This is a genomic window from Kocuria sp. WRN011, assembly GCF_002295155.1.
Lineage (GTDB): Bacteria > Actinomycetota > Actinomycetes > Actinomycetales > Micrococcaceae > Kocuria > Kocuria carniphila.
Genome location: NZ_NSGI01000008.1, coordinates 1 through 57,671, shown reverse-complemented (window position 1 = coordinate 57,671; position 57,671 = coordinate 1). Strand labels below are relative to the sequence as shown.

52 protein-coding genes, 1 tRNA gene and 1 rRNA gene (1 of these 54 running past the window's edge) are annotated in these 57,671 nt (G+C 63.9%); 20 read left to right on the top strand and 34 right to left on the bottom strand.

Annotation, left to right across the window (positions count from 1 at the left end; translation table 11 throughout):
* Positions 1–792, bottom strand: partial view of a GTP-binding protein gene (locus CKW39_RS12065; RefSeq protein ID WP_254049398.1) — the 5' portion only. The gene continues 252 nt to the left of window position 1, outside the view; only the first 792 of its 1,044 coding nucleotides appear in the window; it begins with the start codon at positions 790–792; the stop codon falls past the left edge of the window.
* Positions 793–981: 189 nt separating this feature from the next.
* Here CKW39_RS12065 and CKW39_RS12060 point away from each other — a divergent pair, with 189 nt between their 5' ends.
* Entirely contained in the window at positions 982–2,442 is a 1,461-nt protein-coding gene (locus CKW39_RS12060; protein WP_095798366.1) for an anion permease, read from the top strand.
* 55 nt (positions 2,443–2,497) lie between these two features.
* On the opposite strand, the gene CKW39_RS12055 is transcribed toward CKW39_RS12060, so the two are convergent.
* Together CKW39_RS12055 and CKW39_RS12050 are read right to left on the bottom strand one after the other, a co-directional pair.
* Positions 2,498–3,583, bottom strand: coding sequence for an FAD-dependent oxidoreductase (locus CKW39_RS12055; RefSeq protein WP_095798365.1), 1,086 nt, complete (start codon positions 3,581–3,583; stop codon positions 2,498–2,500).
* Positions 3,580–4,611 (bottom strand): LLM class flavin-dependent oxidoreductase, encoded by a 1,032-nt coding sequence (locus CKW39_RS12050; protein WP_095798364.1) that lies wholly within the window; start codon positions 4,609–4,611, stop codon positions 3,580–3,582. Before CKW39_RS12050 ends, CKW39_RS12055 begins: the two co-directional genes overlap by 4 nt.
* An 89-nt stretch (positions 4,612–4,700) precedes the next feature.
* Between CKW39_RS12050 and CKW39_RS15470 the strand changes: the two genes are divergently transcribed.
* The 7 genes from CKW39_RS15470 to CKW39_RS12020 all read left to right on the top strand — a co-directional run bounded on the left by CKW39_RS15470 (position 4,701) and on the right by CKW39_RS12020 (position 10,823).
* On the top strand, positions 4,701–4,853 hold the full coding sequence (locus CKW39_RS15470) for a hypothetical protein (protein ID WP_158222948.1): 153 nt from the start codon (positions 4,701–4,703) through the stop codon (positions 4,851–4,853).
* Between the two features lie 80 nt (positions 4,854–4,933).
* On the top strand, positions 4,934–7,891 hold the full coding sequence (locus tag CKW39_RS12045; protein WP_095798363.1) for a DUF4040 family protein: 2,958 nt from the start codon (positions 4,934–4,936) through the stop codon (positions 7,889–7,891).
* Positions 7,888–8,214: a cation:proton antiporter subunit C gene (locus CKW39_RS12040; protein WP_095798362.1), complete on the top strand. Its 327-nt coding sequence runs from the start codon at positions 7,888–7,890 to the stop codon at positions 8,212–8,214. The genes CKW39_RS12045 and CKW39_RS12040 overlap by 4 nt, the downstream gene beginning before the upstream one ends.
* Positions 8,211–9,782 carry a monovalent cation/H+ antiporter subunit D family protein gene (locus CKW39_RS12035; protein ID WP_095798361.1) on the top strand — a complete coding sequence of 524 codons (1,572 nt, stop codon included), beginning with the start codon at positions 8,211–8,213 and terminating at the stop codon, positions 9,780–9,782. The genes CKW39_RS12040 and CKW39_RS12035 overlap by 4 nt, the downstream gene beginning before the upstream one ends.
* Entirely contained in the window at positions 9,779–10,180 is a 402-nt protein-coding gene (locus tag CKW39_RS12030) for a Na+/H+ antiporter subunit E (RefSeq protein WP_031273280.1), read from the top strand. Before CKW39_RS12035 ends, CKW39_RS12030 begins: the two co-directional genes overlap by 4 nt.
* On the top strand, positions 10,177–10,434 hold the full coding sequence (locus CKW39_RS12025; RefSeq protein ID WP_095798360.1) for a monovalent cation/H+ antiporter complex subunit F: 258 nt from the start codon (positions 10,177–10,179) through the stop codon (positions 10,432–10,434). Before CKW39_RS12030 ends, CKW39_RS12025 begins: the two co-directional genes overlap by 4 nt.
* Positions 10,434–10,823 (top strand): monovalent cation/H(+) antiporter subunit G, encoded by a 390-nt coding sequence (locus tag CKW39_RS12020; protein ID WP_095798359.1) that lies wholly within the window; start codon positions 10,434–10,436, stop codon positions 10,821–10,823. The genes CKW39_RS12025 and CKW39_RS12020 overlap by 1 nt, the downstream gene beginning before the upstream one ends.
* A 259-nt stretch (positions 10,824–11,082) precedes the next feature.
* Here the strand turns inward: CKW39_RS12020 and CKW39_RS12015 are convergent, their stop codons facing one another.
* The 3 genes from CKW39_RS12015 to CKW39_RS12005 form a co-directional block, all read right to left on the bottom strand.
* Positions 11,083–11,559 carry a hypothetical protein gene (locus tag CKW39_RS12015; RefSeq protein WP_095798358.1) on the bottom strand — a complete coding sequence of 159 codons (477 nt, stop codon included), beginning with the start codon at positions 11,557–11,559 and terminating at the stop codon, positions 11,083–11,085.
* 157 nt (positions 11,560–11,716) lie between these two features.
* A complete protein-coding gene (locus CKW39_RS12010; protein ID WP_095798453.1) occupies positions 11,717–12,766 on the bottom strand; it encodes an NAD(P)-dependent alcohol dehydrogenase in 1,050 nt (349 codons plus the stop codon).
* 92 nt (positions 12,767–12,858) lie between these two features.
* The gene (locus tag CKW39_RS12005) at positions 12,859–13,350 is read right to left on the bottom strand and encodes an N-acetyltransferase (protein WP_095798357.1); all 492 of its coding nucleotides are present in this window, start codon (positions 13,348–13,350) and stop codon (positions 12,859–12,861) included.
* A gap of 734 nt (positions 13,351–14,084) precedes the next feature.
* Here CKW39_RS12005 and CKW39_RS12000 point away from each other — a divergent pair.
* A complete protein-coding gene (locus CKW39_RS12000) occupies positions 14,085–16,145 on the top strand; it encodes an ABC transporter (RefSeq protein ID WP_095798452.1) in 2,061 nt (686 codons plus the stop codon).
* A 56-nt stretch (positions 16,146–16,201) separates the two neighbouring features.
* On the opposite strand, the gene CKW39_RS11995 is transcribed toward CKW39_RS12000, so the two are convergent.
* Positions 16,202–16,876 carry a TetR/AcrR family transcriptional regulator gene (locus CKW39_RS11995; RefSeq protein ID WP_095798356.1) on the bottom strand — a complete coding sequence of 225 codons (675 nt, stop codon included), beginning with the start codon at positions 16,874–16,876 and terminating at the stop codon, positions 16,202–16,204.
* 127 nt (positions 16,877–17,003) lie between these two features.
* Between CKW39_RS11995 and CKW39_RS11990 the strand changes: the two genes are divergently transcribed.
* A complete protein-coding gene (locus tag CKW39_RS11990) occupies positions 17,004–18,026 on the top strand; it encodes an NAD(P)-dependent alcohol dehydrogenase (RefSeq protein WP_238663182.1) in 1,023 nt (340 codons plus the stop codon).
* A 233-nt stretch (positions 18,027–18,259) separates the two neighbouring features.
* On the opposite strand, the gene CKW39_RS11980 is transcribed toward CKW39_RS11990, so the two are convergent.
* The 12 genes from CKW39_RS11980 to CKW39_RS11920 form a co-directional block, all read right to left on the bottom strand.
* Positions 18,260–18,802 (bottom strand): DUF6596 domain-containing protein, encoded by a 543-nt coding sequence (locus CKW39_RS11980; protein WP_129701116.1) that lies wholly within the window; start codon positions 18,800–18,802, stop codon positions 18,260–18,262.
* 375 nt (positions 18,803–19,177) lie between these two features.
* Positions 19,178–19,254: transfer RNA gene (locus tag CKW39_RS11970), tRNA-Pro, on the bottom strand.
* A gap of 652 nt (positions 19,255–19,906) precedes the next feature.
* Positions 19,907–21,451, bottom strand: a complete 1,545-nt coding sequence (gene der / locus CKW39_RS11965; RefSeq protein WP_095798352.1) for a ribosome biogenesis GTPase Der — start codon at positions 21,449–21,451, stop codon at positions 19,907–19,909.
* Between the two features lie 7 nt (positions 21,452–21,458).
* Positions 21,459–22,199 carry a (d)CMP kinase gene (cmk, locus tag CKW39_RS11960; RefSeq protein WP_095798351.1) on the bottom strand — a complete coding sequence of 247 codons (741 nt, stop codon included), beginning with the start codon at positions 22,197–22,199 and terminating at the stop codon, positions 21,459–21,461.
* Positions 22,199–23,311 carry a prephenate dehydrogenase gene (locus CKW39_RS11955; RefSeq protein ID WP_173674323.1) on the bottom strand — a complete coding sequence of 371 codons (1,113 nt, stop codon included), beginning with the start codon at positions 23,309–23,311 and terminating at the stop codon, positions 22,199–22,201. The genes cmk and CKW39_RS11955 overlap by 1 nt, the downstream gene beginning before the upstream one ends.
* Before the next feature lie 2 nt (positions 23,312–23,313).
* Positions 23,314–24,339: a pseudouridine synthase gene (locus CKW39_RS11950; protein WP_095798349.1), complete on the bottom strand. Its 1,026-nt coding sequence runs from the start codon at positions 24,337–24,339 to the stop codon at positions 23,314–23,316.
* 7 nt (positions 24,340–24,346) lie between these two features.
* Positions 24,347–24,982 carry an SMC-Scp complex subunit ScpB gene (gene scpB, locus CKW39_RS11945; RefSeq protein WP_095798450.1) on the bottom strand — a complete coding sequence of 212 codons (636 nt, stop codon included), beginning with the start codon at positions 24,980–24,982 and terminating at the stop codon, positions 24,347–24,349.
* A gap of 86 nt (positions 24,983–25,068) precedes the next feature.
* On the bottom strand, positions 25,069–25,947 hold the full coding sequence (locus CKW39_RS11940; protein WP_095798348.1) for a ScpA family protein: 879 nt from the start codon (positions 25,945–25,947) through the stop codon (positions 25,069–25,071).
* 55 nt (positions 25,948–26,002) lie between these two features.
* Positions 26,003–26,896: a ParA family protein gene (locus CKW39_RS11935; protein WP_095798347.1), complete on the bottom strand. Its 894-nt coding sequence runs from the start codon at positions 26,894–26,896 to the stop codon at positions 26,003–26,005.
* A 38-nt stretch (positions 26,897–26,934) separates the two neighbouring features.
* Positions 26,935–28,368 carry a hypothetical protein gene (locus CKW39_RS11930; RefSeq protein WP_095798346.1) on the bottom strand — a complete coding sequence of 478 codons (1,434 nt, stop codon included), beginning with the start codon at positions 28,366–28,368 and terminating at the stop codon, positions 26,935–26,937.
* On the bottom strand, positions 28,368–29,363 hold the full coding sequence (locus tag CKW39_RS11925; RefSeq protein ID WP_095798345.1) for a glycosyltransferase: 996 nt from the start codon (positions 29,361–29,363) through the stop codon (positions 28,368–28,370). The genes CKW39_RS11930 and CKW39_RS11925 overlap by 1 nt, the downstream gene beginning before the upstream one ends.
* A 186-nt stretch (positions 29,364–29,549) precedes the next feature.
* Entirely contained in the window at positions 29,550–30,977 is a 1,428-nt protein-coding gene (locus CKW39_RS11920) for a cation:dicarboxylate symporter family transporter (RefSeq protein WP_173674322.1), read from the bottom strand.
* A 143-nt stretch (positions 30,978–31,120) separates the two neighbouring features.
* Here CKW39_RS11920 and CKW39_RS11915 point away from each other — a divergent pair, with 143 nt between their 5' ends.
* Positions 31,121–32,764 carry an ATP-binding protein gene (locus CKW39_RS11915; RefSeq protein WP_095798344.1) on the top strand — a complete coding sequence of 548 codons (1,644 nt, stop codon included), beginning with the start codon at positions 31,121–31,123 and terminating at the stop codon, positions 32,762–32,764.
* A complete protein-coding gene (locus CKW39_RS11910) occupies positions 32,761–33,459 on the top strand; it encodes a response regulator (protein ID WP_095798343.1) in 699 nt (232 codons plus the stop codon). The genes CKW39_RS11915 and CKW39_RS11910 overlap by 4 nt, the downstream gene beginning before the upstream one ends.
* Positions 33,460–33,463: 4 nt before the next feature.
* Here CKW39_RS11910 and CKW39_RS11905 read toward each other — a convergent pair whose 3' ends face one another.
* Both CKW39_RS11905 and CKW39_RS11900 read right to left on the bottom strand, forming a co-directional pair.
* Positions 33,464–33,979 carry a GNAT family N-acetyltransferase gene (locus CKW39_RS11905; RefSeq protein ID WP_173674321.1) on the bottom strand — a complete coding sequence of 172 codons (516 nt, stop codon included), beginning with the start codon at positions 33,977–33,979 and terminating at the stop codon, positions 33,464–33,466.
* Positions 33,980–34,045: 66 nt separating this feature from the next.
* Positions 34,046–35,968: an AMP-binding protein gene (locus CKW39_RS11900; RefSeq protein ID WP_095798342.1), complete on the bottom strand. Its 1,923-nt coding sequence runs from the start codon at positions 35,966–35,968 to the stop codon at positions 34,046–34,048.
* Positions 35,969–36,155: 187 nt separating this feature from the next.
* Between CKW39_RS11900 and CKW39_RS11895 the strand changes: the two genes are divergently transcribed.
* From CKW39_RS11895 to CKW39_RS11880, 4 genes are all read left to right on the top strand, one after another.
* Positions 36,156–36,821, top strand: coding sequence for a GntR family transcriptional regulator (locus tag CKW39_RS11895; protein ID WP_095798341.1), 666 nt, complete (start codon positions 36,156–36,158; stop codon positions 36,819–36,821).
* A gap of 69 nt (positions 36,822–36,890) precedes the next feature.
* The gene (locus CKW39_RS11890; protein ID WP_095798340.1) at positions 36,891–38,423 is read left to right on the top strand and encodes an MmgE/PrpD family protein; all 1,533 of its coding nucleotides are present in this window, start codon (positions 36,891–36,893) and stop codon (positions 38,421–38,423) included.
* 3 nt (positions 38,424–38,426) lie between these two features.
* On the top strand, positions 38,427–39,338 hold the full coding sequence (gene prpB, locus CKW39_RS11885) for a methylisocitrate lyase (RefSeq protein ID WP_095798339.1): 912 nt from the start codon (positions 38,427–38,429) through the stop codon (positions 39,336–39,338).
* A gap of 78 nt (positions 39,339–39,416) precedes the next feature.
* A complete protein-coding gene (locus CKW39_RS11880; protein ID WP_095798338.1) occupies positions 39,417–40,556 on the top strand; it encodes a bifunctional 2-methylcitrate synthase/citrate synthase in 1,140 nt (379 codons plus the stop codon).
* 154 nt (positions 40,557–40,710) lie between these two features.
* Here the strand turns inward: CKW39_RS11880 and CKW39_RS15815 are convergent, their stop codons facing one another.
* The 11 genes from CKW39_RS15815 to CKW39_RS15320 form a co-directional block, all read right to left on the bottom strand.
* The gene (locus tag CKW39_RS15815) at positions 40,711–41,694 is read right to left on the bottom strand and encodes a D-alanyl-D-alanine carboxypeptidase family protein (protein WP_095798337.1); all 984 of its coding nucleotides are present in this window, start codon (positions 41,692–41,694) and stop codon (positions 40,711–40,713) included.
* Positions 41,695–41,793: 99 nt separating this feature from the next.
* Positions 41,794–42,786 (bottom strand): site-specific tyrosine recombinase XerD, encoded by a 993-nt coding sequence (locus CKW39_RS11870; protein ID WP_254049396.1) that lies wholly within the window; start codon positions 42,784–42,786, stop codon positions 41,794–41,796.
* Positions 42,759–43,412 (bottom strand): NUDIX hydrolase, encoded by a 654-nt coding sequence (locus tag CKW39_RS11865; protein ID WP_095798336.1) that lies wholly within the window; start codon positions 43,410–43,412, stop codon positions 42,759–42,761. The genes CKW39_RS11870 and CKW39_RS11865 overlap by 28 nt, the downstream gene beginning before the upstream one ends.
* A gap of 40 nt (positions 43,413–43,452) precedes the next feature.
* Positions 43,453–45,147, bottom strand: coding sequence for a CTP synthase (locus CKW39_RS11860; protein ID WP_095798335.1), 1,695 nt, complete (start codon positions 45,145–45,147; stop codon positions 43,453–43,455).
* 49 nt (positions 45,148–45,196) lie between these two features.
* A complete protein-coding gene (gene recN / locus CKW39_RS11855) occupies positions 45,197–46,909 on the bottom strand; it encodes a DNA repair protein RecN (RefSeq protein WP_095798334.1) in 1,713 nt (570 codons plus the stop codon).
* Positions 46,906–48,012, bottom strand: a complete 1,107-nt coding sequence (locus CKW39_RS11850) for an NAD kinase (protein WP_095798333.1) — start codon at positions 48,010–48,012, stop codon at positions 46,906–46,908. The genes recN and CKW39_RS11850 overlap by 4 nt, the downstream gene beginning before the upstream one ends.
* Positions 48,013–48,067: 55 nt before the next feature.
* A complete protein-coding gene (locus CKW39_RS11845) occupies positions 48,068–48,835 on the bottom strand; it encodes a TlyA family RNA methyltransferase (RefSeq protein ID WP_095798332.1) in 768 nt (255 codons plus the stop codon).
* Positions 48,832–49,122 (bottom strand): hypothetical protein, encoded by a 291-nt coding sequence (locus CKW39_RS11840; protein ID WP_095798331.1) that lies wholly within the window; start codon positions 49,120–49,122, stop codon positions 48,832–48,834. Before CKW39_RS11840 ends, CKW39_RS11845 begins: the two co-directional genes overlap by 4 nt.
* Positions 49,119–50,135, bottom strand: coding sequence for an HAD-IIA family hydrolase (locus tag CKW39_RS11835; RefSeq protein WP_095798330.1), 1,017 nt, complete (start codon positions 50,133–50,135; stop codon positions 49,119–49,121). The genes CKW39_RS11840 and CKW39_RS11835 overlap by 4 nt, the downstream gene beginning before the upstream one ends.
* Positions 50,125–51,294 carry a hypothetical protein gene (locus CKW39_RS11830; RefSeq protein ID WP_095798329.1) on the bottom strand — a complete coding sequence of 390 codons (1,170 nt, stop codon included), beginning with the start codon at positions 51,292–51,294 and terminating at the stop codon, positions 50,125–50,127. Before CKW39_RS11830 ends, CKW39_RS11835 begins: the two co-directional genes overlap by 11 nt.
* On the bottom strand, positions 51,291–52,289 hold the full coding sequence (locus CKW39_RS15320; RefSeq protein ID WP_143469995.1) for a hypothetical protein: 999 nt from the start codon (positions 52,287–52,289) through the stop codon (positions 51,291–51,293). Before CKW39_RS15320 ends, CKW39_RS11830 begins: the two co-directional genes overlap by 4 nt.
* A gap of 414 nt (positions 52,290–52,703) precedes the next feature.
* Here CKW39_RS15320 and CKW39_RS11815 point away from each other — a divergent pair, with 414 nt between their 5' ends.
* Together CKW39_RS11815 and CKW39_RS11810 are read left to right on the top strand one after the other, a co-directional pair.
* Positions 52,704–53,918, top strand: a complete 1,215-nt coding sequence (locus tag CKW39_RS11815) for a dicarboxylate/amino acid:cation symporter (RefSeq protein WP_095798326.1) — start codon at positions 52,704–52,706, stop codon at positions 53,916–53,918.
* A 178-nt stretch (positions 53,919–54,096) separates the two neighbouring features.
* Complete coding sequence (locus tag CKW39_RS11810; RefSeq protein WP_095798325.1) at positions 54,097–54,621, top strand: SRPBCC domain-containing protein; 525 nt, start codon at positions 54,097–54,099, stop codon at positions 54,619–54,621.
* Between the two features lie 87 nt (positions 54,622–54,708).
* Here CKW39_RS11810 and CKW39_RS11805 read toward each other — a convergent pair whose 3' ends face one another.
* Positions 54,709–55,188 (bottom strand): small multi-drug export protein, encoded by a 480-nt coding sequence (locus CKW39_RS11805; RefSeq protein ID WP_095798324.1) that lies wholly within the window; start codon positions 55,186–55,188, stop codon positions 54,709–54,711.
* 175 nt (positions 55,189–55,363) lie between these two features.
* Here CKW39_RS11805 and CKW39_RS11800 point away from each other — a divergent pair, with 175 nt between their 5' ends.
* Positions 55,364–56,674 (top strand): sensor histidine kinase, encoded by a 1,311-nt coding sequence (locus CKW39_RS11800; RefSeq protein WP_095798323.1) that lies wholly within the window; start codon positions 55,364–55,366, stop codon positions 56,672–56,674.
* Positions 56,671–57,285, top strand: coding sequence for a DNA-binding response regulator (locus CKW39_RS11795; protein WP_095798322.1), 615 nt, complete (start codon positions 56,671–56,673; stop codon positions 57,283–57,285). The genes CKW39_RS11800 and CKW39_RS11795 overlap by 4 nt, the downstream gene beginning before the upstream one ends.
* Before the next feature lie 266 nt (positions 57,286–57,551).
* Here the strand turns inward: CKW39_RS11795 and rrf are convergent.
* Positions 57,552–57,668, bottom strand: a 5S ribosomal RNA gene (rrf, locus tag CKW39_RS11790).
* Positions 57,669–57,671: the final 3 nt, after the last annotated feature.

Genomic DNA, 57,671 nt, shown 5'->3' with positions numbered 1-57,671 from the left:
CCGATAAACGGAGTCCGGCGGGTCCAGCGCGAACTCGGAGAGCGCCACGGGATCGACCGGACCATCGTGTTCCACGGTGACCGACTGATGGTGCACGTGATGGTGATGGGTGTGATCGTGCTCGGTCTTGGGCTCCCCCAGCGTTTCGCCCGGATTCCACAGGGCCAGTTGACCGAATTCAAGGTCGTCGGACTCGCTTGCGTCCACGAACAACGCGGGGTCGAAGACCCCGTGCGGGGCCTCGATGATCATGGCGTGGGGATTGGCCTGTTGGATTCTCGTTTCAAGGGCGGTTCTGACCTCCGGATCCGTCACCAAATCCGTCTTGGTCAACAGAACGACGGCGGCCGCTCGCACGTGCTGCTCCAAATCCCACCCGGCGGCTTCCGCCTGTGGGACGTGCGCGGCATCGACTACCTCGATCAGCCCGCCGAAGCGGATCTTCGGCACGCGCGAATCCATCACGAGGCGCAGCAGGGCTGGTGGCTCTGCGACGCCGGAACCCTCAATGACGATGGCATCCAGTCGGAGGTCCGGACGCGTCAACTTCTTGAAGGCATCATCCAGTTGCTCGGGGTCGGAGATACAGCACAGACACCCGCCCGCCACGGACACGGGTTCGTCCACCTGACCCGCGACCAGGGCTGCGTCAACGTTCACGTCACCGAAGTCGTTGATGATCACGCCAATGCGGGCACCACTCGCGGCGAGGAATCTATTGAGGACCGTTGTCTTCCCGGCGCCCAGGTATCCGGTGAGGATGAGAACGGGAATGCGCGCGGAGCCGGGCAATGGGACGGGACCTCCTGGTGAGACGGTGGGGTCGCCAGTGTAGCCGGTGGCTCAAACTCCGAATGTTGCGCGGTTGCGCAGGCAGATGAAAACCGCCACCGCGCTTCTTGATGGCGACACGCCCAACGGTGTGGTCAGACCAAGCGTAGAATTGCGGTATCCATCGTGTCGATGCGTTCGGAGCCAGCCATGGGAACTGCACGTGCCACCCGCCCAACAGGTCGTTCGACGGACACCGTCTCCATACTCTGGAAATTCGGCGTCATGCTGGTGGTGGGTGCGGTCATCTTCTTCATTCCCCCGCCCGAGGGGGTCGATCCGCGCGGCATGCACATGCTCGGGATCTTTGTGGCCACTATCATCGGGCTGATCCTGCAGCCGCTACCGACACCGTCGCTAACCCTCATCGGCCTGGCCGTGGCCATGGTGACCGGAACCATGAGTGTCCCGGACGGCGAAGCTCTCGCCGGTTTCGCCAACTCCACCGTGTTGCTCATTGTCGCGGCATTCTTCATCGCGGATGGATTTCTGCTCACGGGCTTGGGACGACGCGTGGCGCTCATGTTCGTATCGAGACTCGGTAAATCGCCCATGGGTATCGCCTATGGGATGGCCGCCACTGATCTAATCCTTGCACCGGCGACTCCCTCTAATACCGCTCGCGCGGGTGGTGTGGTCTATCCGATCATCCGGTCGATTGCCGAGGTGCAGAACTCCACACCCGAAACCGATGAGTCCCGCCGCAAGCTCGGCTCCTATCTGACGTTCACGGCGTCGCACGTCAATGTGGTCACCTCCGCCATGTTCGTCACCGCTATGGCGGGTAACCCGGTGGCTCAGCAGGCGGCCATCGACATGGGAATCGAAGTCACGTGGGGTAACTGGGCTCTGGCCGCCGTTGTCCCCGGCCTGTTGAGCCTCGCGGTCGTGCCGTGGGCGATGAGCAAGATTTACGGCCCGACCGTCAAGAAAACCCCCGAGGCTCCCGACATGGCCCGGCGCGAGCTCACCACCATGGGCAAGATCTCGCGCGGTGAGATCACCATGATCTTCACCTTCGTTCTACTTCTGGTGCTGTGGATTTTCGGCTCCAGCATCGGTATCGACGCCACCACGGCGGCCTTCGTGGGCATCGCCATCATGCTCCTCACCCGCGTTTTGACGTGGAAGGACATGGCGGCCAACGGATCCGCGTGGAACACCTTGATCTTCTTCGCCGTACTCGTCGGCATGGCCGGCCACCTCAACGACCTGGGCGTGATCGACTGGATCGGCTCCGTGGTCTCCGGAATGGTCGGCGGCATGCCCTGGGGTCTGGCCTTCGGCATCCTGGCGCTCGTCTACTTCTACGTGCACTACCTGTTTGCCTCCAACACCGCACAGATCGTGGCCATGTACGCCGTGTTCCTCGCGGCAGCGGTCGCGGCTGGAACCCCCCCGCTGTTCGGTGCCCTGGCCTTCGGTTTCATCGGCAACCTGTTCGGCACCCTGATGCACTACTCCTCCGGCCCGGCCGGCGTGATCTACGGTTCCGGCTACGTGAAGGTCCACGAGTGGGTACGCGTGGCCTTCATCATGTCCATCATCCTGATCCTGATCTGGACCGTGGTGGGCGGCGCATGGATGGCCCTTCTCGGTATGTGGAATTAGAACTGTCCACTGGTACACCAATTTTTAGGGGTATGTGCCTCCCGGAAAACGTTCGTCAGTGCACGAGTTCTCGTTGCTTCTCGGCCTCTAGGGCGCGGACGACGCCGCGCGCCGCCGTCCTGCCCGCACGCGTCGCTCCCAGCGTGGAGGCTGACGAGCCGTAGCCCACCAGGAACACACGTGGATCCGCATCCACGCGCACACCTTCCGTGCGGATACCACCTCCATGCTCGCGGAGATGCAGCGGTCCCAGGTGATCGATCGACGCACGGAAGCCGGTGGCCCACAACACCGCATCGGTGTGTACCTCTTGCCCCGAAGCCAGCAGTACTCCGTCCGGGGTCAGTGCGGTCATGGGGCCAGCCGACACCAAGATCCCCTGATCAATCCCCCGCTGGTACTGCGGAGTCAACGGCAGACCGGTTACTGACACCACGCTCTTGGGTGGCAACCCGGCGCTGGTTCGTTCGCGCACCCGCCGCTCCACATCACGACCCCATTCGGAGTCGAAGGAACGCGGCTCGAACACGGGTTCGCGGCGGGTTACCCACGTAGTCGTTGCCCCGGCCTCATTGAGTTGCAATAAGAACTGCACGGCCGACGTACCGCCACCGACAACCACCACGTGCTGTCCGGCAAATTCTGACGCGGACCAGAAATCCCGCGTATGCAGTTGCCGACCTCGGAACTCGGCACGACCCGGGTACCACGGCCAAAACGGCTTGTCCCACGTACCGGTTGCGTTGATGAGGTACCGCGTGCGGAAGGTGCCGGCATAAGTGTGAACGAGCAGAGCGGCGTCGTCGGCATCGCTGTCCGAATCCACGGAAGAAACCCGGGCCGGGCGGATGACCGGCAGTGAAAAGCGCGCCTCGTACTCCCCGTAGTACCGGGTGACCACGGACGATGCCGGTTCGGTCGGGTCCGGCGTGCCCAACGGGAGACCCGGCAGGTCATGGATCCCGTGGGCGGTGCCGAACGTGAGGGAGGGCCATCGGTGCCGCCACGCGCCGCCGGGACCGGGGTTGGCGTCGAGCACCACGAAGTCCTCGTGCGGACGCAACCCGGCCTTGACCAGGTGATAGGCAGCGGACAGACCCGCCTGCCCGGCACCGATGACCACAACCTCTAGCGTGCTCATTCGGACAGCATGTCTTTCACGAGCGGGGCAACCTTGGTGCCGTAGAGCTCGATGCTCTTCATGATGTTCTCGTGGGACAGCGGGCCGGTACTGACCTTGAGATCGAAGCGGGAGGCACCCAGGGACTTGATGCCCGCGGCGATCTTGCGCGCCACGGTCTCCGGGGAGCCCACGGCCATGGAGCCGTGCTTGACCTCGTTCTCGAAAGAATCACGGGTCGGAGCGGGCCAGCCACGCTCGGCACCGATGCGGCGAGTGGAAATCACGTAGGGCTTGAAGAACTCCTCCATGGCCTGCTCGTCGGTCTCGGCCACGTAGCCATAGGAGTGGTAACCCACGGGATTGTTCTCGGTGTGACCAAACTCGGCGAGCGCACGACGGTAAAGGTCGGCGAACGGGGCGAAGCCATCCACCGGGCCGCCGATGATCGCGAGCATAAGCGAGATGTCATGGTGCGCCGCACGCACCACCGACTGGGGACTGCCACCAACGGCGATCCACGACTTGAGCAGACCGTGCTCCACCGGAGGGTAGAGGGTTACATCGTTGAGGTTCTGGGTGTGCTTGCCGACCCACGAAACGGGCTGTTCAGCGCGCAGCTTGGCGAACAGAGCGAGCTTCTCCTCGAAGAGTTCCTCGTAGTCCTCCAATTCGTAGCCGAACAGCGGGAAGGACTCGGTGAAGGAACCGCGACCCAGGACGACCTCCGCGCGTCCGTGGGACAGCGCATCCAACGTGGCGAAGCGCTCGTACACGCGCACGGGATCGTCGGAGCTCAGGACGGTCACGGCCGAACCCAGGTGGATGTTCTCGGTGCGGGCGGCGATCGCGGCGAGCACCATTTCCGGTGAGGACACGGCGAAGTCGTCGCGGTGATGCTCCCCCAGGCCAATGAAGTTCAGTCCCACCTGATCGGCGAGCACGCCTTCCTCCACCACGTTGCGCACAACCTGCGCGTGCGACAGCGAGTTCTCCTGGGCGTCCCAGGTGACGTCTCCGAAAGTGTCAATGCCAAGTTCAACAGTCATGCCAAGGGAACACTGTGGACATGTCAAGTATTCCGGTGCGCGCTGACCCGCTCACCGGCGTGACCCACACGACTGTTACGATCAAGAGGATGTCTTCACAGCACCCTCACACCCCCGCGGCCTTCGAGCCGATCTTTTGGGTGCTCCCCATTTCTCTGGGGACCAACGGACAGGTTTCTTCGTGGGGCGCCAATCAGGCCGGTGCGCCGCCGTCATACTCGCTCGCGTCACCACTGGCCTGAGTTCGTCCGCCGCCTTGCGAGGACGACGCGAAACTTCTGGCCCGCCCACGCCCTGTTGATGCCCGGACCAAGGTGGTTTCTTGCTACTCACATGTTTGGTTATCGCGCTCCTCACCTGCTTCGCCTCGCCCCTGATCACTAAATTCCTGGGCCGCAATGCAGGCTGGGTTCTCGCGCTGCCGCTTCTCGGCGCGGCTGTACTTGCCGTGTCTTCCTTTGCCGACGCCGCTCGCTCCGGTTCCGCTGACTCCTCCGGTTCCCCGGTGGTCCAGCAATGGGTCCCGTGGATGCCCACGGTCGATGTTGGCCTGGGCTTGCGCATGGACGGCCTGGCCCTGGTGTTCACGCTGCTGGTGCTGGTCATCGGCGCGCTGATCATGGTCTATTCGACCCGCTATCTGGAGCCCGGCGGCAAGCACGGCACGTTCTACTTACTCATGACGGGCTTCGCCGCGGCCATGCTGGCTCTGGTGCTCGCCGATGATCTGATCGTGCTCTACGTCGCGTGGGAAGCCACCACGCTCTGTTCCTTCTTCCTGATCGCCCGGTCCGGAGCGGGGGCCCGCGAACCAGCAATCCGCACCCTGCTGGTCACGGTGGCCGGTGGTCTACTGCTGTTGGCCGCGGTGACCGTGATGATCATTGCGACGGGAACCACCCGGTTGAGCGAAATCCTGGTCGACCCCGTGTGGTCCTCCAACGGAGCACTGACCACCGCGGTGGCCGTGCTGACTGCCTTGGCCGCGTTCACCAAGTCCGCGCAGTTCCCGTTCCAGGCGTGGTTGCCAGACTCGATGGTTGCCATTACCCCGGTCTCCGCTTATCTGCACGCCGCAGCCATGGTGAAGGCCGGTATCTACCTGCTGTTGCGCTTCTCCCCCGTGTTCGCGGATGTCTCCGTGTGGAACGTCATGCTGGTGACCGCGGGCCTGATCACCGCGCTCTTCGGCGCAATCGCGGCCCTGCGCCGGTATGACCTCAAGGAACTGCTCGCCTACTCGACCATGAGTCAGCTGGGCCTGTTGGTCACGATGATCGGCATCGGTACCCCGGAGGCGCTGAAGGCCGCGGTCATCCACACGATTGCCCACGCCCTGTTCAAGTCCGCCTTGTTCATGTTCGTCGGGGTGATCGACCACAGCGCCCACACCCGGGACATGCGCGAGCTCGCTCACATGAAGCTGCGAATGCCCGTGACGGCCACGGCCATGGGGCTCGCCGCAGCCTCCATGGCTGGCGTTCCGTTGTTGCTCGGGTTCGTCAGCAAGGAAACAATGCTCAAGGCGTTCCTCGACGCACCGGGTCCCGCGTGGGTCCCGTGGGTCGTGACCGCTGCCGCCGCCGTGGCCTCCATCTTCACGTTCGCCTACTCGGCACGACTCGTGCTGGGCGCGTTCGGTGGCCGTGCGGACAAGAACTCCGAGGAATCCGAGGACGTGGTCCGCGAAGCTTCTCCCGCTTTCTGGGGTGCCCCGGTGCTGGGCGCCACGGCCGGACTGGTACTGGGCGTGACCCCGTTCCTGCTGGACAAACTCGTCACCGTGGGTGCAACGGCGTCCGCGGGAGAAGAAGTGGAAGCACACTTCGCCCTGTGGCACGGCCTGGTCCCCGAGTTATTCGTCTCCTTGACCGTCATCGCCATCGGAACCATGCTGGTGCTCGCCCGCCACCGGGTGCACCATGCGATGGCACCCTACGACTTCCCGATCTCCGGACTGGACGTCGTGGACACCGCGAGGGAGCAGACGATCCGTTTCGGCGGTGTCGTCGGCGGTTGGACCGGAAGTATTGCCCCGCGCAGGCACCTGAGTATCCCCGCCGTGGCGTTGATCGTGATCGCAGCTCTTGCCGCGCTGACCATCGACGATCTGCCCGCCGTGGTGGGAGAACCCAGCGACCCGCTCGACTGGGTGCTCGTCGTACTCATTGCGTGCGGCGTGGTCGCCATGATGCAGGCCAAGACCCTGATCGCCGCGATTGTAGTCACCGGTGTGGTGGGCTTCGGAATGACCGTATGGTTCCTGCAACTTGGTGCCACCGACGTGGCCATTACCCAGCTGCTCGTGGAGATCCTGACCGTGTGCGTCATGGTCCTGCTGCTGCGTCGACTGCCTACCACATTCGAGAAGACTCCGCCGCGCCAGCATGTGATTCCGCTGCTGGTTGCCGGTGGCGCCGGACTGGCCACCACCGTGGGTGTGTGGGCGCTGACCGGGCGACGAGAGATGTCCCCGGCGTCGGAGTACTTCCTGACCGAGGGATACAACGAGACCGGCGGAACCAACCTGGTCAACACGATCCTGGTCGACTTCCGTGCCCTGGATACGCTGGGTGAGCTCACGGTACTTGGCGTTGCCGGCATTACGATTGCCGCCCTGCTCCGAGCGCGCAAGCCCAGCCCGGAGAGGTCCGCCAACATTCAGGACCACTCCCCGCTGATCGACTCGCGGGACAACACCGTGTTCGTGCGCACCGCTGCCAAGCTGTTGGCGCCGATCATCGTCGCGGGGTCGCTGATCCTGTTGCTGCGCGGTCACTACGAACCCGGCGGCGGCTTTATTGCCGCGCTGGTGGGTGGCGCGGGCTTCGCCCTTGCTTACCTGTCCGCGCCCTCGGACCGCTCGGCCCGCGTGCAAATGCCGTACCTGCTGCTCATCGGACTGGGCGTGGCCGTGGGTGTGGGAACCGGCTTCCTGGGCTACCTCGACGGATCATTCCTGCGGCCGTTGCACCCGGAGATTTTCGGCTTCCAGGCCACCACCGCCGTCGTGTTCGACGTGGGCGTGTACCTGGCCGTGATCGGCGTGATCCTGGCGTCCTTTAACCTGCTGGGCCGGCCGCCCAAGCGCGGCGGCCAACCCCTGGTGGGAGGCTCCGATCCCGGCGCGCCCACGCATGAATCCGACGTTTCGGACGCCCCCACCGACCGTGAGATGCGCGCGGAGGGCGAGTCGGCGGCGTCGGGCTCGACCTCGAGCGAGCACTCCCGCGACCACGCCAACAACCCCGAGGAATCGGACGAGGTGAACGCACGATGACCGTTGCCATTACCGCCGGCCTGCTCGTCTTCGGGGCCGTGTATTTGATGATGAAGCGCGAAATGCTGCGCGTGATCCTGGGGTTCATCCTGCTGGGTCACGCGGGCAATATCGTGCTCATGGCTGCTGGCGGAACCTCCCGCCGTGACCTGCCGTACGGCTCCCCCGAGGACCTCTCAACCATTGCCGATCCGCTGCCCCAGGCGTTCGTGCTGACCGCGATCGTGATCGCCTTCTCCATCACAATCGTCATGTTGGTACTCGCGGTGACGGGCAACGGTGACGATGACACCGCCGCAACCGCCCAGGAGGTGCAAGAGTGAGCGCCGCACTCCTCCCCCTGTTCGTCGCGGTCCCGTTGATGATGGCCGCGCTGCTGGTCATCGTGGGCGACCGCCGCGTGATTCACACCGTGGGGCTGCTGGGCACCATGATTGCTGCGGTGGGTGCCGCCGTGGCGCTCGTGATCGAGTTCCGCTCCGGCGGTGCCATTGCCCACGGCATCAGCTCGTGGCCTTTCGGGATTGCCATCCCGTTCGTCGCCGACATGTTCACCGCCCTCATGCTGGTTGTGACCGGGCTGCTCACCATCGTGTGTTCGTGGTTCGCGATTGCGTCCGGGCGCGCGGCCAACGTTTACTTCGCCCCGCTCGTTCTGGTGCTGACCGCCGGTGTGAACGGTGCACTGCTGACCGCGGATCTGTTCAACCTGTTCGTGTTCATCGAGGTCATGCTCTTGCCCTCCTACGGGTTGTTCGTCCTGGCCGCCCGGCACAAGGGCACGTTGCAACAAGTGGCCGGCGCGCGCCTCTACGTGACGCTGAACCTGCTGACCTCCACCGTGTTCCTGATCGGCGTGGGCTTCATCTACGGCACCGCGGGCACCGTGAACCTGGCCGAACTCGCCGGGCTCGCGACCACGGATCCGACGGTGGCCATCTCCGGCGCAGTCTGCCTGTTCGCCCTCGCGATCAAGGCGTCGGTCGTTCCGGTGCACGGTTGGCTCGCAGCGGCCTACCCCGCGACTTCCCCGGCTATTACCGCCCTGTTCTCCGGTCTGCACACCAAGGTCGCGATCTACGGCATCTACCGCATCTACGCCGTCGTCTTCGACGGCGATTCCCGCTGGCTCTGGATCGGCGTGACGCTGTTCTGCTTGACCATGGTCATCGGCGTGCTGGGCGCGGTGGGCGAGAAAACCACCCGCTCCATCCTGGCGTTCCACATGATCAGCCAGATCGGGTACATCCTGCTGGGCGTCGCACTGTTCACGTTCGCCGGGCTCACCGCGGGCATCTTCTACCTGCTGCACCACATGATCGTGAAGGCCTCGCTGTTCCTGTCCACGGGCGCGGTCGAGGTTCGTTACGGCACGGGCGAGATCGGCAAGCTCTCGGGCATCGCCAAGCGGGAGCCGGTCATCGCGGTCGCGTTCTTCATCGCGGCCCTCTCGCTGGCAGGCCTCCCGCCGTTCTCGGGTTTCGTCGCGAAGTTCACGCTGATCCTGGCCTCGGTCGAGGCGGGGCAGATCGCAGCGGTCGTGGTCATGCTCCTGGTCAGCCTGGTCACGTTGCTCTCGATGCTCAAGATCTGGAACGGCGTGTTCTGGGGAGATTCCAAGGCCTCGAATTCCGACGACGACGCTCCCGCGGTTCCTGCTGCTCCCTCGCCTTCCGGTGGAGTCGCCACGAAACAGGCTCCAGTGTCGTCGGCGACCGCTGTGGCCGAGCGGCCGCGGATCGGTATGGCACTGGCCGGGCCGGCCGTGTTCACCGCGGCGATCACACTGGGCCTCGGCCTGGGTGCTGAACTCCTGCTGGGACTGTCCGCGGTAGCGGCCGAAGGATTACTCGACACCACGGCATACGTACAGGCGGTGATGGGTTCATGAGTTGGTTGACTTGGCCATTCAGATGTATCGGTTTCTTCCTGTGGTTCGCCAAGGAAATGGTGACCTCCAGCGCTGCAGTGCTGAAGGACAATCTGACGCCCGGGCAGAACTCCACTCCCGGTATCACCGCGTTCGACAGTCAGTGCCGCAACGATTACGAGATCACGCTGCTGGCAGCTCTCATCACGTTGACTCCGGGCACACTTACGCTGGGGCTCAACACGGACTCGAAGGTGTCGCAGGCAGATGTTGCCGGTTCATCGCCGGCAAAGACCGGACCGTTGACGATCTACGTGCACAGCCTGTATTCCGGTAGCGCGGATGCCACCCGCGAGGAACTGCGTGACATGGAAACCCGCATGCTCCGCGGGATTCGCAGGGAAGGAGCGCCCTCATGATCGGGGTGGATCTAGGAATCCTGATTATCGGCGTCGCGTGTCTGGCATCTGCCTACCGAATTCTGCGAGGGCCGACCCAAGCTGATCGCGCCGTTGCCGGTGACCTGTTGTTGTTCGGTTTCGTGGGGCTCATCGCGTTGTTCGGAATTCGAGCGGCCAATGAGTACACGTTCGACATCGTGCTGGTGGCCGCACTCGTCGGCTTCCTGAGCGCGCTGTCCTTGGCTCGAGCACTCACGAGGGGGAAGCGCTGATGGATCTTCTGACGATCATCGGAAACATCACCATCGTGATCGGTGCCCTGGTGTTCGCAACCGCCGCTCTCGGTGTGCTGCGCTTCCCGGACGCGTACATGCGCGTCTCGGCTGTTGGCACGGCGGGCGGTGTAGGCATCGTGCTAATCGTGGCCGGGGCCCTGGCACTGCAACCGTCAATTCCGAACGTGGTGAAGGTGGTGCTGATTCTGGTGGTGCACCTGGCGTCATCCGCTGTGGGCACCATGGCGATCGCTCGCGCCACCTACATCACCCGCACTCCCCTGGAGCACTTCGAGTTCGACGAACTGGCGGAGGCAACACCGGAACACGATGTAGAGGAAGAGGACCTCTCCACCGAACGCGGAGCTGCAGAACGCCGTTCTTGAACCGAGTACACGACATCCGGGAATGAGCAGCGGGCAGGACGGATGAGTTCACAACTGAACGTTCAGAGGGGCGGACATAGCCCGAAAAAACCGTGTACCAGTGGACCTCTATTCGCTCTGTGCTCCGCCCTGGGTGAGAAACCCGTTCGTAGGTTCACGGTTTTGAAAGAGTAAAGCCCGGGGTGCCTAATCGGCGACCCCGGGCTTGTCTCTAATCTTTAGGCCTGTCGAATTCAGGTCTCCGTAGCGACCATGTCGATTACGAGCGCTCGAGCTTCGAAGCCTGTTTCAACCGCAGTGCTTCCAACTCGTCCTCTTGCTCACGGGCGCGATCAAGCAGTTTCTGGAGCAATGACTTGTCCAGCCGGTCATCATTGACTTCCAAGAGAATGCGCCAGCCAAGTGACTTGGCGTGAACAGCAGCAGTCAGAGCCTCCAGTTCCTCGATATCGGACAACGGCGAGCGTTGGGTCACTCGCTCGTTCGGCTTGAACCGGGCGATCTTTTCCGCGAGACGTGCGGGGATGTCCTTCAACTGGTTGGGCTTCACATGGAATGCGGACATGATCGCTTCGAGCGACCGCTGGTCCTCGGCAACGTCATAGGCCATGCGCGTGACTTTCGCCCGCACCTCGCGGTCGCTGTGCCCCTCGGACACTCGCCGGAACGCATCCACACCAGCGGCCGACCCGGCGTGGTGGTCCTGCAAGTACGTCTCGATCGTTTTCGTGGTCATGAAGTAAGCCGCCTTTCGATTGTTTGTCACCACGCTACGGAACCAGCGCGTGAGGTGCCACCCCCCTTGGGAGGGTAAGAGCGGCGTCGTCGGCGGAAGTTTGGGCAGAAACAAGGCCCGCGATCGGTGGCGATCGCGGGCCTTGTTTCGCCAGCTATCAGGCGTGAGGGGCGACGACGGCGCGCGCGGACAGGGTGCCGTCACGCAGCTTTTCGTACGCCTCGAGTGCGTTGTCGAGCGTGTACTTCTCGACGGCGGGGACGATCTGGCCGGCGCGGTACATCGCGACCACCTCGTGGAGTTCCTCAATGGTGCCCCAGTAGGTGGAGGAGAAATTCACTTCATAAGGCACAGCGAAGAAGTTCCACGCAAACTCGCCACCGGCGATGCCCACGACGGTCAGTGAACCTCGCTGTGCAACGGTCGCGGCACCGAGTGCGATGGTGGGGCCGGCACCGACGAAGTCGAACACGGCGTCGACACCGCGGCCGCCGGTGAGTTCGCGGATCTTGGCGGCCTGGCCCTCGCCACCGGGGACGGTGACGGCGCCGAACTTCTCGGCCTCCGCCATGGCTTCGGGCTTCATGTCGGTTGCGATGACCGTGGCGCCAGTAAGTGCCTTGAGGATCTGCACGCCCACCAGGCCCAGGCCACCCAGGCCGATGACCAGAGCGGTGCTGCCGCCCTTGTCGAGGTACGGGAGGGCACGCTTGATGGCGTGGTAGGGGGTGAGGCCGGCGTCGGCGAGGGGTGCGGCGGCGACGGGATCGACGTCGTCACCGAGCGGGACCAAGTTGCGTGCCGGCGCGACCATGTATTCGGCCATGCCGCCGTCGCGGCCGATGCCGTTGGCCATGAAGCCGACTTCCTGCGGGTTCTCGCAGTACGTGTCCTGACCGCGCGTGCACGGCGGGCAGTGGCCGCAGCCAATGGGTCCGTAACAGAGGTAGGCGTCGCCCTTGGTGAATCCGGTGACACCAGGACCGACTTCCTCAACCCAACCGGAGTTCTCGTGACCGAGGATGAACGGTGGTTCCATGAGACCACCGTTGGGATCAGATTCGAAGTCGTTGAAGATCGCAACGTCAGAGTGGCAGGCACCCGCGCCGGCGATCTTCAGGAGCACCTCCCCCGGGCCCGGAGTGGGCTTCTCCACCTCTTTGAGAACGGGGAATTTCTTGAACGATTCGACGACAACTGCCTTCAACACTGCTCCCTTCGGTATAAGAACAATCTTATCGGGAGCGGGTTACGGCCCGGTAAATGAACACACCTTGTGCGCCGGTATGCCGCGGATTTTCAGCGCTGGGCAGGCCGCCACATGCCAATCGTCTCCACCGTGCCCCGACTTGGAATGCGACTGCGCTCCACGAACCCTAACTTCTCGTAGTACGACATGTTGGTCTCGGAAGAGGACTCGAGATAGGCGGGCGTCCCGGTGGCATCCGCGTCTGCCAACCGGTGCCGGATGAGCGCGGATCCAGCGCCGCGGCCACGGGCACGTTCCGTGGTGCCAATGGCCTTCAGGTACCAGTGGGGCACGAGCGGGCGGTGCTTGTCAGCGTTCTTATCGGTGATGGCAGCGTCCAGCATGCGTGAGCGGAAGATACTGAGGTAGGCGGGCAATTCTGGAGCCTGCGAAAAGAACCCCGGGTTCGTTCCCGGTGCTCCCCACTCGGAGACGCCCAGCAATTCACCGTTTGACGAGTCGATCGCCAGCCACACGTGCCCTCCGTACTTAAAGGTGTGCTTGAGCTGGACCTTAAAAATCTTGTACAGCTGGCTCGTCACGTCGCCGGAAGGCAATAGCCCGGTCGCGTAAGCATCCTTGGAAAAAGCATCCGCAAGAACCTTCGCGGCTCGGTCCAGGTCTGAGAGCGCAGCGGGTTGTACTTTGATGTCGGCTTTCGCCGTGTTCTGCTGGGGGGATGTGGTTGCTTCGGTTATTTAGCCCATAGCCCGTAGTTTAGTAGGGACACCTTAGTGTCACTTCTGCCCGGAGAGTTGGCCGAAGACACGAAACCCTAGGAGGACAGTTGGAATCGAGCGATGTAGTTCCCGGACATATCGCCGTACGCGGTGCCCGCGAACATAACCTGGATTCGCTCGATGTCGACATCCCCCGCGACACCGTGGTCGCGTTCACCGGAATCTCCGGATCGGGGAAATCCTCGCTCGCATTCGGCACGATCTACTCGCACTCCCGCCAGCGCTACCTCGAGTCGGTCTCGCCCTACGCGCGCAGGCTCATCGATCAGGGATCCGCTCCGCACGTCCGGCTCATCAGCGGGCTCCCACCGGCCGTGGCCCTGCGCCAGCAACATGCGGGCAGCACCCGCTCGTCGGTCGGCACCGTGTCCCGGATTTCAAACGTGCTGCGTATGCTGTTCTCGCGGTCGGGCACCTACCCGGAGGGCTACCGTCCCGCGGACCTCGCGGGCACCTTCCCTCGCGACGCCGCTCCCCTGGATTCCGACAGCTTCTCCCCCAATACCGCCGTGGGTGCCTGCCGAGTGTGCTCGGGCATGGGGCGTCTCTTGCTGGTCGACCAGAACAAACTCGTCGGAGACCCCTCGCTGAGCATTGACGACGGCGCGATCGTCGCCTGGCCGGGCGCCTTCGGTGGCAAGAACAATCGGCGCATCCTCAGTGTGCTCGGCGTCGACATCAACGTGCCGTTCGAATCGTTGCCCACCGATACTCGCGAGTGGGTCCTCACTACCGATGAGCAACCCACCGTTCGCATCGTCGATCGCTACAACGGCACCTACATGAGCCCCAAGCGGTGGGTCGAGCACACCTTCGCGGATTCGCCGTCGGCCCGGATGCGTGCGAAGGCCGCATCGTTCATGACCGACCAGCTCTGCCCCACCTGCCACGGCAAGCGCCTCAATCCTGAAGCTCTGGCGGTCACGATCGCAGGCAGGGATATCGCCGACGCCGCTCGCCTCCCCCTTGCCGATCTTTCCTCCTTCCTCGAAGACGCCCGCACCCACCCGGACACCGACGAGCTCTCCGTCGAACGCAACCAGGCCGCCCAAGCACTTATCGAGGTCCTTCAGGACCACATCGCGACCATGATTGATATTGGACTGGGCTACCTCGAAACCGCTCGCCCCACGTCGACGCTCTCCAGCGGTGAGCTCAAGCGACTGCACCTGGCTACCCAGTTGCGCAGCGGACTGTTCGGGGTCTTGTACGTGCTCGACGAGCCCTCAGCGGGGCTCCATCCCTCCGACCTCGAACTGCTCCTCGGCGCGCTGAAGCGGCTCAAGGACGACGGCAACACGGTCTTCGTCGTTGAGCACAATGCTCAAATCATCCGCACGGCCGACTGGATCGTGGATCTCGGTCCGGGTGCGGGCCGCTACGGCGGGCGGGTGCTCTACAACGGGCCCTCGGACGGTCTCGCCGATGTGGAAGAGTCCGCCACCGCACGTTACCTCGGGCCCTCGGCCCCGCAGCCACCGGGACCGAAAACCTCGCGCGAGCTCACCGATTGGATCGAGCTGCAAGGCGTCACGGGGCACAATCTCTCCGGGGCTGACATCCGGTTGCCACTCGGCGCGTTCACAGCGATCAGTGGCGTTTCCGGATCGGGCAAGACCACTGTCCTCACGGCACTCGCCGACGCCGCTCGCGCCCAGCTCAATTCCGCAGACGTCAAAGCTGATGAAGAGCGCAATCCTGATTCTGTCGAGATCGCCGAAGAACTTGTCAACGGCGCCCCCGTCTGGGACCTGGGCAGCGAGCAACTGGAGACCGCGTCCACGACTGGATTGGACGCCGTCGACCGCGTAATCGAGGTCGACCAACGTCCGATTGGGCGGACGTCCCGCTCGACCCTGGCCACCTACACCGGACTCTTCGACGGCGTCCGCAAGCTTTTCGCAGCGCAGCCCGGGGCCAAGGAACGTGGCTTCGGCGCGGGTCGCTTCTCCTTCAACCAACCAGAGGGTCGGTGCCCAACGTGCCTGGGCGATGGCGAGGTCAGCATCGAGTTGCTGTTCATGCCCACGGAGACCGCTCCGTGTCCGGATTGCCACGGCAAGCGGTACAACCCCGAGACCCTCGAAGTCACCTACCGCGATCATTCGATTGCGGATGTGCTCGCCATGACCGTAGACGAGGCAGCCGACTTCCTCAGTGACGTGCCCAAGGCGTCAGCAATCCTCACGCTGCTGCAGAATATCGGCCTGGGCTATGTCAGTTTGGGCCAGAGCGCGCCGACTCTGTCCGGTGGTGAAGCTCAGCGCATCAAACTCGTCTCGGAGCTGCACCGTTCATCGCGTGGCCACAGCCTCTATATCCTGGACGAACCCACGACCGGACTCCATCCCTCGGATGCCGATCTCCTGGTCGCTCAACTTCAATTGCTGGCAGATGCGGGCAACACCGTGGTCATCGCCGACCACGATCTGCGGACGCTCAGTGTCGTTGACTGGATCGTCGATATGGGCCCGGGTGCGGGTTCGGCCGGAGGATCCGTGGTTGCCACGGGAACTCCCGCCGACCTGGCGACTCGCGAGGACAGCCGCACGGGGGTTTACCTCGCGCGCCGTGCGCAGGTGTCTATCCGCAGCTGACGGATTCATGACCTTTCGGTGGAGCATGGTCGAGCTGAAACACCCATACCACCAGGTCAGTCCACGGACAGCGTTGCATCGAGGGCATCCAGTATGAGGTTCAGCCCGAAGTCGAACTCATCACTGAAACGGTAGCCAGGCTGCACGTAGTGCTCGGAAACCATTGCGGCCATGTGCGGGTACTGGTCGTCGGTAAACAACGTGGCGTCCGGTTCGGAGCCATCGGCGACGATGTGCTGGGCCTCGAACGGCAAGCTCGCCTCTTGCAGCGCGAACCCGTAGCTGAAGCTGTCGATCAAGGCGTAGGCGTGGGCGGTCATCTCGCGGGAAAACCCGGCCGAGCGCAGGGTGCCGAGAACGGCGTCGTGGTGGCGAAGTGTCGCGGGGCCTGGTCTAGGACGGGACTCCAGCAGGCCAATGGCCCAGCTATGCCGCCCGAGCACGGTGCGTACCGAGTGTGCACGGCGGCGCATCTCCGCGCGCCAGTCAGCGCCAACCCTGGGCAACACTATTTCGCTGAACACGTTATCGACAATCCCGTCGAGAATCGCTTCCTTGTTCGGGACGTAGTAGTAGACCGACATGGGTTTGACCCCAAGCTCTTGAGCGAGTGTGCGGATGGTCAATGCTCCGATGCCCCCCTGGTCGGCCACGGCAACCGCGGTCTGCAGCACCCGCGCCCGGCTCAATCGCGACCGGACGTGCTGACCCGTCCGCTTCACCTCAGTCATCGCTTTACACCCCTATGTCCCTTGGTGCCATTCCGCTTTCGTACTATGTATGGTAACGTCAACATACATAGTACGAAAGCGACGCGACAACTCTCGCAGCGCAACGCCATCTTCGGAACGGCACACCATGACGGCTCAAACCGGGCACACCCACCTCAATCGCGGCACCATGCACGCCATCGTTCAAGAGGGCTACGGCACCGCTGATATCTTTCGACACAGGAAAACGCTCGTGCCCACCATCGCGGAGAACGAGGTTTTGATCCGGGCCCACGCTGCCGGCCTAGACCGAGGCACCTGGCACATGATGGCCGGTCGCCCGTATCTGCTGCGGGTGATTGGATTCGGGTTCAGTCAACCAAAGAACGCCGTTCCAGGCATCGACGTCGCAGGCACCGTGGCCGCCGTAGGCTCAGCTGTGACCCGGTTTGCGCTGGGTGACGAGGTGTACGGGATGAGCCGGGGCTCGTTCGCGGACTACGCCGCGGCGCGTGAGGACAAGCTTGCGCCCAAGCCGAAGAACTTGACGTACGAGCAGGCGGCGGTCGTCCCGATCTCCGCCGGCACCGCTTTACAAGCCCTCACTGACGCCGGGAATGTGCAGTCCGGACAGCGGGTCCTGATCATCGGCGCCTCCGGCGGAGTCGGCAGCTTTGCGGTGCAGTTGGCCAAGGCGTTCGGTGCCGAGGTCACGGGTGTATGTAGCACCGGCAAGCTCGACAGGCTCAGGGCACTCGGGGCCGACCACGTCGCCGACTACACCCGGGACGAGTTCACCGACGGAACCACCACGTACGACCTGGTCCTGGACATCGGGGGCAACCTACCTCTAAAACGACTGCGTCGCGCTCTGACACCCGCGGGGACCCTCGTTGTGGTGGGCGGCGAGGAAGGCGGCCAAGTCACTGGTGGCTTCGGCCGCTCGCTGCGGGCACCTCTAGTCTCACGCTTCGTCACTCAGCGGCTGACCATGCTCGCCAGCAAGGAGCGAGCCAGCGACCTGCAGCGCCTTACCCAGTTCCTCGAGGACGGGGCGGTCACTCCCCACATTGACCGCACCTTCACGCTGGAACAGGTGCCGGCCGCCATGCGCTACCTAGAGTCCGGAAAAGTCTTCGGCAAAGTCGCCATCACCGTCACCACGCTGTGAACTGATCCCCGCGCCATGGCAGTCAACGAGACGGCCGAATTGCAGAGTAACGCGCCCAAAACCTCCGTGATCGGTACGCTGCTGCAGAACATTGGTCTTGGCCATGTCAGTTTGGGTCGGAGCGCGCCGACTCTGCACCACGGTGGACACGAGATGTTCGTACTAGCCGAACCCGAGGGCAACCAGTATCTGCATCAAGCATGCCACTGAGTCCCGTATCCGCTTGTGTAATCTCATGCAGCGTTCGGGTCGGCTCTATCAACGAGATATTTGATTTCGAAGTCATTCTTCGTCAATTCTGCAGCTGCAAGATAATCCACGCGGGCGTCTACAATCCTGCCGACCCGCTCTTGGAGGTGCGCACGGATCGCGTGTCCGCGTTGCCGCGTTAGCGGATTCTGGAGCAGCTGATGCTCCTGGTCGAGTCGCTCGAGGAGCTCGAGAGCTTGGTCTGCTCCGAAGGCATGTGCGACAGCGACAACCCGGGAGAGTAGGACGGGACCCGAGGACGGTTGGATATATTCGAGAGCGAAATAAAGTGCTGCAATTTGTTCCCAGTCCGTCTGCTCGAATGACGGCGACGAGCCATGGAGGGCGGCGATCGCCGCTTGTATTTGGTATGTACCAATGTCTGCCGGGGACCAGGCCTTCTGAGCAAGTTCCATCCCCTCAGCAATTATCGCCCGGTTCCACCTACTGCGATCCTGCTCGGCGAGCGGGACAAGTACTCCGGTCGATGTTCCCCGGGTTGCACGGCGTGAATCGGTAATCAGCATTGGGGAACCGGTCGAGCCTGACGTGGTCTCACAGTTCTACGACTCGATGGGCAATACCCTTGACTACGTCTACGACCTCGACGGCGACTCACTCACCATTTGGGCGGTAGCCAAAGATAGCCCCGCCTATTTCCACGGCACCTTCTCCGATAACGACCATGTATTCACCGGTGCATGTGTCTACCCAGAAGGAGGTGGCTACCACTCCACAATGAAACGCCGATAACTGCGGCTCAAGAAGATAACCACACCATGAACCTGGGGCCCGCGTCGACAAACGGGGACAGCAGGTACCGTTTCCGGGATGAGACCGCATCCACAGTCTCAGTACATGACAAAAGCCCTGGTGAGAAGTTTATTCTCACCAGGGCCATCTGGTCGGGCTGACAGGATTTGAACCTGCGACCCCTTGACCCCCAGTCAAGTGCGCTACCAAGCTGCGCCACAGCCCGCGACCATGTTCGGTACTGGGAACCAGTCCCGAACACCAGAGATACATTACCCCAACGTCGATCGAAATTCACATCGACGGGCCCGGCGCCAAGAACCAACCCCGCGTGGCTCACGAGCTGCAGCTCGAATACCGTCGCTCACGGCCGGAACACGAACGTGGCAATCTCATCAACGGTAGGACCAGGATCTCCTGCAGCAAGGAATCTGATCGACGTTGCAGCCCGGATCTCGAGGATTCTGGGTCGCAAGGTCGATCAGATTGCGAGGGAACTCGGAACGCGGTTTTTACGTCGATCAGGCTGCAGTCTTCGGAACGGCTGTGGCCGTACCGTCGATCAGAATGAAGCGCTCGACGGTTCAATGGTTGCAGCGTCGATGGAGCTACACAACGAACACAGACATGGTCGTATGGTGGATCAGGCGGTACTGCTCGGAACGGCAAAGGTCGAAACGTAAACCACGTTGCATCCAGCTGAGAACCAGAGCGCTGGAAGCTGGTAGTCCTGGACCGAACGTCGACCAGAGCGCACCCCGCTCCCCCGCAAACAGCACCAACCCCACCCAGCAACGAAAACACGGGCCGCCCCGCACGAAACGGGACGACCCGGCGTCGTCGTCAGTCAAGAAGCGACAAGAGACCGGCCGAAATAGCTACTTCTTCCGCTGCCGCTTCTCACGCACGCGCATGGTCACGTCAATGGGCGTGCCTTCGAAGCCGAAGGTCTCGCGCAGGCGGCGCTGGATGAAGCGGCGGTAGCCGGGATCCAGGAAACCGGTGGTGAACAGCACGAACTTGGGCGGCCGGGAGGAGACCTGCGTACCGAACAGGATGCGGGGCTGCTTGCCGCCGCGCACGGGGTGCGGGTGGGCGGCCACGAGCTCGCCCAGGAACGCGTTGAGGCGCCCGGTGGGAATTCGTTTATCCCACGAATCCAACGCGGTGTGCAGGGCGGGAACCAGCTTGTCCTTGTGCCAGCCGGTCTTCGCGGAGATGTTCACGCGCGGAGCCCACGACACATGGGCAAGGTCGCGTTCGATCTCACGCTCCAGGTAGAAGCGGCGCTCATCGTCCAGCAGGTCCCACTTGTTGAAGGCGAGCACCACGGCGCGGCCGGAGTCCACGGTCATCTGCAGAATGCGCACGTCCTGCTCGGACAGCACTTCGTCCACGGCCAGCAGCACCACGGCCACCTCGGCACGTTCCAGGGCGGACTGGGTGCGCAGAGATGCGTAGAAGTCCGCACCCTGCTGCAGGTGCACGCGGCGGCGGATGCCGGCGGTGTCGATGAAGCGCCAGGGCTCGTCGCCCAGCATGACGATCTCATCCACGGGGTCACGGGTGGTGCCGGCCATCTCGTCCACGACCACGCGCTCGGAGCCGGCCATCTTGTTCAACAGCGAGGACTTGCCCACGTTCGGGCGACCCAGCAGGGCCACGCGGCGGGGGCCGCCCTCGACCTCGGGCTCGGCCACCTCGGAGTACTCCGGAAGGGCCTTGACCAGGGCATCCAGCGCATCGCCGGTGCCCATGCCGTGCAGGGACGAAACCGGGAACGGCTCCCCCATGCCCAGCGACCACAGGTTGGACGCCTCGATCTGCAGCTGCGGTGAATCGGCCTTGTTGGCCACCAGGATGATCGGCTTTTTGACGCGACGCAGCATGGACACCACGGCCTCATCGGTCGCGGTCACGCCCACGGTCACGTCCAGGACCAGCAGCACGGCGTCCGCGTTCTGCACGGCCACCTCGGCCTGCTCGGCCACGCGGGCGTGGATGCCCTTGGCGTCGTGCTCCCAACCACCGGTGTCCACCAGGGTGAAGTTCTTACCGGACCACTCGGCCTTGTAGGACACGCGGTCACGGGTCACGCCCGGGGTGTCCTCCACCACGGCCTCGCGGCGACCGATCACACGGTTGACCAGCGTGGACTTACCCACGTTGGGTCGACCGACCACGGCCACCACGGGGTCCGGCAAGCGCGTTTCGCGCTCGTCGTCCCAGCCGTCCCACTCGTCCAGCAGCGCGGCGTCTTCCTCGTCCAACTCGTAGTCAGACAGGCCCGCACGCAAGGCTTCGGCGCGGCGCTCGGCTTCCTCGTCGTCGATTGCGGCCAAACGCTCGGAAATATCTTCCTGGCCACCACCCAGAACGGACTGCTCGTAGGTGTCAACCTTGTTCTCTTCAGAATCGGTCATGGCTACCTCACTTACTCTGGGCGTCAACGCCCTGGGATTGCTCTGGGCCGGCGGCCCGTTCGGTCATGTTTTCGGTGGTGCGGATCACCAGGTCGATCACGCCCTGCACGGTCTGCTCCATGCTCAGTTCGGACGAATCCAGCAGGTGCACGCCATCCTGCGCCTCGGTGAAGTTCACCACGGTGGAGTCCTTGGCGTCACGGCCCACCACTTGGTCTTTCAAATTCGACGACGCCGCCGCGCCCAGTTGCTTGCCTCGCCGCGCCATGCGCGCTTCCTCCGAGGCGGTCAGCAGAATGCGCACGGTGGCATCCGGAGCGACCACGGTGGTGATGTCACGGCCCTCGGCCACCATCCGGTCGCCACTATCGACAATGATCTGCCGCTGCATGGCCACCAGCACTTCACGAGCCGGGACGGTGGTTGCGATGGCAGAAACATTGTTGGTCACGTCATCCCCGCGGATCTCGGACCGGACGTCCTGACCGTCCACGGCGATGCGCTCACCGTTGGGATCGGTGCCCATGTCCAGGGGAACGGAGCGGGTGGCCTGCACAATGGCGTCCGCGTCCGTGAGGTCCACGTTCGTGTGCAGGCACCACCAGGTCACGGCGCGGTACATCGCACCGGTGTCCAGGTAGGCCAAGTTGAAGCGGCGCGCCACTTCCTTGGACACGGAGGACTTCCCGGAACCGGAAGGTCCGTCGATGGCGACCACCAAGCGGGCGTTCTCATCGCGTGCGTCCATTACTGCACCACCTTCCAGTTGCGTTCGTTCAAAGCGTTCACGAGATCGTCGCGGCGGTTGGGATCCACCGAGACCACCACGAGTCCCACCGGTTGGCCGGGTGAGTGCTCGAGGCGCATGTCCTCCAGGTTGATCCCGTCCTCCCCGATCTCGGTGAGCAGGCGGGCAATGGTGCCCGGGGTGTCGTCCACGGCCACGGTGAGTGTGGCGAACGCCTTGGGAGCGCCACCGTGCTTACCGGGAATCCGGGCCTGGCCCGAGTTGCCCTCGGCCATGAGCTGAGCGATATCCAATCGGGCACCGCCGGCGGTCGGGTTCTCCAGGGTGGAGATCAACCGGTCCAGGTCCGTGCGCACCCCGTACAGGGAATCCACGATGGGCTGAGCGTTGGCGGAGAGGATCTGCACCCACAAGGACGGATCGGAACCCGCAATGCGCGTGGTGTCACGCAAGCCCTGTCCGGACAAGGACAAGTGGTGCAACGGGGTGTCCTGCAACCGGGAGGCCAGCAGCGAGGACATCACCTGCGGCAAGTGCGAAATCAGCGCCACGGTCTCATCGTGCTCGGTCGCATCCATCACGGTCACGGTCGCACCCAGGTCCACCGCGAGGTTCTTGGCGATGGTGATCGCTCGTGCACTGGTCGTCTCGGTCGGGCAGATCACCCACGGCATGGAGGTGAACAGCTCACCGCGGGCCGCCACGGGACCGGACTTCTCGCGTCCGGCCATGGGGTGCGTGCCTACGTAGCGGGACAGATCCGCCCCGGCCGCGGCGACGTCGTCGAGAATCGAGGACTTGACCGAGGCAATGTCGATCACCACGGCATCCGGGAAATCGGTCAGCGCCTCGACCACGAGCTCGGCGACCACGTCCGGCGGAGCGGCCACGACCACGAGCGCGGGATCGGCCAGCGTCTGACCCGCCTCGTGGACGGCACGCACGGATTGGCCGGCGCCAATGTCCTGGGCCACGGCCTCCGTGGTGGGCGAGGCATCGCGCACGTACACGCGCACCCCCAGGTGCTGGAGACCCAGGCCGATACTGGCACCCAGCAACCCCGCACCGATCACCAGGACCGGTCCGGAGGTTGAAGCGATCGCCGGAACCACCGTTACATCCCCACCGATGCGAGCAGGGTGCCCACCTCGGTGTGTGACAGCTTGCGCACCACACCCTGGCGCTGATCACCAATGGCGATCGGGCCCACCTGGGTGCGCGCGAGCCGCTCGACCGGGTGGCCCACGGAATCGAACATGCGACGGACAATGCGGTTACGGCCGGTGTGAAGCACGACCTCGATCAGCACGTGTCCGGGCTTGGAGTCGATGAGCTTGAACGAATCGACCTTGGCGATGCCGTCCTCGAGCTTGATGCCTTCGCGCATCTGCTTGCCCACGCCCTTCTCCACGGGGCCGTGCACCTGGACCAGGTAGGTCTTGGGCACCTCGTAGGAGGGGTGGGTCAGGCGGTTGGTGAGTTCGCCGTCGTTGGTGAGCAGCAGCAGACCCTCGGTCTCCACGTCCAGGCGACCCACGTGGAACACGCGCTCGTGCTTGCGGACGTCCAGGAAGTCGCTCACGCAGCGGCGGCCGTCAGGGTCCTCCATGGTGGAGACCACACCGGCCGGCTTGTTGAATGCGTAGTAGACGAGCTTCTCATCGGTCTGAATGCGCATGCCGTCCACGTGGACGCTCTGCAGCGCGGGATCCACGCGCACACCCAGTTCGTTGACGATCTGGCCGTCCACCTCCACGCGGCCGTCCAGGATCATTTCCTCGCATACGCGCCGCGAGGCCACGCCAGCCTGAGCCATGAGCTTCTGCAGGCGCACACCGTTCTCGTCGTGTGCTTCCAGACGGTCGACGGGCGGGTTCTTGGGACGACGCCGCCGGTGCGGGCCGTGCTCCTTGATCGCCGAAGCGCGGCGCTCGTACTTGTCCACGCCGCCGAAGGCGCGGGGCTTCTGCGGCCCCTTCTTGCCGGCTGATGCCTTGGGCTTGCCGGGTCCGGACTTGGGACCGGACTTGAAGCCGCCCTTGGGTCCGGCTTTGGAGCCCTTGCCGCGACCCTGCGGTCCGCGAGCGCCGCCGCCGGGCTTGCCACCGCCGCGGGATGAGTTGTTTCGTGATTGAGCCATGCTGTGATCAGTCCTCTAAGTCTTCAAGTTGGTCGGTTCCGGGGAGCAGCGGGGCGATGTCTGGTAGTTCATCCAGTGAACCGAGGCCCAGCTTTTCCAAGAACAAGGGGGTGGTGGAGTAGAGCACGGAACCCGTGGATTCTTCGCGTTCGTGTGCGGTGAGCAGTCCGCGTTGCACCAAGGTTCGCACCACGCCGTCCACGTTGACACCGCGGATCGCTGAGATCCGGGAGCGGGACACGGGTTGCAAGTAGGCCACCACGGCAAGGGTTTCCAGGGCTGCTTGCGATAACCGCGAGCTGCTGCCTTCCACCACAAAGTCGGTCACGAGCTGGGCGTACTCACTGCGTGAGTAGATGCGCCAGCCGCCGGCCACTTGGCGCAGTTCAAAACCGCGCATTCTGGGGGCCGACCCTCCATCATATCCGAGGTTCGGGGCATCCGGTGGGGCTGCGGGGGTGGGACCGATCACGCCGTCGTACTCGGCTTTCAGGTATTCCAGGCCGCTACGTGCCTCGTGCAATGGCACATTGAGGGTGCGGGCGAGTTCTTCTTCTCGAACGGGGGCTGCGGCCACCATGAGTACGGCTTCGAGGGCCGCGTGAATATCGGTTGGGGGTTGTTCGTGTGGTTGGTCTACCACGCTGACATCATCTCCTTCGGTACGGTTCACACCGATCCATGACGTGTCTTATTCTTTCAGGTTTTCCGGGCCGCCGTTGCCAGGTGCTATTCCCCCGCGCCGTGGTCCTCGTTGACGGAGGTGCCCTCGAGGGGAATCTCGGCGCCCGTGTACTCGCTGTTGAGCCCTTCCGAAGTCCAGTCGTCCGGACCGTCCCAGCGCACGAGCAACGGTCCGAGCACCTCGTCCTGACGGATCCGCACCACGCGGTCGCGGAACATTTCCAGGATCGCCAGGAATCGCACCACAATCACCAACGTGGAGTCGGCGTCCGAGATCAGGGTGGCAAAGCTATGGTCCTGGCCGTCCTTGAGGATCTCGGCCATGGTCTCTGCCTCGTCCGCCACGCGCACCACGGCACCGTGCAGGTGCTCCACGTTGACCTCGTCCGGCACGTGTCGTTCGGGGTCCAGCGCAACCACGGCGAGTTGAGCGAACTGTTCGGGGGTGAGCGTCCACTTCAGTGGCGGCAGCGCGGTGGTCACCGCGGGGTCCAGGTCCACCTGGCGCGGGATCCGCACGGACTCCGCCGCGAAGCGCCTATTCAGCTGCCCGGCCACTTCCTTGAACGCCTTGTACTGCAGCAGACGCGCGAACAGCAGGTCGCGGGCTTCCAGAAGTTCGACGTCGTATTCGTCCTCCACCTCGCCGCGCGGCAACAAGCGTGCGGCCTTGAGATCGAGCAGAGTCGCCGCGACTACCAGGAACTCGCTGGCTTCATCCAGAGCTTTAACCGAGCCCTCCTCCTGGAGAGCTTTCACGTAACGGATGAACTCGTCCGTGACCACGGACAGCGCCACGTGGGTGATGTCCATTTCGTGCTTGGCGATCAGAGAGAGCAGCACGTCAAAGGGGCCCTGGAAGTTTTCCAGGGCCACCTTGAATCCGGTGTCCGAGTCCGTGGGAAGCTCGGCGACAACGCTCATGCTCGTGAAGTGACCTCACGCGAGATCAGGCCGCGAGCGGCGTGGGCAGTGGTGATCACGGCGCTCCGCCGCGGCTGATCAGCTCGCGTGCGAGCTGACGGTAGGACTCCGCACCCGGATGGTTCGTGGCGAAGTTGAGGATCGGCTCGGCGGCCACCGTGGCGTCCGGGAACTTCACGGTGCGCTTGATGACCGTGTCGAAGACCTTGTCGCCAAAGGCATCCACAATGCGGGCGATGACCTCGCGCGAGTGCAAGGTGCGCGAGTCGAACATGGTGGCCAGTACGCCGTCGATCTGGAGCTTGGGGTTCAGGCGATCCTGGACCTTTTCAATGGAATCCACCAGCAGGGCCACGGCACGCAACGCGAAGAACTCGCAGATCAGCGGGATGATCACGCCGTGCGAAGCCGTCAACGCGTTGACCGTCAGCAAGCCCAAGGACGGTTGGCAGTCGATGAGGATTACGTCGTAGTATTCCTCGACCTTGCGCAGCGCTGAGGACAGCACCTGTTCGCGGGCGACCTCCGTAACCAGCTGCACCTCAGCGGCCGAGAGGTCGATGTTGGCGGGCAACAGGTCCACGTTGGGCACGTGGGTTTCCTGCACCACGTCCCACACGTCCACCGAGCGGTCCATCATCACGTTGTAAATGGTGAGGTCCAGCTCGTGGGGGTTGGAACCAAAGCCCGCGGACAGTGCACCCTGCGGGTCGAAATCCACCAGCAGCACCTTGCGTCCGGTCTCCGCGAGCGCGGCGCCCAGGTTGATGGTGGAGGTGGTCTTACCCACGCCACCCTTCTGGTTCACCATGGCGATGATGCGTGCGGGACCGTGATCCTTGAGTTCCGGCGGATCCGGGAAGGTGCGCAACGGACGGCCGGTGGGGCCTACGGCGCCCGATGACCGGTCATCGAGCTCAGGGAACCTCTCGTCACTGGCTTTGCTCACGTGCTACGGCCTGCTTTCCTCAAGTCACTGGTCAGGTCTCAACGAACTACACTACCGCCGTCACGCGGGAGTGAACCAACCGAGGTGGAACCCGATACGACCTGCGGTTGTTCGACCAGGGCTTCTTCTACCCTGTTCGACCGGCCGTTGACCGCCGCAGCCCAGCACGCTGCCGTGAGGACTGCAAGCGCTACGGGCACCCCGCGATTGACGAAGAATTCGTGGATCTGGGAGTGGTTGCTCACCACGATGTACCAGAACGCCGGGATCAGCATGGGCAGTGCGAGCACTCCCGCGACCTTCAACCGTTGGACTCCCCCGCGGCGCCCTGCCAGCGCCAGGGCAATTGCGGCCGCGATGAGACAACCGAAGAAGACGAACGGGGCGGTGGGTATCTTCTCCCACCAGTAGACGACGTTACTGGCCACCCCGGCTCCGAACACGTCAGAGACACCGCTGTGGCTGCCTCCCGTCCGGAAACCGACGTTTTGTTGCACCATGGCGATCGTCTCGCCGATGCCCATGAACACCGCACCGAAGATCCAGCGGAACACCCAGGTGAGACCGAACGCGGCGGGCCACACTACGGCGGCGAGCACTCCCCACGTCGCGGTGCGTTTCATGTTCCTGTCCTGGAACCAGACTGCAGCCGCCAAGACGAACGCGGACATCGCCCACGGGATGGACGGGGTGGTCAGTAGATCCACGTAGCAGAACAGCGCCGCGCCGACACCCGCGCCCAACAGGCCCAGGTAAGTGGACCTCGTGAATCCCACCACGGTGAGGATTACCGATAGGAAAATGAACGTGATGGCAATGGATTGGCTGAACGATGTGGACGGTGTGGAGAGCATGTTGGTCCCCACCACGAAGGGCAGGAACAGCGCCACGGCCACGGCGGTGGAGGTCTTCGACCGCACCAGCAGAATGGCCGCGAAAAGTGCGGTGATCATCAGGGCGCCGGAGACGATGCGCAGGCCTTCGAGCCCCACCGTGGCCAGTAAGGGTCGGGTGAGGATCGTGTACCCGGCCCAGTACTTGTAATAGTTGTTGTCCTCGAAGACCTTGCCCTGGGCCAGTTCCTGAATGTCCTGCTTGCCACCGGCGCAGTTGTCGATCCGCGGCATGCGAGCGGCCCTGCTCAGCGCGGATTCTTCCGGTGACGCACCCAGTCCGGTGCCCACGACCACGCATTCTGTGAACGTGTCCGACTGCGTGCCCATGCGGTCCGGGATCCCACTGGGACCGTAGGTGTTGTTCTCGATCGAGGACAACAGGTTGTCCACGATCGGTTTGTCGGGTACGGCTTGCCCCACGATCAGGAGTCCGAACAGCACGAACTGCAAAGCGACGAGGACTCCGGCACCCTTGAGGAACGGGCGCCACCGCCAGTCGGTCCTGATGCGCTCGACCGTTTCTCGGTTGAGGTGGCGCTTGATTGCATCGCGGTTCATGTAACGGGAGATGTCCATCAGGCGCCTCGGTTGACGTCGATATTAAACCGTTCTGCGGAAGGTTGGCGGCGCGGGGACTTCACCCCGTAGGGCGGGGCCGGTAACCGGAGGTAGAACAATCGTGATCCTTCGCGGCGCATCATGACCTGACCGTTGAGCAGCACGCCCATCAGCAGGAAAACCCCGGCCAGGATGAACAGAGCGGAGGCCAAGAACGCGGTAGGGAACCGCGGCACCATGCCCGTTTGGAAGTATTCCGCGACGACCGGCAGGCCGAAGACGAGCCCCAGGGTCGCAAGAAGGATCGAAAAAATGCTTGTGACCAGGAACGGGCGCTCGTGGAACAACAGTTGGGAGAAGATGCGGAGGATCCTGAATCCGTCGTGATAGGTCCGCAATTTGCTCTCCGTGCCCTCGGCGCGGTCACGGAAGCCCACTTCCACTTCCGTCTGCGGTACGCGCGCATTCACTGCGTGGATCGTCAGTTCCGTTTCAATCTCGAATTCGCGAGACAGCGCCGGGAAGGATTTGACGAAGCGTTGCGAGAACACCCGGTAACCGCTGAGCATGTCCGTGACTTCGCGTCGAAACGCGAAGCTGACCATGGTGTTGAAGAACTTGTTCCCTGATTCATGTCCGGAACGGTAAGCGGTTTCCGACACCTGTCGGCGCACCCCCAGCACGTGATCGAACGGGCCGGCCAGGAGGGTATCGATCATGGCCGGGGCATCGGCCACGTCATAGGTGTCGTCGCCGTCGATCAGTAGGTAGATATCCGCGTCGAGGTCGGCGAACGCGCGCCGCACCACGTTGCCCTTGCCCTTCTCCGTCTCGTAGCGCACGTGCGCTCCGGCCTCCGCCGCGGCCTGGGCGGTTCGATCCGTGGAGCAGTTGTCGTACACGAACACGTCGATACCGGGAATGGTCTCGTGCAGATCAGTGACCACCTTGGCGATGGCCGCTTCCTCGTTATGACAGGGAACGATCGCAATAATGCGGGGTGAGCTGGACATGGGCACCTTACTCAGGGGGTGGGGGGCAGCCTTCAACGACCCGCGGGATGAGGCGGGGAGAGCAATTGAACGGTGCGATCCACAGGAGCCTTAGTGGACCAAAGTATTTCTAACACGAAATGTCCCCTCCGGTCGGCGACCGGAGGGGACATGACGAGTCTTGGAGCGACGTCGGCGATCAGTCAATCAGCCGTTCTGGGGGCTCAGGGGCTTGACCTCGGGATTGCCCTCGAGCGCTTGCTCGGCGGAGTTGGGTGAGGCGTGCGGGTCGGCCACCAGGGATTGCTCGTCGAAGGGCTCCTGCCCGGCGAGCACACGGTTCACGCGTTCCTTGTCGACCTGCTTGACCAGGGTGCCGAGCACCACGGTGGCCACGGCGTTACCGGAGAAGTTGGTGAGTGCGCGGGCCTCGGACATGAAGCGGTCGATGCCGACGATCAGACCCACACCGTCCACCAGGTCGGGGCGGTGGGACTGCAGACCGGCGGCCAGGGTGGCGATACCGGCGCCGGAGACACCGGCCGCGCCCTTGGAGGCGATGATCATGAACAGCAGCAGGGTGATCTGCTCCCCCAGGGCCAGCGGGGTGCCCATGGCATCAGCCACGAACAGCGCGCCCATGGTCAGGTAGATCGCGGTGCCGTCCAGGTTGAAGGAGTAACCGGTGGGAACCACGACGCCCACCACGGGCTTGGAGACACCCAGGTGCTCCATCTTGGCGATGAGTCGGGGCAGAGCGGCCTCGGAGGACGAGGTGGAGAAGATCAGCAGGTACTCGCGGCCCAGGTACTTCATGAGCTTGAAGATGTTCACGCCGGAGACGAGCTTGAGGATCAAGCCCAGCACCACCACGATGAACAGGATGCAGGTGACGTAGAACGCGGCCATCAAGCCGATCATCGAGATGATCGCCTGCATGCCGGTCGCGCCGACCACACCGGCGATCGCGCCCAGGGCGCCGATCGGGGCAACCCACATGACCATCATGAGCAGGCGGAAGACCACGGCCTGGATGTAGGTCACGGCCTTGAGCACGGGCTTGCCGGACTCCCCCATGGCCTGCAGCGCGAAACCGATGAGCAGCGCCACGAACAGGGTCTGCAGGATGTTTCCCGCGGTCAGTGAGGACAACAAGGTGGTGGGGATGATACCCAGCAGGAACCCGATGGTTCCCTCTTCACCGTGATCGGCGGTCGAAGCCAGCCCGGCGGAATCGTAGCTCGCGTTGGCCAGGTCCAGACCGCTACCGGGCTGCACGATGTTGCCGACCACCAGGCCGATGAACAGTGCGAACGTGGACATGATCAGGAAGTAGGCCAGGGCCATGCCACCCACCTTGCCCACGGTTGCGGCGTGAGCGATCGAACCGACGCCCAGCACGATGGTGCAGAAGATCACCGGAGCGATCATCATCTTGATCAAGGCGATGAACGCGGTACCCAGGGGCTTCAGCGTGACCGCGAAATCGGGGACGATCAGACCGAGCAGGGCTCCGATGACCACACCGGCGATCACGAAAATGTAGAGGTAGTGGGTCCGGTCTTTCTTGGGCTTACGCTGCGCCCCACCGGACACGGTCTGCGCTGACCGCGGTGCCGCTGAATTATCGGCCATGATGGCTCCTTAGAACACGAGTGCTGGAATAGTGACTAGCCTCACGCAGGGCTGTGAGTTCTGTCGCGTTGTGTTCATACTGTTCATGGCGCCCGTCACAGTCCTGTCCTGGCGGGCCGGTTCGGAAAGCTGCGGAGGTGCGTGTGTCACTCGCCAAGCGATTCCTGGCGCTCCAGCTCGGCTTGGTGATCGTCATTTCCGTGGTCGTGGCCTTGGTGATGATCCAGCAGACCCGCTCGTGGGTCACCTTGCGCGCGGAGTCGGTGACCCGCGCGGCGACCTCCGTGATGGCCCAGGATCCGTTCGTGCGCGACGGCATGAAGTCCGAGGACCCCACCGCCCGCCTGCAGGCCTACGCGCATCGGATCGAGGACGAATCCGACATCGATTTCGTCACCCTCATGACCCCCGAGGGCACCCGCCTCACTCACGCCATCCCCGAATTCGTGGGTCACGAGTATTCAGGCGATCGCTCCCGCGCACTCGCGGGCGAGACGTACACGGTCACCGAAACCGGTCAGCTGGGTCCCTCCGTCCACACGATCGCCCCCATCTTTGACACCGACGGCTCGATCGTGGGTCTGGTGTCCAGCGGCGTGCTGCTGAATCAGATCGCTCAGGAGAACCGGCAGCAACTTCCGGGGCTGGCGTTGATTGTCCTGGCGTTGCTCGTGATGTCTTCGCTGGTCAGCTACGTCTTGGCCCGCTATCTCAGCCGCGCCACCAACGGTCAGGCACCCGAATCACTCGTGCGTTCACAGGCCCTCAACCGCGCCGTTCTGGCCGAAGCTCGGGAGGGTCTCGTCCTTCTCGATCAGCTCGGCCGCCCCGTGCTCGCCAACTTACGCGCCCGTCACCTGCTCGACATGAAACCCGCCGCCGACGACGCCGCCCAGGCCCAGCGCCGTCGTTCCGTCACCCTGCGTCGCAGGAACGAACCGCTGCCGACGGAAATCCTGCCGACCGTGATCCGGGAACTCGTCGATGGCCAACGGGAGTTCTTGGACGAGTGGTGCACCGTGGGAACCCGGACCTTGATCGTCTCGTGTGTGAAGGCCTCGCGTGATTCCAAGCTGCGGGTGCTGATCGTTCAGGATCACACCGAACTGACTCGGCTGTCCGGCGAGCTGGATACCGTGCGCACCATGGCCGCAGGACTGCGAGCGCAAACCCACGAACACGCCAATCGAATGCACACGGTGGTGTCCCTGCTGGAGCTCGAGCGGTATCCGCGGGCTCTGGAGTTCGCCGCGTCCAATCTGACCGTGACCCGTGATCTGGGCACCACGGTCACTGAATCCGTGGCCGATCCCTATCTCTCCGCTCTGTTGCTCGGCAAGACCGCGGAAGCCCATGAGCGCGGCGTGGACCTGCAGGTTGTCGTGCACGGTGAGATACCGGCATCCACCGCGGATCCGTCAGAGGTGGTGAGCGTGGTCGGGAACCTGGTGGATAACGCGATTTACGCGGCGGCGTCCAACCAAGAACGGGAAGAACCGGCGGTCGAGGTGGAGCTGGCCCCGTCCGAGCGCCCCGGCTACGTGCAGCTGACCGTGGCGGATACCGGCCCCGGCGTTGATCCCGAGGTCGCCGACTCTCTGTTCGACCGAGGAGTCTCCACTAAACCCACCGGCGGGTCCATGCGCGGCGTGGGGCTGCACCTGGCGTATCAGATCGCCGAGTCCTGGGGAACGCGCCTGAGCTTCGTCAACGATGCCGGTGCGGTCTTCACCGTGGAAATCCCGGTGCACGACTCGGCCCGCGATGCGGAAGAGGACGACTCATGATCAATGTGTTCGTCGTGGACGATGAAGAACTCACCGCGGCCGCTCACGCGGAGTACGTCAAGCGCTGTCCGGGCTTCCGGGTGGTGGGCGTCGCCCTGACCGGGCAGGCTGCGGCCCGAGCCATCATCCAGAAATCCACGGGGCCGGAACCGGTGCACTTAGTGCTGCAGGACATCAACCTTCCGGACATGTCCGGGCTGGACGTGGCACGCACGCTCCGCGCTCGCCGGGTGGATGTCGACTTCATGATCGTCAGTGCCCACCGTGATGCGGGGACCGTACGCGGGGCCACGGCGCTGGGAGTGGTCGGTTACCTGATCAAGCCGTTCACGTTTGCCGTCTTTGAGCGCAAATTGGCCTCCTATGCGGAGTACCACCGATTGCTCTCGGCAGCCACACCGGCTACCACTACGTTCGACCAGGACGAACTCGACCGGGCCTTCGCGACCATGCAGGACCAATCGCCACCCAAGGTTCCCAAGGGGCTCTCCCCCGAGACCCTGGGTTCCTTGGTCACCGCGTTGCAGGAGGCCGGACAATTCCGCTCGGCCGCCGAGCTGGCCAAGGACTTGGGGCTGTCCCGAGTCACGGCCCGGCGTTACCTGGAACACCTGACCGAGAAGGGAACCGTTCAACGGCGCTCCCGGCACGGCACTCCCGGACGCCCCGAGTTGGAGTACGGCTGGAACGGGTGAGCTCTCAGATCCCGAAGGGCTCCGCGTATTGAACCAGTCCGCCGGGAACCGGATTGGTGCCGTCCAAGGACAGCACCATGAGTGCCTCCTCGGGGACATCGATGCTCAGGTGCACACCCGATGCAGAAGCCCTCTCGAAGCCGAACCTCGGGTAGTACTCCGGGTGGCCCAGGACCACGACGAACTTTTCCCCTCGATCTGCAGCTGCGTGCAGCACGGCCGTCGTCACGGCCGTGCCCGCTCCCCCGCGTTGCTGATCGGGCAGCACCGAACACGGGGCCAGGCACAGCGCGGGAACGTCACCGATGTGACACCGGGTCAGTAACGCGTGAGCAACCACCGCGCCGTCCTGATCTTCCGCGACGTAGGACAACCCCTCGAGCCATGCGGAGTCGTTGCGGAGCGCGTCCACCAGGTCGGCTTCTTCTGTGGTCGGAAATGCTTGTTCGAGCACGGTCCGGACCGCGGCACAATCCCGTTGCATTTCCGGTCTGACGGCCCATTCCACGGTGTTGGTCATGCAACAGAGTTAACCAGAAGCAGCCGGGGACGTAGCCCCGGCTGCTTCTGCTCACATCACGGTTACTCAGGACTTGGGTGCCAGGATCGAGTGCAGCGCCTCCAAGACCGAATCGTCCTCAATGGTCGAGGGCACCGAGTACTTCTCGCCGTCGGCCATCTGGCGCATGGTCTTGCGCAAGATCTTGCCGGAGCGGGTCTTGGGCAGCGCCTCCACCACGGCCACGTCCTTGAAGTCGGCCACGGGACCGATGCCGGAACGCACCAGCTTGACCAGATCCTTGGCCAGCTCGTCCTCGCTGATCTCGGAGCCGGTCTTGAGCACCACGTAACCGGAGGGCCGCTGGCCCTTGAGCGGGTCGTTGACACCGATCACCGCGCACTCGGCGACATCCGGGTGTGTGGCAACGATTTGTTCCATCTGGCCCGTGGACAAGCGGTGGCCGGACACGTTGATCACGTCGTCGGTACGGCCCATCACGTAGACGTAGCCGTTCTCGTCAATGAAACCGGAGTCACCGGTTGCGTAGTAGCCCGGGAACGCCTCGAGGTAGGAGGAGATGTAGCGATCGTCGTCGCCCCACAGGTTAGCCAACGTGCCGGGAGGCAAGGGCAGCTTGACCGCGATGTTGCCTTCTTCGCCCTGCGCCACGGGATCACCCAGGGGATCCAGGATCTCCACGTTGTAGCCGGGTACCGGAACCGTGGGCGAGCCAGCAACGATCGGCAGCTTCTCGATACCGAACGGGTTGGAACAAATGGCCCAACCGGTTTCGGTCTGCCACCAGTGGTCAATCACGGGAACGTCGAGTACCTTGGCCGCCCAGTGATAGGTCTCCGGATCGAGGCGCTCGCCGGCCACGAACAGAGCCTGCAGCGAGGAGATGTCGTAGTCCTTGACGAAATCACCCTCGGGGTCCGCCTTACGAATCGCACGCAGGGCCGTGGGAGCGGTGAACAGCGCCTTCACGCCGTGATCGTTGACGCGCTTCCAGAACGCACCGGCGTCAGGGGTGCCCACGGGCTTGCCTTCGTAGAGCACCGTGGTGGCCCCCACCAGTAGCGGCGCGTAGACGATGTAGGAGTGGCCCACGACCCAGCCGACGTCCGAGGCGGTCCACATGACCTCCCCCTCGCCCACGTCGTAGATGTTCTTCATGGACCACGTCAGTGCGACCGCGTGGCCGCCGTTGTCACGCACCACGCCCTTGGGCTTACCGGTGGTACCGGAGGTGTACAGGATGTAGAGCGGATCGGTGGCCGCCACGGTTACAGCGTCCGCGGGTTCGGCGTTTTCCAGAGCCTCGGTCCAGGACAACCACGCGGGGGCGTTCTCCTCGCCTTCGGCACGCTCACGTGCGTTTGCCACGGAGTTCTCGAAACCCTCACGTTCGTGGACCAGGATCGCCGACGGCGCGTGGTCACTGATCTCGATGGCCTCCTCAACGGAAGGGATGTACTCGATCCGTCGCTTGGGCTCCACACCACCCGAGGTGGTCACGATCACGGTGGGCTTGGAATCGTCGATGCGGCTGGCCAGCTCACGGGGTGCGAATCCACCGAACACCACGGAGTGGACAGCACCCAAGCGAGCACACGCCAGCATGCCAACCACGGACTCCGCGATCATCGGCATGTAGAGGAGGACACGATCGCCCTTCTTGACGCCCTGGTCCGCGAGCGCACCGGCGAACAGCTTCACGCGTTCCAGCAGCTCGCTGTAGGAGATCTCTTCCTGGATGCCCAGCACGGCCGAGTCGTAGATCAGGGCGGTGCGGTCCCCGTGGCCGGCTTCGACGTGGCGGTCCAGCGCGTTGACACTCGTGTTCAGTTCCGCATCGGGGAACCAACGGTAGATAGGAGCCCTCGAGTCGTCGAGGGCCTTGGTGGGCGGGGTGACCCACTCGACGGCCTGTGCAGCATCGAGCCAGAATTGCTCCGGGTTGCTGACACTGTTCTCGTAAACGGATGCGTACGTAGCCTGGGACATGGTCTCTCCGACATCATTGTTGGACTCGCTGAATTGCCTTGGTTCCAGGCTAGTGTTGTGAGTCACACCTTTCAATAGGTTTGTATACACAGATTCCACATTCCCGGAATATCTCCCAAAAGACTCGCCTGTTTAAGTCTTCTGTGTATACACTCGGGGTGTTCGATGCGATTCACGAGGAGGTGTCATGCGAGCTGGAGAACGCGCTTATCAAGCTTTGCGCGCAGACATAGTCGAATGGCGCTTGCTGCCCGGACAGGTTCTGGGCGAGGTCGAGCTCTCCGAGCGACTGGGCATCTCCCGCACGCCGGTGCGCGAAGCGCTGTCCCGTCTCACCGCGGACGGCTTGACCGAACCGCACAGCGGCCGCGGCGTCGTCGTTGCAACCATCTCCGCGGAGGATGTCCGATCGCTCTACGAATTCCGCGACAGCCTCGATTGTCGAGCAGCCGAACTGGCTGCCCGCCGCGGCGACCCGGAAGTGTTCCGCGCACTGGCAGGGGAACTTCTCGAAGCCCTGGAGGGCCTCACCAGCGACGACGACCCGGACCACGTCTCGTACTACGAACTGGTCCAGCGCATGGATGCCGCAATCGATGAGGCCGCCGCCAATCCGTTCCTGCGACAGGCCCAGGCAGGCGTGCGACTGCACCTGGCCCGCGTCCGCAAGCTCTCCAAGTCGGACCCGCGGCGCCTGGCATCGGCCGCCGTCGAACACCAGCGCATCGCCCAAGCCATCGCCGACGGCGATCCCGCCTTGGCCATCGCCACCACCCGCGTGCACCTGAGCAACGCCCTGCAACACGCTTTGAACACCAAAGAATTGGCGCCGGTGCGGCCCGCCGCATCGTAACCACAACACCTGCTACACCCGCGCGGCGCCGACCGGTCCGCGCGTAACGGATCTGAGGAAGGACTCCCCGTGACCGTCAAGCACACCGTACGTACGTACTCGTCCAAGGAAAATCTGCCCCGTGAGGAGCAGCTGGCCTACAAACTGGCCAAGGTGGCCACCGACCCGGTCGAGGTCGATCCCGAGGTTGTCGACATGGTCATCAACCGCATCATCGACAATGCTTCGGTCGCCATCGCTTCCCTGAACCGTGCGCCCATCGTCTCGGCCCGCACCCAGGCACTGGGCCACAAGGTCACCGAAGGCTCCGGCTTCACGGGCAACGGTGCCCTGTTGTACGGCGCTCCGGACAACAACGCTGCGGTCTCCCCCGAGTGGGCCGCTTGGGCCAACGGTGTGGCCGTGCGCGAGCTTGACTACCACGACACCTTCCTGGCCGCCGAGTACTCCCACCCCGGCGACAATATTCCCCCGATCCTGGCCGTGGCCCAGCACGTGGGCAGCAACGGCAAGGACCTGATTCGCGGTATCGCGACCGGTTACGAGGTCCAGGTGGACCTGGTCAAGGGCATCTGCCTGCACGAGCACAAGATCGACCACATCGCTCACATCGGCCCGTCCGCGGCCGCCGGTATCGGCACCCTGCTGGGTCTGGACACCGAGACCATCTTCCAGGCCATCGGCCAGGGCCTGCACACCACCACCGCAACCCGCCAGTCCCGCAAGGGCGAGATCTCCACATGGAAGGCACACGCACCCGCATTCGCCGGCAAGATGGCCATCGAGGCCGTGGACCGTGCGATGCGCGGCCAGACCTCCCCCACCCCCATCTACGAAGGCGAAGACGGTGTGATCGCGTGGCTCCTCTCCGGCCCCGAGGCCTCCTACGAGGTGCCGCTGCCCGAGCAGGGTGAGGCCAAGCGCGCCATCCTGGACACCTACACCAAGGAACACTCCGCCGAGTACCAGGCACAGGCCTGGATCGACCTGGCACGCAAGCTGCACAAGGAACACCCCGAGGTCGCGGACCCCACCAACGTGAAATCCATCTTGATCAAGACCTCACACCACACCCACTACGTGATCGGTTCCGGCGCCAACGACCCGCAGAAGTACGATCCCAAGGCCTCGCGCGAGACCCTGGATCACTCGATTCCTTACATCTTCACGGTTGCCCTGCAGGACGGCGCGTGGCACCACGTGGACTCGTACGCTCCGGAGCGTGCCGGCCGCGAGGACACCGTGGCCCTGTGGAACAAGGTCACCACCGAAGAGGATCCCGAGTGGACCCGTCGCTACCACTCCCTGGACATCTCCGAGAAGGCCTTCGGCGGTTCCGTGGAGATCACCCTCAACGACGGCACCGTGATCACGGACGAGATCGCCGTCGCGGACGCTCACCCGCTGGGTGCCCGCCCGTTCGCTCGTGAGCAATACATCAACAAGTTCCGCACCTTGGCCGAGGGCCTCGTGGCACCGGAAGAGATCGAACGGTTCCTGGACGCCGTCCAGCGCCTGCCCGAACTCGAAGCCGGTGAACTGGGCCAACTGAACATCGTGGCGGCCGTGGACCTGGAGAAGGCCCAGAAGGGAATCTTCTAAATCATGTTGTATTCAAAAGTCACCCCCGCAGAAAAGCGCGTGGCGTTCCGCAAGGCACTTGCCGACCCGAAGGTCGCTCAGTTCCCCGGTGCGTTCACCCCGCTGTCCACCAAGCTCATTCAGGAACAGGGCTTCGAGGGCGTGTACATCTCCGGTGGTGTGCTGGCCAACGAGTTGGGTCTGCCCGACATCGGGCTGACCACGCTCACCGAGGTGGCCACCCGCGCCGGTCAGATCGCTCGCTCCACCGACCTGCCCGCGCTGGTCGATGCGGACACCGGTTTCGGTGAGCCCATGAACGTGGCCCGCACGGTTCAGGAACTCGAGGACGCCGGCCTGGCCGGTTGCCACATCGAGGACCAGTTCAACCCCAAGCGTTGCGGCCACCTGGACGGCAAGAACGTGGTGGACACCGCCACGGCCACCAAGCGCATCAAGGCCGCAGTGGAGTCCCGCCGCGACGACAACTTTGTGATCATGGCTCGCACCGACATTCGCGGTGTTGACGGTCTGGAGGCAGCCATCGACCGCGCGAAGGCTCTCGCCGACGCCGGTGCAGACGTCATCTTCCCGGAGGCCATGGCCGACCTGTCCGAGTTCGAGCGCATGGCCGAGGCCTTGGATGTTCCCATCCTGGCCAACATGACCGAGTTCGGTAAGTCCGACCTGTTCACCAAGCAGGAACTGCAGGACGCCGGGGTGTCCATGATCATCTACCCCGTGTCCCTGCAGCGTCAGGCACTGGGCGCGATCGAGCGTCTGCTGACTGCCATCCGCGAGGACGGCACCCAGCAGGCCGAGGTGGAGAACATGCTCACCCGCAAGCGCCTGTACGAGCTGGTGGACTACAACGGGTACAACCAGTTCGACTCCGGAGTGTTCAACTTCGAGGTCCCGGGCACGCCCGGTAACTAATCGTTCGCCTACGACGCCGCTGCCCAGCGGCGTCGTAGGCTTTCTAGTGATCGACCACACACGAAGAAGGAGGTCACCATGACCGAAACCGAGATTCGCAAGGGTCTTGCCGGCGTCGTCGCCGACACCACCGCTGTGTCCAAGGTCAACGCCGAGACCAACTCGCTGCTGTACCGCGGTTACCCCGTTCAGGAACTTGCCGCCAAGTGCTCCCCCGAGGAAGTCGCGTTGCTGCTGTGGACCGGTGAGTTGCCCTCGGAGGAAGAGCTCGCCGATTTCAAGAAGCGCGAGCGCGCCAACCGCGCGTTGACCCCGGAACTGAAGAAGATCGTCGACGCCCTGCCCACGGACTGCCACCCCATGGACGTGTGCCGCACCGCCGCGTCCGTGATCGGCGCCCAGCACCCGGACGCTGAGGATTCCTCCCCCGAGGCGGAGCTGCGCAAGGCGCAGGAACTGTTCGCCGTGATGCCCGCCGTGGTCTGCTACGACCAGCGACGCCGCCGCGGCGAGGAACTCATCGAGCCTCGCGACGACCTGGACTATTCGGAGAACTTCCTCTGGATGGCCTTCGGTGAAGAGGCCGCGCCCGAGGTCGTGGACGCGTTCCGCGTGTCCATCATTCTGTACTCCGAGCACTCCTTCAACGCCTCGACCTTCACCGGCCGCGTGATCACCTCGACCCTGGCCGATCTACACTCGGCCGTGGTTGGTGCGATCGGTGCCCTCAAGGGTCCGCTGCACGGTGGCGCGAACGAGGCCGTCATGCACACCTTCGAGGAACTGGGGATCCGCAAGGACGAATCCGCCGAGGACGCCGAGAAGCGCGCCAAGGAATGGATGGACAAGGCTCTGGCCGAGAAGAAGAAGGTCATGGGCTTCGGCCACCGCGTGTACAAGCACGGTGACTCGCGCGTGCCGACCATGCAGGACGCCCTGTTCCGCATGCTCGATTACTACGACCGCCCCGAGATCCTGGGTCTGTACAACGGTCTGGCCAAGTCCATGGACGAAGCCAAGTCCATCAAGCCCAACCTGGACTACCCGGCCGGTCCCACGTACTGGCTCATGGGCTTCGACATTCCCACGTTCACACCCATCTTCGTGTGCGCCCGCATCACCGGCTGGACCGCACACATCATGGAGCAGCGCGCTTCCAACTCGCTGATCAGACCGCTGTCCGAGTACGACGGACCGGAAGAGCGTCACCTGGACTAAGCGCTCACCCGCGCCCAGGTACACAGAAGTCCCCGGGATTCACGCCATGACCGTGAGTCCCGGGGACGTTTCTCTGTTGTGACAGCCAGTCAGGTGCGCTGGTGCCCTGCCTGGTCTGACTGCCCTGATTGGCTTGGCTGCGCCGCAAGCAACCTCAGTAGCGAGGTGCGTTGGGCAGGCCCAGGTAGCCCTCCAGGGTGATGTAGCCGTTGTTCTTCAAGCTGTTGGACGTGGGCGTTCCCACGTAGCGCAGGTGCCACGGTTCGTAGGCGTAGCCGTGAGTCCCGGTGTAACCGCTGGGGTAGCGCACCACAAAGCCGTACTTGTGGCCGTTGGCGGCCACCCAGCGGCCCTGGGGTGTGTTGCCGAAGCAGGCCTGCAGTCCGCACACTCCCCCGGGTGCTCCCACGTCAATGGCCAGGCCGGTCTGGTGCTCCGAGTATCCGGGACGCGCGGAAATAGTGTCCGCGGTGGCCTGTCCGTACATCGCCACATAGTTCCAGTACAGGCTGTTCTGGGTCGAATAGGAGCGGTAACCGCTGACCGGCACCAGGGTTACACCCTGGTTGGCCGCAGCCTGGCTCATCCGCTGATAGGCGGCCGCAGCGTCACTGCGCAGCTGCACCCCACCGCCCACGTTCCACAGGGGCCCGGGACCGTAGGCCCGAGGGTTCAGGGGCCGCTTCTTGTTCACAATCACGGACGAGCTGGTGGCACGATCGATGTCTCGACTGACCGTGGTGCCCTTGCCCTTGGTCCACCGGATGATGCCGCGCTGATAGTGGACCACGCACGAGTTGCCGCTGCAGGTTTCGCGCACCTTGGGGTATCCCAGGTTGCCGTGCTCGGAGCCCTCGACCCGCCAGCGCTGCAGGATGCCGCCGCGCTGCGCGCGGGCACCCGTGCTGGGAGACCAGTGGATGGTGCCGCCCTGGTACTGCCGGTAGCAGCCGGCGTCGCGAAGACCGCAGCGTTCGGAGGACGTGGCTTTGCCCAGCCATCCGCTGGCGCCCCCCAGCGAACGGTACTCGTTGTCGATACCGGCCCCGGCCATGGCGGGAGCGGTTCCCAGCATGGAGAACACCAACGCCAGGAGTGCGGAGAAGAGGACCGTTCGAGACATCTGTTTACGCGGCATGCTCCCAGGGTAGTCCGGGCGTGGCGTCAGGAACCCGAAATTAGGTTTAATTTTCGGCGCAAATCTCCAAGTGACACCGGACGCATTCGACCGGTCATGTCATTGAGCGCGAGGGTGCGCCGTCGCGTAGACCTCGCGTAGAGATTCTACGGAGACCTTGGTGTAGATCTGGGTGGTGGCCAGGGATGCGTGCCCCAAGAGTTCTTGGACCACTCGTAGATCCGCCCCGCCCTCCAGTAAGTGGGTCGCGAATGAGTGCCGCAGTGTGTGCGGGGTGACGTCCTCGCCCAGTTGAGCGAGTTCGGCGGCGTCCTTGACCATGGTCCACGCCGTTTGGCGGGAAATCCGGCCACCCCTGGCGTTGAGGAATACTGCGGGTGTTCCCTTGCCGTGCCGGGACAATTCCGGTCGCCCGCGCACCAGGTACTGGTCCAGGGCCTTCTTCGCATACGAACCCACCGGAACCATGCGTTGTTTATTGCCCTTGCCCAACAGCCGTACGAAGGACAGCTCTGAGTCATGGAGCCCCGCCAGATCGTCCACGTCCAGGGCGACCGCCTCAGAGATGCGCGCGCCCGTCGCGTACAACAGCTCCAGGAAAGCACGCGCCCGTAGCCCCGCCGGAGACTCCGGGTCCGGAGCCGAGAGAATCTTTTCCACGCTGTCCAGGGCGATGGCCTTGGGGAGGCGCTGCGGCGGCGTCGGCGGACTGACGCGAGAGGCGACGTCCACGGGGCACAGTCCCTCCGCGACCCAGAACGCGTGGGCGCCACGGACGGCCGCCAGGACGCGGGCGGTGCTACGAGTGCTCAGCGCGGGATGCTCCGGTGAACCCTCGTGGAGCAACCGCACAAAGGCGCGGACGTGCTCGGTCGAGATCTCGGGCGGCGCGGACGCCGAGCCACCCTCAGAAGCTTCGGTGGGCCCGGTCAGGAATTCGAGATACCGCGTGAGGTCCCGGCGGTAAGCCGCCAGCGTGTTCGCGGCCAAGCCCCGCTCCACGGTCAGGTGATCGAGGTAGCGGTGAACGGCGCGTTCCAGATCCGGCGGAACGGACGAGTCGGTCACCGGAAGTTCAGATGACCCGGCCACGGGCTGTCCACCGGGCGCAGTGACGTCCAGTCCTGTGCTCGTGCGGCGTGCGCGGCCAGAATGCCCAGGACCGCGGCGGGCGAATTGATCTGGCCGGACAGCGCGGCAGCCACGGTGTCGTCGAGGTCGGCAAAGCGAACGATGATCTCCGCCTCTTCACCGTCGCGCTCGTGACGCTCTGCCTCCGGGACCTCGTGCAGGCCACGCGCCAGGAAAATCCGATTGGCCTCCGAGGATGAACCGGGTGAGTTGTGGAAGTCCACGAGCACGTGCCAGTCGTCAGCGGTCATGTCGGCTTCCTCGGCCAATTCCCGCTGAGCGGCGGTGTGCGGCGGTTCCCCGTCCACGTCGAGCAGTCCGGCGGGGATTTCCCACATGCGCATGCCCACGGGGTGGCGGTACTGGTTGATGAGCAGAACCCGGTCCTGCTCATCCAGGGCCACGATGGACACCGCCCCGGGGTGGGTGATGAAGTCTCGTTTCAGGGTCGAGTCTTCATCACCCATGCGGAACTCATCGCGCTGAACGTCCCAGATGAATCCTTCGTACACCGTGTCCGATGCCACCACCGTGTGGGGATCCACCGTGTCTTTCAGCTCTGCTCGGCTCACGCGCGAGAGTTCCATGCGAACCTCCGGTTGCTCGGTGATCTGCTGCCCTAGGCCTTTACTCGCTGCCCAGTGCCTCGCGGCGGGACAGGGCCGCCTTGATGAGGCCGTCGAACAGCGGGTGCGGGCGGGTCGGACGGGAGCCGTACTCCGGGTGAGCCTGGGTGGCCACGTAGTACGGGTGCTCGCTACGGGGCAGTTCCACGAACTCCACGAGCTGACCGTCCGGGGATGTTCCGGACATCACCAGTCCGCCCTGGGTCAACGCATCGCGGTAGGCATTGTTGACCTCGTAACGGTGACGGTGACGCTCGGAAACCTCCAGGCTGCCGTAGGTCTCGGCGACCACGGAGCCCTCGGCGAGCTTGGCCGGGTAGGAGCCCAGGCGCATGGTGCCGCCCAGGTCGCCGGCACCCTCAACGAACTGCTTCTGCTCTTCCATGGTGGCGATCACCGGGGTGTCGGTCTCGGGATCGAACTCGGTCGAGGACGCGTTGGGCAGGCCCACCACGTTGCGCGCGAATTCCATGACCATGCACTGCAGGCCCAAGCACAGCCCCAGGACCGGAACCTGGTTCTCACGGGCCCATTTGAGCGCGCCCAGCTTGCCTTCCAGACCTCGGATGCCGAAACCTCCGGGGACACAGATCGCATCCACGTCACCGAGTTCGCGCTGCGCACCCTCCGGGGTGTCGCACAGGTCGGAGGCAACCCACTTGATGTGCACGCGGGAGTCGTTGGCGAAACCGCCGGCACGCAGTGCCTCGGACACGGACAGGTAAGCGTCCGGGAGGTCGATGTACTTGCCCACGAGCGCCACGTTCACGTGGTGCTCCGGCTGGTGCACGGCTTCGAGCAGGTGCGACCACTGGGTCAGATCTGCGTCGCCGTAGTACAGACCCAGGTAGTCCAGGATGTAGGTGTCCAGACCCTGGTTGTGCAGGGTCGTGGGGATGTCGTAAATGCTCGGCGCGTCGGCACAAGAGATCACGGCGTCCAGGTCCACGTCACAGGCGCCGCCGACCTTGCGGAGCATGCCGTCCGGGACCTCACGGTCGCAACGCAGGACCAGTGCGTCCGGTTGGATACCCAGACCGCGCAGCGTGGCCACGGAGTGCTGAGTCGGCTTGGTCTTAAGCTCACCGGAGGGGCCGATGAACGGGATCAGGGACACGTGCAGGTAGAACACGTTGTTGCGGCCCACATCCTGGCGCACCTGACGGGCGGCCTCGATGAAGGGCTGGGATTCGATGTCACCCACGGTGCCACCGATCTCGGTGATGATGATGTCCGGGGCGTCCTGGTCCTCGGAACGGCGGCGCATACGGCGCTTGATCTCGTTCGTGATGTGCGGGATGACCTGAACCGTGTCGCCCAAGTATTCGCCGCGGCGTTCCTTGGCGATCACGGTGGAGTACACCTGACCCGTGGTCACGTTGGCGGAGGCATCCAGGTTCTCGTCCAGGAAGCGCTCGTAGTGACCGATATCCAGGTCGGTTTCTGCGCCGTCGTCCGTGACGAAGACTTCACCGTGTTGGAACGGGTTCATGGTTCCGGGATCAACGTTGAGGTACGGATCCAGCTTCTGCATGGTCACCGAGAGTCCGCGCGAGCGTAGCAACATGCCCAGTGACGAGGCCGTCAGGCCCTTGCCAAGAGAGGAAGCTACACCACCCGTGACGAAGATCTGTCGAGTAACTTTGCCGTTGTTCTGCGTGCCTGCCTCGGGGGCGGCGTTCTGAGCGTTCACCACGGAATTTCAGCCTACCATTCCAGTTGCGTTGAGTTGAGGGGCAGTTGTGTCATGCGGTTGCGTCCCGCAAGAGCTCGCGGGCGTGTTCCCGCGCCGCTTCAGAGTTTTCGTGGCCCGCGAGCATGCGGGCCAATTCCACCACACGTTCCTCGTCCGTGAGCACTTTCACGTCCGAAACCGTGGAATCCGAAGACTTGGTCACCAACACGTGATGGTCCGCAAAGGCCGCGACCTGCGGCAGGTGGGTCACCACGAGCACCTGGACGTTCTTGGCCAGCATCTTGAGGCGTCGCCCGATCTCCACCGCGGCCTTACCGCCCACGCCGGAATCCACCTCGTCGAAGACGAAGGTCGGCACCGGGTCCACCTCGGACAGCACGACTTCCAGGGACAGCATGATGCGGGAAAGCTCACCACCCGAAGCACCCTTGCCCAGCGGCCGAGGCTTGGCATCCGGATGGGGGGCCAGCAAGAACTCGATCTCGTCACGGCCGTGCTCGGTGAACTGTTCGGTGGGTTCCACAGAAACCACCAGCGACGCGTTGGGCATAGCCAGCGCGGTCAATTCCTTGCTCACGGCCGTGGACAGCTTCTCGGCGGTCTTCCGGCGTAGCTCCAGCATGGTCTGCGAGCGCTCGAGCAGTTCCTGGTGCAGTGCGTGCGCCTCGTTGCGCAGTTCCTCGTCGCGTTGCGGGTCGTCGACCAGGTCGGAGAGCCTACCGCGGGCGGTGTCGGCCCATTCGATGACCTCGTCGATCGTGGTCCCGTACTTGCGCGTAAGGGTCCGTAGTGCGTTGCGGCGCTGCTCCACCTGTGCAAGCCGCGCGGGACCGTCCTCGTCGAGACCGCTCGCGTACCCGGAAAGGTCCGCGGCGACGTCGGCGGCGACCACCGTGAGCTCTCGCACCCGCGTGGCCAACTCGGCCAACTCCGCATCCGAATCGGACTCGTGATCCAAGGCCTGCTGGGCGTAGGACAGCAAAGCCACGGCGTTGGTGTTCGGCTCGTCGTCCGCGTCCGTGCCGCTCAACGCCGCCTGAGCCGTCACGGCCGCTGAACGCAAGGCCTCAAGGTTGGTGAGCTTCTCACTCTCGGCGTCCAGTTGGACGTCCTCGCCGGAGATCGGCTCCACGGCATCAATTTCTTCGAGCGCGGTGGTCAGGCTTCGCGCTTCCAGGGCACGCTCGCGCATGTTCTCTTTGATCTCGCGCAGGGTCGCCACAATGGTCCGGTAGCGGGCCAGCTTTTCGCGGTACGCGGCCAGTTCTTTGGCCAGCGGCGCCCCCGCGTACTCATCCAAGGCCTTTCGCTGGGCCACGGCGGACTTCAGCCGCAGCTGGTCGGACTGACCGTGCACGGCCACCAGGGTCTCCCCCACGGCTCCCAGGGTTCCGACCGGCGCGGATCGGCCACCCACGTGAGCGCGGCTGCGCCCTTCCGCGGACACCGTTCGAGACAACAGAATTTGCGCCTCGTCCCGGCCGTTCACGGTTTCGACGTCGACGACGCCGCCCGCCTCCTCCACGAGCTCAACCGCACCGTGCGTGGCCAGCACCATGACGGTCGCCTCCGCCAGGGCCTTGCCACTTCCGGAGCGCACCGCTCCGGCGTCCGCCCGGTTGCCCAGGAGCATGCCGAGGGCCGTGACGACCATGGTCTTACCGGCTCCGGTCTCACCCGAGAGGATGGACAGTCCGGGCCCCAAGGGCAGCACGGCATCCGTGATGACACCCAGGTCATGGATGTGAATTTCTTCGATCATTGGCTCGGGGTCTCACCTGACGAGGGTCGGTCCGGGGATTGGTCGAGAATGTGGCGCGCGCTATCGCTGTCACGCGCGGAAATGGGATCGTACGGGATCTCGCGGCCCACGCTGAGTTTGGGGAAACCGTTGTCCTCGGACATGACGTGGTGCTTGGGCTGGACCATGGGCAACGCCGTGGTCTTGGCGTCCTGCTGATGGCTGGGCAATGGGCCTCGCCAGCCGGCGGTGGGCAGTTCGAACTTCTTGACGAGCCGTTCGGAGAACGGTGTTGCGTGCATCCGCGCAAGGTTCACGGGCTTGTCGGAGCGGCGCACCTCAATGCGACATCCGGGTGGCAGGTCCGCGGTACGCCGGCCATCACACCACAGCACACCCCGGGCGTCGGTGCGAGTGAGGACTTCCACGGCCAGCATGGAACGCGGGGAGATGACCAGGGGTCGTGAGAACAGCGCGTGAGCAGACAGCGGCACCATGAGCAGCGCCTCGACCTCGGGCCAGACCACCGGTCCCCCGGCAGAGAATGCGTAGGCGGTAGACCCCGTGGGTGTTGCCATGACCACACCGTCGCAACCGAACGTGGACAGCGGACGGCGATCCACCTCGATGACCACTTCGACCATTTTTTCGCGGTTGCCTTTTTCGACCGAGGCCTCGTTGAGGGCCCAGGTGTGCAACACCTTTTTCTGGTTCTCCCACACGGTCACGTCCAGGGCCATGCGGCGTTCCACGGTGTAGCGACCGTCCACGATCGCCTCGACGGTTTCGGTGAGCCCGGAGCGTTCAGATTCTGCCAGGAATCCCACGTGACCCAGGTTCACGCCCAGCAATGGGGTGTCCACGCCGCGAACAACCTCGGCGGCGCGCAGGATGGAGCCGTCACCGCCCAGCACCATGACCAGTTCGATATCACGCAGGGCAACGTCTTCTTCGACGATTTCTACGGGCACCATGGTTTGGCCGTCGGCCTCCAGAGCTTGCAGATCTCGGCGGGACAACACCGGAATCAGTCCCGCGTCGTGCAGTTGCGCACAGGACTGACGGGCGGCGTCTTTGGCATCACGCCTGCCCGTGTGTGTCATGACCAAGATTTTCCGGCTCACGTCTTCGGGTCATCCTCCTGCGTTTCGGTCTGCGGTCGAACGGGCTTTGCTAAGACTACGCGAGCGATCCGACTCGCTGAACGGTGCTTCGTTTACGGCACCAGACGAAGAACTCCACGTTACCGTCTTGGCCCGGCAAGGGGCTTTCCACCCTTCCTCTCACGTCCAGGCCCGCACTTTCGGCGGCCGCGATCACACCGTCCACGGCGCGGCGTCGTTCCCGTTCGGACGTCACCACCCCCGTACGCGAGATGTTGTCCACGCCCACTTCGAACTGCGGTTTGACCATGAACAGCACGTCTCCCCCGTCCTTGGTGGCACGCCCGAGAGCGTCCGTGACCAGAGTCAGAGAGATGAACGACAGATCGCACACGGTCAGATCCGCGGGCCCCCCGATTTCTTCCGGGGACATGTAGCGCACGTTGAGGCCCTCGAACACGCGCACGCGCTCGTCGTTGCGCAGCTCCGCCACCAGCTGGTCGTGGCCCACGTCCACCGCCACCACTTCACGGGCACCTCGGCGCAGCAACACGTCCGTGAATCCGCCGGTGGATGCCCCTGCGTCCAGGCAACGCAGTCCGGCCGGATCGATATCGGTGAACGTGTCCAGGGCGCCCGCCAGTTTGTGCCCCCCACGGCTGACGTATTCGTCGGCCCCCGACGCCGCCACCTCCAGTTGGTCCTCTTCGCTCACCTTGAGGGAGGGTTTGGTGCAGGGGGCACCATTCACGCTGACGCGTCCGTCCCGGATCCAGGACGCCGCAAGCGTCCGGGATCGAGCGAGCCCCCGAGAGGTCAGGGCCTGGTCCAGCCGCAGACTCACTGGCCCGTGAGCCCCGTGGGAAGGGAACCGGGTTGCTGTTTGAGGATCGACTCCAGTTCGGCGTGCAGTTCCTGAAATGCCGCGGCACGTTCATTGACCGGCAACTCGCTCACCGCTGCTTCCTTGGCGAGCACGCGGTCCACGGAATCCAGTCCCGTGACGGGCACCGGATCAGAGTCTGCACGGTAGGCAGCATCGTCATCCACGACGCCGAATTCCTGGGCATCGAGGTCCGGAGCGTCGGTGTCGGGGGCGTCCCAGCTGTCATTCGGGAACTGCTTGCTCATCGTGCCGCCTCCCACGTCACTTCGGGGTCGGTCGGGGTTTTGGCGTCCGGGTGCAGCGCCCACCATGCGGCGCACGCGGCACGCCAGCCGTCCAGACTGTTTTCCGGGGCCTGGATCCGCACACCGTTGTCTCGTGCAACTGCAATGGCGTCACGGCACGTAGCGGTCACTTCTTGATCACTGTTGTCCTCGCGGGAAACCTGCGGATCGGGGTATGCCTTGTACAGTTCCCGCAAGTTACCCAGCAAGTACGTCGGTCGTTCCTGATCGCACGCGCGCAACACGGTTTCCGGAGTGTCCACTCCCGTGAACACTTCGATGCTTTCCATACCTGCGGCGTGGGCACCACGGATATCGGTGTCGAGGCGGTCGCCCACCACCACGGGGCGCTGGCTTTTCGCGCGCTCGGCGGCCTCGTGGAACACCGGCGCCTGGGGTTTGCCCGCAACTATGGGTTCGCGCCCCGTAGCAGCAGCCACCGCGGCCACCAGGGTGCCATTACCCGGCGCAATGCCGCGTTCCTTGGGAATCGTGAGGTCCGTGTTGGTGGCACACCACAGCACGGATTCATCGGCCAGCGTGTAGGCCGCCTCGGCCAGTTGTTCCCAACCCAATTTCGGATTGAAGCCCTGAACCACCGCGATGGGCTCTTCCGACTGCGACCAGACCGGGGTCAGACCAACGGCCTTGATCTCGTCCGCGAGCGCCTGCGCACCGGTGATCAGCACCTTGGCCTTCTCGGGGAGTCGACCGGCCAGCAGCTTGGCCGCGGCTTGAGCGGAGCTGGCCACGTTACTTTCCCGGGTCGGCGCACCCAGTTCCGAGATGTGCTCAGCCACGGCGGCCGGTGGGCGTGACGCGTTATTCGTCACGTACATCACCGGAACGCCCATCTCCGCTGCACGGTTCAACGATTCCGGTCCACCATCAATGGCATCGGGACCCGCATAGACCACGCCGTCCAGGTCGCAGAGCAGCGCGTCAAAGCGACTGATCAGCGGCTCATCGGTCATGGTTCTCAGAATCGTCGCCGGTCTCAGCGGTCTCTCCGGATTCAGACGCGGGGGCCACAGTGTGGGACTCGCCCGGCTCCACGGGAGCCGTGGTCTCGGAAGGTTCCGCGGTGTCGTCGGTCTCGGAAGGTTCCGCGGTGTCGTCGGTCTCGGAAGGAGCGGCAACGGCCGAGTCGGTGTTGTCGCCCGACTCGTCGTCCGCGTGCTGTGCAGACGCAGCGGACGCCTCGGCCTCTACGGGAGCAGATGCCTCGGTGACGACGACGTCCTGGCCGTCGACGGCGTTGCTGACCGGAGCGTCGTCGGCCGCCTCGGCATTACCAACACCCGAGTCGGTCGTGTTGGTCGCGTTGGCAGACTCGTGAGGCGTCTCGGCGGTGGCGTCGACGTTTTCGCTGTGGCGCTCACCGGCCTCGCGAACGGTCTCCTTGGCGGCGTCCAGGTCGATGTCGTCGCCGAGGTCCACGATCTCCGGTTCGGAAAACTGACCCAGTCCGAGTGCGGCCTCGGCCACGATGGCCTGGCGTTCCCAGCTCAGGGCCTCCTTGTCACGGCCGACACCGCGCAGTGCTTCCGCGTACGCCCGGAACAAACGCGGGCTGTAGGAGAACCCGCGGTTCTTGTCGAGTTGCGGGATCTGCAGTGCCGCCAACGATGCCTGCTTGTCTCCGGCGTCGGAATGGATGCCGGACACCACGATGGCCAGCTCAACCTTGCCAGCAGCATCCAACTTCTCGACCGCGCTCGACTGAGCTTCCTCGAGTGCCTTCTCAGCTTTGCCCAGGGCGCGCTGACAATCCACGATGAGCGGCAAGTGTTCTTCCGAGCCGGAAATGCGGCGATGGGTCCGCAGTTCCTTGAGAGCCAGCGCGTAATCCTCGGCGGCGTAGGCAGCCACACCCGTTGCTTCACGGACAACCGCAATGCGGCCGGCCTTCCGCACGGCCGCATTGGCGTGCTCGAGCGCGAACTCGGGATCCACCTCCAGGTAACGCGCAGCCATGACCAGGTGCTGGGCGACCCGCTCCGCATTGCGAGGTTCCAGTGCCTCGAGCTGACGACGCGTGGGCTTGTCGACCTCGCGACCCGTGACGTCCTCGTCGATGTCGGGCGCAATGAACCGGGGCTTGTCCAGATCGTTCAGATCCCGTCGGGTCATGCGCTCTTCGCGGTCAGCGTCCCTGCGGCGATCGTCGCCACCAAAGTTATCGCGGCGCCGATCATCACGGCGACCACCGGAACGGTCGTCACGGCGGAAGTCCTTGCGGCCGTCTGGGCGGCCACCACGATCATCACGACGATCCCCACCGCGATCGTCACGACGTCCCTCACCTGAACGGCGGTCGTCACGGCGGAAGTCCTTGCGTCCATCGGGACGGCCACCGCGGTCATCACGACGGACATCACGGCGATCCCCGCCCCGGTCATCACGACGTCCATCGAAGGAACGACGGTCGTCCGAACGGCCTCCACGGTCGTTGCGCCGGTCATCGGTGCGGTCTCCGTAGGACCGACGGTCGTTGCGGTCGTTACGGGGACGATCATCCCAGCGTCGGTTCTCGCGACGGTCGCCTCCGCCGTATCCCTCGGTGCGTCGACCATCGGAACGGCCCCCGCGGTCATCACGGCGGTCGTTGGTCCGATCATCACGGCGGAAGTCCCTACGATCTCCACCCCGGTCATCACGGGGACCGTCGAAGGAACGGCGGTCATCACGCCGATCGCCGGAACCGCCCCGGTCGTCACGGCGGTCGCCGGAACCGCCCCGGTCGTCACGGCGGTCGCCGGAACCACTGCGGTCTTCCCAGGTACGGCTGCGGTTGCCGGTCTCACGTTTGCGTTCCCAGTCACCACTGCGTCGTTCCGAGCGGTGGCCGTCCTTGCGGTCCTGGAAACGATCGAACTGACGGCTCTGGCCCTTACGATCACCGGAGCGGCCGTCCGAGCGATCGTTGCGGGGGCGATCGTTCCACCGGCGGGGTTCGCGGCGGTCATCGCCGCCCTGGTTGTCGCGGCGTCGATCATCGCGCCGGTCCCCGGCCCGATCGTCACGACGATCATCGCGACGGAAGTCCCTGCGATCTCCGCCGCGGTCATCACGGCGTCCGTCGAAGGAACGACGGTCATCGCGGCGGTCCCCACCTCGGGTGTCATCCCGGCGATCATTACGACCGCCCTCGCGGCGGTCGTCCCGACGATCCCTCGAACCGCCGCGATCTTGCCAGAAGCGATCCCGATCTCCTCGGTTGTTCCAGCCGCCGGGCCCGCCCGAGCCGCGGCGTCGGTCTCCGCCGGAACGCTCGGAATTGTCGCGGGAACCGTACTGTTCGGAATCGGTCAAAGGGATCTCCTTGTGGGCCCGAGGGCCAAAAGCGTGGAAGCGACATGATGAGTCGCGGTAGTGTTCATTGCATTCTACAAAGGGGACGCGGTCGGCGTCCCCTCAACCGTGGGTCAGCTTGGTCACCGCCGGTCGAAACGGACGGTGTCAGCGACATCGGCGCGACCACAATCTTGAGAACGTGTCGTTGAACCAATACCCCTCCTTGTCCCGAGAGATCTTGAACCATGAGTCTTCGTTCCCTGTCCAAAAACCTGCTGTTGCGGGTGCTGGTGGCCATCGTGCTGGGCATCGTGTGCGGAATGTTCTTCCCAGAAGGCGTCGCACGAGTTTTCCTGACCTTCAACGGCATTTTCAGCCAGTTCCTGGGATTCCTGATCCCCGTGTTGATCGTGGCCCTGGTAACCCCTGCCATTGCGGACCTCGGGCGTGGCGCGGGCAAGTGGCTGGCTGTCACCGCGGGCATTGCCTACGGATCCACAGTCTTTGCCGGCCTCTTGGCGTTCCTGGTGGCCAAGGCGAGCTATCCGTGGCTGCTGGGTGACCGAGGTTCTGTAGGTTCCTTGGAGAACCCGGAGGACCACGCGTTGTCCGGGTTCTTCGAAATCACCATGCCACCCGTGTTCGATGTCATGACCGCGCTGGTGCTGTCCTTCTGCCTGGGCGTGGGCATCACCATGATCAAGGGCAACTCGCTCCACAAGGGCTTCGATGAGCTGAGGATCATCATCATGATGATCGTGGAAAAGGTCATTATCCCGCTTCTGCCCATCTATATCTTTGGCATGTTCATGAGCATCACCATGAACGGGCAGATCACCACCATCATTTCCACGTTCTTCCGCATCGTGATCCTGGCGTTCATCATGACCGTGGTCATCCTGATCATCCAGTACCTGGTCGCCGGAATCGTGGCCAAGCGCAACCCGTTCGTGCTGCTCAAGAACATGCTCCCCGCTTACGCGACTGCCCTGGGCACGTCGTCTTCCGCGGCCACCATTCCCGTGACCCTCAAGTGCGCGGCTCGTAACGGTGTGGACGACCGCGTGGCAGGCTTCACCATTCCCCTGTGCGCCACGATCCACCTGTCCGGATCGACCATGAAGATCGTGCTGTTCTCCTTGGCGATCATGACCATCACGGGCATGCCCATCAACTCGTGGCAGTACGTGGGCTTCATCTTCCTGTTGGGCATCACCATGGTGGCGGCTCCCGGTGTTCCAGGTGGCGCCATTATGGCTGCGGTGGGCATCCTGCAGTCCGTGCTCGGTTTCGACGAGACGGCCGTTGGTCTCATGATCGCGACCTACATCGCCATCGACTCGTTCGGCACCGCGTGCAACGTGACCGGTGACGGCGCGATCGCAACCATCATGGATCGCATCCTGAAGAACCGCCGCCACGACCTGAAGGCGCCGGAGGACTCCCCCGTCTCGGCCTGAGGGCTTTAGGAGCCCTTCAATTGACGACGGCGCCGCGCGAGCAATTCTCGCGCGGCGCCGTCGTCAATTAATCCCGTCGGTAGTTGTGGGAAGACCGGCCGCCGGATTGAATGGAGGAATCATGGCGCGCTCGACCGCGCCGAGCTAGAGGCCCCCGATCAAGGAGTCCGTACCCGTGATGAACAGCACCCCTCAGAATTTCGACGGCACCTACGAGGTGATCGATGACCGTCCCGCGATCGTCTTCGAACGCGAGTATCCGGCCGCCCCGTCCCAGCTGTGGGCCACCGTGGCCACCGCCCCGGCTATGAGCCGTTGGTTCCCTTCGCGGGTGCAACTCAATGCACACCAGGGCGGGGGGATCGTGTTCACCGGCGATCCGCACATGGAATCCAGCACCGGAACGGTGACCGATTGGGAACCGGAACGCCATTGGTCGTTCACGTGGGGCGACTCGGAGGTCGATATCTCGGTCGAACCCGCTACGGAAGGTAGCAAGCTCACGTTCATCGAGTTCCTCGAGTCGGAGAATACTGCCGCCCGTAATGCCGCCGGATGGCACGTGTGCCTCCACGCGATGCAGAGCGTGCTCACCGGCGACACCATGACCACTCCCCTGGACTGGGAACCGGTGTACCGCGGGTATGCGGAGAAGGGGCTGCCCACCGGCGCCGTGGTGCCCGGTATCAACGACAAGAACTGACTATCCGCGCACACAAACAGGGACTCACCCTTTGTCGGGGTGAGTCCCTCGTTTTCTGGGACGGCGGTTCGCGCAGACCGCGCTAGGTTAAGCGACGCCGATCATATTGATGCCTGCCGTAGCGAATCCCGCGAACACGACGCCCCACAGAGCGATAGCGATGACCTGCCAGAAGATGATCTTGCCCTTGGCCACGCCTGCTCCCGCCATCATGGACGAGGTGATCTGGCTCGGCAGGAACCACTGGCCGATCAACGAAACACCGGCCACGCCGTACTTCTCGAACAGGCGGTAGAACTTCTGTTTCCGCTTGCTGGGTTCTGCCGCCGGCTTGTTCTTCCGGAACAGGTTGTGCAGTTTTTCAGCACCGAGCACCAGAACGAGCATCGAGATGATGTTGCCCAGGACCGCAAACGGAACGGTGATGTACAGGGGCACGCCGGCAAGCACGCCCAAGAACGATGACCCGTAGGACTCGATGAACGGGATGGCCCCGCCGAGCATCAGGAAGAACGCCTGTGCCATGGGTCCTGCGGCTTCTACGGAGGTCTGCAACCATTCGAGCATTGGTCTGTTCCTTTCAATCTGTGAACCGGCTTGTTCCGGTTGGCTTGCTGAGTACTACTCTTCCGGGATCCGTTCCGAGCCGTTAGTGTCGCCCTGTCATGAGTTGCGCGTGCAGTGTCACCAATCCCGTATGACAGCTGTCATATCGTGGGTGAGCAGCGCTTAGGCTGTTTCCATGGCCCTTCCCTCGGACCGCTCAACGGCAAATCGAAACCAGACACTCGGTAGTTCAACCGCGGCGTCGGTGCACCAGCGCCGAAACATGGCGGTGGTGTGGTGGAGCACCTACCTCTCGCTCATCTTCCTGGCGATCTTCATCTACGGCCTGGCATTGCTGGTCAGGGTGGCTCAAGATCCACAACTCGTCGCGTTGGTGGTGGCTGCCCTGGGCGCACTCGCGATCGTGCCCTGGGCCATGACGGTTCTCAGAGCTCGCCGAGGGATCGACAACGCAACGTTCCGTACCCCCACCATGGCCTGCGCCGGTATTCTCGCGTTCGCCAGCGCGCTGATCAGCTTGTGGTCTCCACCCGCTTTTGGGGTCGGCGCGCTTCCACTCGCGCTCGTGCTGGCCACGGCCGCACTGTCGCTCTCCAAAGGCCGTTGGTGGGTCATCTTCGCAGCGTTGTTCCTACCCGCTGCTCACTTGTCCTTGGCGATCGCGCTCAATGGAACCCCGGCCGAATCTCGTGACCTCATCACAGTCACCTGGCTCTCGTTCTTCACCGTGTTGGGTGTTCCCACGTCCTTATGGGTCTGGGCCGTCATGGTCGAACTCGATGTCACCCGCCAACAGGCGGCGGAACTAGCCATCACCAATGAACGATTGCGGTTCGCGGCCGACCTCCACGACGTACAGGGCCATCATCTCCAGGTCATCAGCCTCAAAACAGATCTCGCGTCCCGCTTGCTGGCCAGAGACAGGCCCGACGCGGCCGCGCCCCACATTCTCGAAGCCCACGATGCAGCTCAGACCGCCCTGCAAGAGACTCGCGCTCTGGTTCAGGGCTACAGGAAGACCACGCTCACTCAGGAGCTGAACAACGCTTCGGCCGTCTTGGATTCGGCGGGCGTCAAAACCAATGTCACGGTGCCGGAGCTCATTGCTACGTGGTCCCAACAGCCAGGATCCACAGAACTCGGCTCTGTCCTGGGACTCGCCGTCCGCGAGGCGACCACGAACATCCTGCGGCATTCTCACGCGAGTACCGCTGACTTCGACCTGACGCTTGGCAGTGCAGCGTCGGTTCACGGTGCGGCGGTCGTCGAGCTGAGAATCCGCAACGACGGCGCTCCCGCCCCGGTAACTCAGGCGCCAGTCAATTCCCACGCTGGTTCAGGGCTGGACGGACTCAGACGACGCCTCGCCGATATCGGCGGGCAGCTCAACACGGAGACGACAACGAACCAGGAATTCATCCTCCGGGTCTCGGTACCCAGATCAATGAACTTCCCAGCCGCACATGACAAGGACGACTCACAGTGAACAGTTCCCCCATTTCCATCGTGCTCGCCGACGACGAGCACCTGATCCGCGGCGCCCTTGCGGCCCTGTTGGACCTTGAGGACGACTTCGCCGTGGTCGCTGACGTCGACAACGGTACGGACGCGCTGGCTGCAGCACATCAACACGGCCCCACCGTGTGTGTCTTGGATCTTGAAATGCCTCCCACCGACGGAGTGGACACCGCATCGAACATTCTCCGAGAGATCGACACACACGTTGTGATGGTGACCCGTCACGCCCGCCCAGGAGTGCTGCGGCGGGCACTAGCGGCCGGCGTCAAAGGTTTCGTACCCAAGTCCACCCCGTCGGAGAAACTCGCTGAGGTAATCCGTACCGTAGCCGGCGGCGCGCACTATGTGGATCCAGAGATCGCAGCCAGTGCGCCCACCGGAACGGACTGTCCGCTGTCCGAGCGGGAACTCGACGTGCTCCGCGCAACCACGGAACACGACACCCTGGCCCAAACCGCCCAGGAGCTCCACCTGGCCGCGGGCACAGTTCGGAACTACGTTTCCTCGGCCATTGCCAAACTCGGTGTCAGCAGCCGGCAGCAGGCTGCTCAGAAAGCCTGGGAGGAAGGCTGGATCTGACGGGACACACCCTCTTGAATCCGTATTAAATGCAGAAGGGGCTGGTTCGGGAACCCCAAGACGGAGTTACCCGAACCAGCCCCTTTTCATGCACCGCCCCCGTTGGTGGCCGGGCCGTGGCCCAACCCCACGGGCGTTCAATGAGAAGAAGCCATGAACAGTCCTCCCCGCGTTCGTGGGGTAGCTGCCCATGGCTTCGACCATGAGTGTTAAATGCGTTGAGGGGATACACACCCGTGGGTGTGTATCCCCTCAACTGACGTTAATTTCGGCGGTGACTTACTCTCCCACACCCTCCCGAGTGCAGTACCATCAGCGCTGTGGGTCTTAGCTTCCGGGTTCGAGATGGGACCGGGCGTTTCCCCCACGCTATAACCACCGAAAAC

Excerpts from the sequence above, each read along its gene's own strand:
- CKW39_RS11910 (WP_095798343.1), top strand. The coding sequence starts at position 32,761 with ATGATCAATGTGTTCGTCGTGGACGATGAAGAACTCACCGCGGCCGCT.
- CKW39_RS12060 (WP_095798366.1), top strand. The coding sequence starts at position 982 with ATGGGAACTGCACGTGCCACCCGCCCAACAGGTCGTTCGACGGACACC.
- CKW39_RS11925 (WP_095798345.1), bottom strand. The coding sequence starts at position 29,363 with ATGTCCAGCTCACCCCGCATTATTGCGATCGTTCCCTGTCATAACGAG.
- recN (WP_095798334.1), bottom strand. The coding sequence starts at position 46,909 with ATGATCGAAGAAATTCACATCCATGACCTGGGTGTCATCACGGATGCC.
- CKW39_RS11920 (WP_173674322.1), bottom strand. The coding sequence starts at position 30,977 with ATGGCCGATAATTCAGCGGCACCGCGGTCAGCGCAGACCGTGTCCGGT.
- CKW39_RS11940 (WP_095798348.1), bottom strand. The coding sequence starts at position 25,947 with ATGAGCGTTGTCGCCGAGCTTCCCACGGACTCGGACACCGGATTCAAG.
- CKW39_RS12025 (WP_095798360.1), top strand. The coding sequence starts at position 10,177 with ATGATCGGGGTGGATCTAGGAATCCTGATTATCGGCGTCGCGTGTCTG.
- CKW39_RS11800 (WP_095798323.1), top strand. The coding sequence starts at position 55,364 with ATGGCCCTTCCCTCGGACCGCTCAACGGCAAATCGAAACCAGACACTC.
- CKW39_RS11905 (WP_173674321.1), bottom strand. The coding sequence starts at position 33,979 with ATGACCAACACCGTGGAATGGGCCGTCAGACCGGAAATGCAACGGGAT.
- CKW39_RS11815 (WP_095798326.1), top strand. The coding sequence starts at position 52,704 with ATGAGTCTTCGTTCCCTGTCCAAAAACCTGCTGTTGCGGGTGCTGGTG.
- CKW39_RS12030 (WP_031273280.1), top strand. The coding sequence starts at position 9,779 with ATGAGTTGGTTGACTTGGCCATTCAGATGTATCGGTTTCTTCCTGTGG.
- CKW39_RS11830 (WP_095798329.1), bottom strand. The coding sequence starts at position 51,294 with ATGACCCGACGGGATCTGAACGATCTGGACAAGCCCCGGTTCATTGCG.
- der (WP_095798352.1), bottom strand. The coding sequence starts at position 21,451 with ATGACCGATTCTGAAGAGAACAAGGTTGACACCTACGAGCAGTCCGTT.
- CKW39_RS11900 (WP_095798342.1), bottom strand. The coding sequence starts at position 35,968 with ATGTCCCAGGCTACGTACGCATCCGTTTACGAGAACAGTGTCAGCAAC.
- CKW39_RS11930 (WP_095798346.1), bottom strand. The coding sequence starts at position 28,368 with ATGGACATCTCCCGTTACATGAACCGCGATGCAATCAAGCGCCACCTC.
- CKW39_RS12040 (WP_095798362.1), top strand. The coding sequence starts at position 7,888 with ATGACCGTTGCCATTACCGCCGGCCTGCTCGTCTTCGGGGCCGTGTAT.
- CKW39_RS12015 (WP_095798358.1), bottom strand. The coding sequence starts at position 11,559 with ATGACCACGAAAACGATCGAGACGTACTTGCAGGACCACCACGCCGGG.
- prpB (WP_095798339.1), top strand. The coding sequence starts at position 38,427 with ATGTTGTATTCAAAAGTCACCCCCGCAGAAAAGCGCGTGGCGTTCCGC.
- CKW39_RS12000 (WP_095798452.1), top strand. The coding sequence starts at position 14,085 with ATGGGGCGTCTCTTGCTGGTCGACCAGAACAAACTCGTCGGAGACCCC.
- CKW39_RS15815 (WP_095798337.1), bottom strand. The coding sequence starts at position 41,694 with ATGCCGCGTAAACAGATGTCTCGAACGGTCCTCTTCTCCGCACTCCTG.
- CKW39_RS11880 (WP_095798338.1), top strand. The coding sequence starts at position 39,417 with ATGACCGAAACCGAGATTCGCAAGGGTCTTGCCGGCGTCGTCGCCGAC.
- CKW39_RS12050 (WP_095798364.1), bottom strand. The coding sequence starts at position 4,611 with ATGACTGTTGAACTTGGCATTGACACTTTCGGAGACGTCACCTGGGAC.
- CKW39_RS11805 (WP_095798324.1), bottom strand. The coding sequence starts at position 55,188 with ATGCTCGAATGGTTGCAGACCTCCGTAGAAGCCGCAGGACCCATGGCA.
- CKW39_RS11835 (WP_095798330.1), bottom strand. The coding sequence starts at position 50,135 with ATGACCGATGAGCCGCTGATCAGTCGCTTTGACGCGCTGCTCTGCGAC.
- CKW39_RS11980 (WP_129701116.1), bottom strand. The coding sequence starts at position 18,802 with ATGCTGATTACCGATTCACGCCGTGCAACCCGGGGAACATCGACCGGA.
- CKW39_RS12020 (WP_095798359.1), top strand. The coding sequence starts at position 10,434 with ATGGATCTTCTGACGATCATCGGAAACATCACCATCGTGATCGGTGCC.
- CKW39_RS15470 (WP_158222948.1), top strand. The coding sequence starts at position 4,701 with ATGTCTTCACAGCACCCTCACACCCCCGCGGCCTTCGAGCCGATCTTT.
- CKW39_RS11810 (WP_095798325.1), top strand. The coding sequence starts at position 54,097 with ATGAACAGCACCCCTCAGAATTTCGACGGCACCTACGAGGTGATCGAT.
- CKW39_RS11995 (WP_095798356.1), bottom strand. The coding sequence starts at position 16,876 with ATGACTGAGGTGAAGCGGACGGGTCAGCACGTCCGGTCGCGATTGAGC.
- cmk (WP_095798351.1), bottom strand. The coding sequence starts at position 22,199 with ATGGACGCACGCGATGAGAACGCCCGCTTGGTGGTCGCCATCGACGGA.
- CKW39_RS11950 (WP_095798349.1), bottom strand. The coding sequence starts at position 24,339 with ATGGCTCAATCACGAAACAACTCATCCCGCGGCGGTGGCAAGCCCGGC.
- CKW39_RS12055 (WP_095798365.1), bottom strand. The coding sequence starts at position 3,583 with ATGAGCACGCTAGAGGTTGTGGTCATCGGTGCCGGGCAGGCGGGTCTG.
- CKW39_RS11840 (WP_095798331.1), bottom strand. The coding sequence starts at position 49,122 with ATGAGCAAGCAGTTCCCGAATGACAGCTGGGACGCCCCCGACACCGAC.
- CKW39_RS11895 (WP_095798341.1), top strand. The coding sequence starts at position 36,156 with ATGCGAGCTGGAGAACGCGCTTATCAAGCTTTGCGCGCAGACATAGTC.
- CKW39_RS11865 (WP_095798336.1), bottom strand. The coding sequence starts at position 43,412 with ATGGAACTCTCGCGCGTGAGCCGAGCAGAGCTGAAAGACACGGTGGAT.
- CKW39_RS15320 (WP_143469995.1), bottom strand. The coding sequence starts at position 52,289 with ATGACACCCGAGGTGGGGACCGCCGCGATGACCGTCGTTCCTTCGACG.
- CKW39_RS11990 (WP_238663182.1), top strand. The coding sequence starts at position 17,004 with ATGACGGCTCAAACCGGGCACACCCACCTCAATCGCGGCACCATGCAC.